Origin of the sequence: Synechocystis sp. FACHB-383, from assembly GCF_014698605.1 — a bacterium.
Lineage (GTDB): Bacteria > Cyanobacteriota > Cyanobacteriia > Cyanobacteriales > Microcystaceae > Synechocystis > Synechocystis salina.
This window is the reverse complement of the sequence record NZ_JACJTJ010000053.1, coordinates 1-57,671: the sequence shown is the minus strand read 5'-3', so window position 1 is coordinate 57,671 and position 57,671 is coordinate 1. Positions and strand designations below refer to the sequence as shown.

The 57,671-nt window shown below is 48.8% G+C and carries 50 protein-coding genes (1 of these 50 running past the window's edge); 21 read left to right on the top strand and 29 right to left on the bottom strand.

The features are described from left to right. On the top strand, window positions 1-500 hold the end of the coding sequence (locus H6G45_RS17005; protein WP_190599583.1) for a mechanosensitive ion channel family protein. Its footprint begins 1,420 nt before the window's first position; the window shows 500 of its 1,920 coding nt (coding positions 1,421-1,920); its start codon lies beyond the left edge, outside the window; it ends in the stop codon at window positions 498-500. A gap of 312 nt (window positions 501-812) precedes the next feature. Here H6G45_RS17005 and H6G45_RS19910 read toward each other — a convergent pair whose 3' ends face one another. The 21 genes from H6G45_RS19910 to H6G45_RS16905 all read right to left on the bottom strand — a co-directional run bounded on the left by H6G45_RS19910 (window position 813) and on the right by H6G45_RS16905 (window position 20,939). After that, window positions 813-935, bottom strand: a complete 123-nt coding sequence (locus H6G45_RS19910; RefSeq protein WP_277922734.1) for a hypothetical protein — start codon at window positions 933-935, stop codon at window positions 813-815. Between the two features lie 58 nt (window positions 936-993). After that, complete coding sequence (locus H6G45_RS17000) at window positions 994-1,668, bottom strand: potassium channel family protein (protein WP_190599582.1); 675 nt, start codon at window positions 1,666-1,668, stop codon at window positions 994-996. Between the two features lie 156 nt (window positions 1,669-1,824). Continuing rightward, a complete protein-coding gene (locus H6G45_RS16995) occupies window positions 1,825-2,244 on the bottom strand; it encodes a DUF202 domain-containing protein (RefSeq protein ID WP_190599581.1) in 420 nt (139 codons plus the stop codon). A 15-nt stretch (window positions 2,245-2,259) separates the two neighbouring features. Then, complete coding sequence (locus tag H6G45_RS16990; protein WP_190599580.1) at window positions 2,260-3,111, bottom strand: sodium dependent transporter; 852 nt, start codon at window positions 3,109-3,111, stop codon at window positions 2,260-2,262. Further along, window positions 3,108-4,163: an HAD family hydrolase gene (locus tag H6G45_RS16985; RefSeq protein ID WP_190599579.1), complete on the bottom strand. Its 1,056-nt coding sequence runs from the start codon at window positions 4,161-4,163 to the stop codon at window positions 3,108-3,110. The genes H6G45_RS16990 and H6G45_RS16985 overlap by 4 nt, the downstream gene beginning before the upstream one ends. Window positions 4,164-4,294: 131 nt before the next feature. Then, window positions 4,295-4,657, bottom strand: a complete 363-nt coding sequence (locus tag H6G45_RS16980) for a hypothetical protein (RefSeq protein WP_190599578.1) — start codon at window positions 4,655-4,657, stop codon at window positions 4,295-4,297. 360 nt (window positions 4,658-5,017) lie between these two features. Continuing rightward, entirely contained in the window at window positions 5,018-5,308 is a 291-nt protein-coding gene (locus H6G45_RS19990; RefSeq protein ID WP_347338290.1) for a PIN domain-containing protein, read from the bottom strand. A 117-nt stretch (window positions 5,309-5,425) separates the two neighbouring features. Continuing rightward, the gene (locus H6G45_RS16975) at window positions 5,426-5,653 is read right to left on the bottom strand and encodes a hypothetical protein (RefSeq protein WP_190599577.1); all 228 of its coding nucleotides are present in this window, start codon (window positions 5,651-5,653) and stop codon (window positions 5,426-5,428) included. A gap of 210 nt (window positions 5,654-5,863) precedes the next feature. Continuing rightward, entirely contained in the window at window positions 5,864-6,193 is a 330-nt protein-coding gene (locus H6G45_RS16970) for a DUF5615 family PIN-like protein (RefSeq protein WP_190599576.1), read from the bottom strand. Then, on the bottom strand, window positions 6,177-6,413 hold the full coding sequence (locus H6G45_RS16965) for a DUF433 domain-containing protein (protein WP_190599575.1): 237 nt from the start codon (window positions 6,411-6,413) through the stop codon (window positions 6,177-6,179). Before H6G45_RS16965 ends, H6G45_RS16970 begins: the two co-directional genes overlap by 17 nt. 93 nt (window positions 6,414-6,506) lie before the next feature. Next, window positions 6,507-9,065 carry an arylsulfatase gene (locus H6G45_RS16960; protein ID WP_190599574.1) on the bottom strand — a complete coding sequence of 853 codons (2,559 nt, stop codon included), beginning with the start codon at window positions 9,063-9,065 and terminating at the stop codon, window positions 6,507-6,509. Window positions 9,066-9,111: 46 nt separating this feature from the next. Next, window positions 9,112-9,315 carry a hypothetical protein gene (locus H6G45_RS19315; protein ID WP_199309831.1) on the bottom strand — a complete coding sequence of 68 codons (204 nt, stop codon included), beginning with the start codon at window positions 9,313-9,315 and terminating at the stop codon, window positions 9,112-9,114. Window positions 9,316-9,633: 318 nt separating this feature from the next. Further along, complete coding sequence (locus H6G45_RS16950; protein WP_190599573.1) at window positions 9,634-11,250, bottom strand: alpha/beta hydrolase; 1,617 nt, start codon at window positions 11,248-11,250, stop codon at window positions 9,634-9,636. Between the two features lie 73 nt (window positions 11,251-11,323). Further along, window positions 11,324-12,310 (bottom strand): formylglycine-generating enzyme family protein, encoded by a 987-nt coding sequence (locus tag H6G45_RS16945; protein ID WP_242018220.1) that lies wholly within the window; start codon window positions 12,308-12,310, stop codon window positions 11,324-11,326. 13 nt (window positions 12,311-12,323) lie between these two features. Next, entirely contained in the window at window positions 12,324-12,821 is a 498-nt protein-coding gene (locus H6G45_RS16940) for a hypothetical protein (protein WP_190599572.1), read from the bottom strand. A 5-nt stretch (window positions 12,822-12,826) separates the two neighbouring features. After that, window positions 12,827-13,321 (bottom strand): glycine zipper family protein, encoded by a 495-nt coding sequence (locus H6G45_RS16935; RefSeq protein ID WP_190599571.1) that lies wholly within the window; start codon window positions 13,319-13,321, stop codon window positions 12,827-12,829. Window positions 13,322-13,874: 553 nt separating this feature from the next. Beyond that, complete coding sequence (locus H6G45_RS16925) at window positions 13,875-14,723, bottom strand: nitrate ABC transporter ATP-binding protein (protein WP_190599569.1); 849 nt, start codon at window positions 14,721-14,723, stop codon at window positions 13,875-13,877. 54 nt (window positions 14,724-14,777) lie between these two features. Continuing rightward, entirely contained in the window at window positions 14,778-16,781 is a 2,004-nt protein-coding gene (locus H6G45_RS16920; protein WP_190599568.1) for a nitrate ABC transporter ATP-binding protein, read from the bottom strand. A gap of 51 nt (window positions 16,782-16,832) precedes the next feature. Next, complete coding sequence (locus H6G45_RS16915) at window positions 16,833-18,563, bottom strand: iron uptake porin (protein ID WP_190599567.1); 1,731 nt, start codon at window positions 18,561-18,563, stop codon at window positions 16,833-16,835. Window positions 18,564-18,675: 112 nt separating this feature from the next. Further along, a complete protein-coding gene (gene ntrB, locus H6G45_RS16910) occupies window positions 18,676-19,518 on the bottom strand; it encodes a nitrate ABC transporter permease (protein WP_190599566.1) in 843 nt (280 codons plus the stop codon). 62 nt (window positions 19,519-19,580) lie between these two features. Next, window positions 19,581-20,939 carry a CmpA/NrtA family ABC transporter substrate-binding protein gene (locus H6G45_RS16905; protein WP_190599565.1) on the bottom strand — a complete coding sequence of 453 codons (1,359 nt, stop codon included), beginning with the start codon at window positions 20,937-20,939 and terminating at the stop codon, window positions 19,581-19,583. Between the two features lie 252 nt (window positions 20,940-21,191). Between H6G45_RS16905 and cmpR the strand changes: the two genes are divergently transcribed. Then, window positions 21,192-22,118: an HTH-type transcriptional activator CmpR gene (gene cmpR / locus H6G45_RS16900; RefSeq protein WP_190599564.1), complete on the top strand. Its 927-nt coding sequence runs from the start codon at window positions 21,192-21,194 to the stop codon at window positions 22,116-22,118. A gap of 202 nt (window positions 22,119-22,320) precedes the next feature. On the opposite strand, the gene H6G45_RS16895 is transcribed toward cmpR, so the two are convergent. After that, entirely contained in the window at window positions 22,321-23,394 is a 1,074-nt protein-coding gene (locus tag H6G45_RS16895) for a phosphotransacetylase family protein (protein WP_190599563.1), read from the bottom strand. Window positions 23,395-23,577: 183 nt separating this feature from the next. Continuing rightward, the gene (gene ebsA / locus H6G45_RS16890) at window positions 23,578-23,976 is read right to left on the bottom strand and encodes a type IV pilus biogenesis protein EbsA (protein ID WP_190599562.1); all 399 of its coding nucleotides are present in this window, start codon (window positions 23,974-23,976) and stop codon (window positions 23,578-23,580) included. Between the two features lie 455 nt (window positions 23,977-24,431). On the opposite strand from ebsA, the gene H6G45_RS16885 reads away from it, so the two are divergent. From H6G45_RS16885 to H6G45_RS16875, 3 genes are all read left to right on the top strand, one after another. Beyond that, complete coding sequence (locus H6G45_RS16885) at window positions 24,432-25,592, top strand: LdpA C-terminal domain-containing domain (protein WP_347338289.1); 1,161 nt, start codon at window positions 24,432-24,434, stop codon at window positions 25,590-25,592. A 204-nt stretch (window positions 25,593-25,796) separates the two neighbouring features. Beyond that, window positions 25,797-27,302: a carotenoid isomerase gene (crtH, locus tag H6G45_RS16880; protein ID WP_190599561.1), complete on the top strand. Its 1,506-nt coding sequence runs from the start codon at window positions 25,797-25,799 to the stop codon at window positions 27,300-27,302. Window positions 27,303-27,396: 94 nt separating this feature from the next. Then, window positions 27,397-28,173 carry a M15 family metallopeptidase gene (locus H6G45_RS16875; protein WP_190599560.1) on the top strand — a complete coding sequence of 259 codons (777 nt, stop codon included), beginning with the start codon at window positions 27,397-27,399 and terminating at the stop codon, window positions 28,171-28,173. Window positions 28,174-28,252: 79 nt separating this feature from the next. Here the strand turns inward: H6G45_RS16875 and H6G45_RS16870 are convergent, their stop codons facing one another. Next, complete coding sequence (locus H6G45_RS16870; RefSeq protein WP_277922733.1) at window positions 28,253-29,416, bottom strand: pyridoxal phosphate-dependent aminotransferase; 1,164 nt, start codon at window positions 29,414-29,416, stop codon at window positions 28,253-28,255. A 71-nt stretch (window positions 29,417-29,487) separates the two neighbouring features. Between H6G45_RS16870 and mgsA the strand changes: the two genes are divergently transcribed. Beyond that, window positions 29,488-30,789 (top strand): methylglyoxal synthase, encoded by a 1,302-nt coding sequence (mgsA, locus tag H6G45_RS16865; protein WP_190599558.1) that lies wholly within the window; start codon window positions 29,488-29,490, stop codon window positions 30,787-30,789. Between the two features lie 233 nt (window positions 30,790-31,022). Next, the gene (locus tag H6G45_RS16860; protein WP_190599557.1) at window positions 31,023-32,045 is read left to right on the top strand and encodes a sirohydrochlorin chelatase; all 1,023 of its coding nucleotides are present in this window, start codon (window positions 31,023-31,025) and stop codon (window positions 32,043-32,045) included. 53 nt (window positions 32,046-32,098) lie between these two features. On the opposite strand, the gene gatC is transcribed toward H6G45_RS16860, so the two are convergent. The 3 genes from gatC to H6G45_RS16845 all read right to left on the bottom strand — a co-directional run bounded on the left by gatC (window position 32,099) and on the right by H6G45_RS16845 (window position 35,230). Next, a complete protein-coding gene (gene gatC / locus H6G45_RS16855; RefSeq protein WP_190599556.1) occupies window positions 32,099-32,413 on the bottom strand; it encodes an Asp-tRNA(Asn)/Glu-tRNA(Gln) amidotransferase subunit GatC in 315 nt (104 codons plus the stop codon). Between the two features lie 56 nt (window positions 32,414-32,469). Further along, window positions 32,470-33,387 carry a branched-chain amino acid transaminase gene (locus H6G45_RS16850; protein WP_190599555.1) on the bottom strand — a complete coding sequence of 306 codons (918 nt, stop codon included), beginning with the start codon at window positions 33,385-33,387 and terminating at the stop codon, window positions 32,470-32,472. Between the two features lie 88 nt (window positions 33,388-33,475). Then, entirely contained in the window at window positions 33,476-35,230 is a 1,755-nt protein-coding gene (locus H6G45_RS16845) for a M61 family metallopeptidase (protein WP_190599554.1), read from the bottom strand. 256 nt (window positions 35,231-35,486) lie between these two features. On the opposite strand from H6G45_RS16845, the gene H6G45_RS16840 reads away from it, so the two are divergent. From H6G45_RS16840 to H6G45_RS16810, 7 genes are all read left to right on the top strand, one after another. Next, window positions 35,487-36,695 (top strand): response regulator, encoded by a 1,209-nt coding sequence (locus H6G45_RS16840; protein ID WP_190599553.1) that lies wholly within the window; start codon window positions 35,487-35,489, stop codon window positions 36,693-36,695. Window positions 36,696-36,832: 137 nt separating this feature from the next. Further along, window positions 36,833-37,192, top strand: coding sequence for a response regulator (locus H6G45_RS16835; RefSeq protein ID WP_190599552.1), 360 nt, complete (start codon window positions 36,833-36,835; stop codon window positions 37,190-37,192). A 136-nt stretch (window positions 37,193-37,328) separates the two neighbouring features. Continuing rightward, entirely contained in the window at window positions 37,329-37,907 is a 579-nt protein-coding gene (locus H6G45_RS16830) for a chemotaxis protein CheW (protein ID WP_242018218.1), read from the top strand. Between the two features lie 264 nt (window positions 37,908-38,171). Beyond that, a complete protein-coding gene (locus H6G45_RS16825; RefSeq protein WP_190599551.1) occupies window positions 38,172-41,162 on the top strand; it encodes a methyl-accepting chemotaxis protein in 2,991 nt (996 codons plus the stop codon). A 48-nt stretch (window positions 41,163-41,210) separates the two neighbouring features. Continuing rightward, the gene (locus tag H6G45_RS16820) at window positions 41,211-41,711 is read left to right on the top strand and encodes a methyl-accepting chemotaxis protein (RefSeq protein ID WP_228017328.1); all 501 of its coding nucleotides are present in this window, start codon (window positions 41,211-41,213) and stop codon (window positions 41,709-41,711) included. Between the two features lie 16 nt (window positions 41,712-41,727). Next, the gene (locus tag H6G45_RS16815) at window positions 41,728-45,912 is read left to right on the top strand and encodes an Hpt domain-containing protein (RefSeq protein ID WP_190599550.1); all 4,185 of its coding nucleotides are present in this window, start codon (window positions 41,728-41,730) and stop codon (window positions 45,910-45,912) included. A 34-nt stretch (window positions 45,913-45,946) separates the two neighbouring features. Continuing rightward, window positions 45,947-46,441, top strand: a complete 495-nt coding sequence (locus H6G45_RS16810; protein WP_190599549.1) for a CheW domain-containing protein — start codon at window positions 45,947-45,949, stop codon at window positions 46,439-46,441. A 67-nt stretch (window positions 46,442-46,508) separates the two neighbouring features. On the opposite strand, the gene H6G45_RS16805 is transcribed toward H6G45_RS16810, so the two are convergent. Next, window positions 46,509-47,069 carry a hypothetical protein gene (locus H6G45_RS16805; protein WP_190599548.1) on the bottom strand — a complete coding sequence of 187 codons (561 nt, stop codon included), beginning with the start codon at window positions 47,067-47,069 and terminating at the stop codon, window positions 46,509-46,511. Between the two features lie 135 nt (window positions 47,070-47,204). On the opposite strand from H6G45_RS16805, the gene H6G45_RS16800 reads away from it, so the two are divergent. Beyond that, window positions 47,205-49,367, top strand: coding sequence for an HAD-IIB family hydrolase (locus H6G45_RS16800; protein WP_190599547.1), 2,163 nt, complete (start codon window positions 47,205-47,207; stop codon window positions 49,365-49,367). A gap of 6 nt (window positions 49,368-49,373) precedes the next feature. Here the strand turns inward: H6G45_RS16800 and H6G45_RS16795 are convergent, their stop codons facing one another. Beyond that, window positions 49,374-49,739, bottom strand: coding sequence for a YkgJ family cysteine cluster protein (locus H6G45_RS16795; RefSeq protein WP_190599546.1), 366 nt, complete (start codon window positions 49,737-49,739; stop codon window positions 49,374-49,376). Window positions 49,740-49,881: 142 nt separating this feature from the next. Here H6G45_RS16795 and H6G45_RS16790 point away from each other — a divergent pair, with 142 nt between their 5' ends. The 6 genes from H6G45_RS16790 to H6G45_RS16765 all read left to right on the top strand — a co-directional run bounded on the left by H6G45_RS16790 (window position 49,882) and on the right by H6G45_RS16765 (window position 57,570). Further along, window positions 49,882-50,001: a photosystem II reaction center protein Ycf12 gene (locus H6G45_RS16790; RefSeq protein ID WP_190599593.1), complete on the top strand. Its 120-nt coding sequence runs from the start codon at window positions 49,882-49,884 to the stop codon at window positions 49,999-50,001. Between the two features lie 148 nt (window positions 50,002-50,149). Then, a complete protein-coding gene (locus H6G45_RS16785) occupies window positions 50,150-51,082 on the top strand; it encodes a diguanylate cyclase (protein WP_190599545.1) in 933 nt (310 codons plus the stop codon). Window positions 51,083-51,422: 340 nt separating this feature from the next. Then, complete coding sequence (locus tag H6G45_RS16780) at window positions 51,423-54,008, top strand: O-antigen ligase family protein (RefSeq protein ID WP_190599544.1); 2,586 nt, start codon at window positions 51,423-51,425, stop codon at window positions 54,006-54,008. A gap of 94 nt (window positions 54,009-54,102) precedes the next feature. Beyond that, window positions 54,103-54,924 (top strand): molybdate ABC transporter substrate-binding protein, encoded by an 822-nt coding sequence (gene modA / locus H6G45_RS16775; RefSeq protein WP_190599543.1) that lies wholly within the window; start codon window positions 54,103-54,105, stop codon window positions 54,922-54,924. A 38-nt stretch (window positions 54,925-54,962) separates the two neighbouring features. After that, complete coding sequence (gene modB / locus H6G45_RS16770) at window positions 54,963-56,840, top strand: molybdate ABC transporter permease subunit (RefSeq protein ID WP_190599542.1); 1,878 nt, start codon at window positions 54,963-54,965, stop codon at window positions 56,838-56,840. Window positions 56,841-56,985: 145 nt separating this feature from the next. Beyond that, the gene (locus tag H6G45_RS16765; protein WP_347338288.1) at window positions 56,986-57,570 is read left to right on the top strand and encodes a Uma2 family endonuclease; all 585 of its coding nucleotides are present in this window, start codon (window positions 56,986-56,988) and stop codon (window positions 57,568-57,570) included. The last annotated feature ends 101 nt before the right edge of the window (window positions 57,571-57,671 follow it).

The window sequence follows — 57,671 nt, the reverse complement described above, 5'->3', positions numbered from 1 at the left end:
GCACGGTGGAACGAATTTCTCTCCGTAATAGCCAACTTCGCACTGTTTGCGGTGATTTGTTTATTGTTTCCCATAGTAGCTTTGACAAAATAACCAATTTTACCCATGGTCAATCGGGGATTAAAGTTTTGATTGATGTTGCTTACAGCACAGATTTAGATCTGGCCATTACGGTGATCAATCAAGTTGTGGAAGACATGCAACAAGATGAGGTTTGGAGTAAGTATGAAATTCAGTCAGACATGAAAGGGGTAGACAATTTTGGCGATAATAGTATTACGATCTTTTTGGTTTTAAAAACGAAACTGAGTGAGCAATGGACAGTGGTACGAGAATACCGTCGGCGTTTGAAGTTAGCGTTTGATCAACAGGGAATTTCTATTCCTTTTCCCCAACGATCTATTTGGTTTGAAAATAAGTTGACAATGGTTGACTCTTTGATGAAAAATAGTCAAAATAATGATCAGGCCTTGATCCGTGAAAGTGGACAAGAAAGTTAAATAAATTGGTCGCTTAACTATAGATTGCTGAAGCTATTTCTGGACAAAGATTTAGAATGTCAAATTGCTGATTCATCTAAATTCTATGTTTGATAAGCGTTTCATAAAATCATCCTTTTTTAAGACCAGTACCCAATAAATCTATCTACAATGTGAATAAATTGATCGCCTATTTTAAAATAAAGGTGTTGTTTTCAGGAAAAAGTAAGGTTTGAGTAAATCCACTTTTTTCACTAAACTTGTTTGGGTTAAAGGAGATGGCCGGATAAATCTTACCAGTACGATAGGTGATTCCTTGAAACTGCTTGGTGGTCAGTTTAAGACTTCTTGATCCGTTGCACTGGGCATCAGAGTGATGGTTTGGTGGGGAATGCCAACCCGAATTTCAGCTTTATCAAAGGCCTGTTTCACCCGCTGCCGGAATTCCAGCCCCACATTCCACTGTTCACAGGGCTAGGTTTTGATTATTTGTGAATTTACATTGTCATAAAGATTAGTTGTCGAGGTTACCATATAGAGAAACTAAGCGAGCAATAATTACAGTTAGAAAAATTGCCCCAGCCATTGCTTCAAAATTTGCGAGAAGCATCACCCACCTTCCTGTGGGAATAATACCGCCATAGCCAACAGTGGTTAAAGTAATTAAACTAAAATACATTGCCAAATTCCAAGGCTGTAATTGATATTCCCTGACGTCATTAATTTTGAAAGAATGGGGATCTATTTGCCAAATCATAAAATAAATAAAGGACCAGATAATTCCGATAAAAAGATAGGCAATAATCGCCAAGATGATAATGTTACTGGTTACTTTTTGTCTATGGGCTAATGCTTGAACAGTGGCGAACCATTCGTATCCAAAAACTGAAATTTTAATGACAGTAGCAGTGGCCAAGAAAAAAGCACTAAAACTAGGAATCCACTGAAAGTGGAATATCGAATCAAATAAAAAAGAAATTGAAATTAGGACAAATATAATTTTTGCTCTTTTTTTAGAATAGACACGATCATGACGATCAAAATCTCTAAGCGAAATTAAGAATATGGTAGCTAAAAAAGTTATATTAACAAAGAACAACTCAAACGTATTTTTGCCAACAATCGCAATCGCAATACCAATTACGGTAATAATTAAGATAATGTAAGGGTTTGTCAATGGTTTGAGCATATTCTTTTTATTATTCGACAAATTCCAGAAGCGTTCTTAAGATTCGGAGGAGCCGAAACAATGGCTTTGGCAATTGCCTTAGTCTCTTCGAGATTGAACATTTTGATATTCTCCCTTGTGCCAGTAAAAATTGAGTCATAATTCCTCACATTTTGCTTAAAAATTCATAGATTTAACTATCACTCCAATAAAACTAATTAATCCAATTACCAACAGTGCTACTCCAACAATTTCCGCACTGTAGGATGTTTCATAGATATAGCTATTACTTTCAATTTGCTTGAGTAACTTACGGTGTTGTTTTAACCCTACAAACATCCCAAACATTCCTGTACCAATAAAGGATAATCCTACAATAACTGAAAATCTTACTGGATTAAGATGATGTTCAATGTGGATATTTTCAATTGATCTCACGATGGTAGGGATTCCAAAACCAAAACTAATTAATGATAGAGATGTGCGAATCCAAGCCATTAAGGTGCGATCGGCGGCGGCTCGACTACGATATTTAGCTAGTTCAGTACGATCTGCAGCTAAATCATTGGTAGAAGACTGCTTGGGAGTTTGACTCATAATTGATCAGTTTTTTTAGGGTAATTTGGCTAATTTGCGCTTATGGTAAATTGAGTAAAGAACACCAAAAACAGCTCCCACCATTAAATAAGCCACTATTGTTGGTATTACTTGTTTTTCCAGACCATTTAAAATAGTGATAAATAAAGCTAAACCAATATTACGAGCAATACAGGAAATTGCTAGGATATACCTATGATCTTCATCGGGGCCTCCTAAAACGTGTCCAATACCCATAGAGACAATCACCATAATAGTGATCGCAACTAATGGTAATCCCCAAAGTTTAAACAACAAAGGAAATCCAATAATACAGGCTAAGATAACTAGTACAAAAAAAAGAAAATTAGCGATAAATGTTAAAGATTTTTCAACTTTTACTGCATAATTAGCCCCAAATTTTTGCAGTAAAAGACCTAGACTAACGGGTAAAAGTTGCACTATAGTCACTTGTTTAGCGACATCTAACATAGTTGGTTTTTCGGGAATACTTTGAAATAGGACAGTAAAAATAGCTAAAGTCAGAGGGGTAATAATAACCGCAAGTAAAGCCAGAGTTAGCTGAAGACTAGCAGACTGACTAGATTTAGCTCCCGCCATTTTGGTTCTTTTTGTGGTCAGAGGCGCACCGGGAGAGGCTGCTAAAAAGACTAATCCCATCGCTACTCCCAAAGGTAAGTTAAATAGTTTCAGAAGTGCCACTACCACTAGGGGAACCAGCACAACAACTGCTAATAGCGCACGAAATAGTAAAGCAGGTTTGCGCCAAAAAGAAAACATTGTCTCCAAAGAAAACTTGATTCCCATGGCTAACATTAGGGAAAAAATTGTAACTTTGACGATTATGAGCAAAAAAGGATGGTTCATGACTTAAATGCGAAGATTTGTCGCCAATCATTTTTCATGCTGATTACGAACCAACCTTCTTTCTTGGCTTCATCGTACAGTGCCTGAGGGAAGGTTCCGACCCTGGTGTCGGGCAGTCCTTGGGCTGGACCGTAGGCGTACTCCCGTTTTGCGTCGTCGTGCAGCACAAGCATTGATAACCTTGCCCCATCCCCTGCCTTGGTGTATTCCAGCATCTGGCGATCGCCAGTCGAGTTACCAAAGGCGGCGTAAGGTCGGCGTCCGATCATCAGGTGGATGCCTTCGGGTTTACCGGCATTGTTGTCGTTAAGGAGCAGTTTCGGTTCTTTAGTGAGCATTGGCTGACCGTTTTCGTCATAGCCATACTTGGTGCTACCCGCAGTGCCGACTACCTGCTCAGGGGGAATACCGTAGGTCTGCTCTGAGTAAACCCTTACGAAGTCTTGTCCCCCCCCCGTAACGATATAAGTCTTGTAATCGTTAGCACGCAGGTATTTCAGCAACTCCTGCATGGGCAGATAGGTGAGTTCAGTGTAAGGTCGATTCCATCGAGGATTTTTAGCCGTTTCTAGCCATTTTTTAGCTTCAGTTTTGAACTCATCCACTGTCATGCCTGTAAGGGTGGCGGCCAGAATCTTTTCAAGATCCGGCAGGGAGAGCTTGGCGATCGCCTCTTTGTTGCCCGAAAGCACGGTTTTAAAGGGCTCAACATCGGCAAGCTTTGGTTTGTCCTTAACCACCACCGGAACACGATCAAAGACATAGTCTACCTGGGTATACATAGGATATTCGACCCATAAAGTTCCGTCTTGATCAAACGTCGCAATCCGCTCTGGTAAGGGGACGAAATTCGGGTTCGATGGGTCGGTTGTTGTTTGCACAAACTCAATAATTGCGCTTTTTGTTGCTCCCTTATTCCAAGAGGGCAAAGGATCGGTGGATTGGGCAAATACCTTACCGAAGTTGGCAAGGTTCCCCATCCATGTCACTACTAGAACGCCCAATAGGGCAATCAGTAAGGTCTTGAGCGAGAATTTTTTCATCTTTTTCATCCTGCGTTTTTGGCTCAGTATTGTGGAACTAAGAAGAAAAAATTTCTATCCTTGGCGAACAGTTCCTTTTTTTTCTTCTCTCTAGAACGGTTGGCTACTTTGCAGTTTCTCTAATACTTGGTCAATGGTGTTTATTGATTTTCTTGAATTAATATCTGAACCTGCATTGCAAGATCGTCAGCATAATTGGGATCGCTGGCAACGCCATATTTATCACTGAGCAAACAGCTGCTAATCGCTGCTTTGACAATTTGTTGAGCCGTGACCTTACCAAATGAATATTGTTCTCCAAGCACCTGATAGCCCGGAATACCCTCTTTTTCAAGGTATCCGCGATAAGCCATCATCGCTAAATTGGCAGGGGCAATATAGGGAAACACTTCTCCGACACATTGAGAAGAAGGACTGTTAGAAGTGGGTTGAGCTTGGGCTGTCAGGGATATCGAGTTAGCGGCGATTAAGCCAAGTAAGATTAGAGGTAATGGTGTTTTCATGGAAATTAAAAGATACTTAATAATTTTCTTGAGCAATAATCTCTATCGGGATAAGTAATCTATAAATAATACAGAAACTATATCATCGCTGAAAGCTTTGTTTGAAAATGGTTACAGATGCTTAAACTGCTTAACCTTTAATTAGTCCCATCTACTTAGGGGTTCCTGATAAAGGTTCCATTACCCGAGCGAGGGAGCAATGGCTAAAAGCCCTGGGGTCATTTTTCCACTACCTGTCGGTTCAGGCTATACAAAAATGGCAAACTTTTGGTCAGTCACCTTTAGGCGATCGCCCCTTGAGGTTTAATCAATTCAATGATGGAGATCGCACTTCCCAAGAGCTACTAACTTCTTAACGTCCTAATTGTTGCAATATCCCTGTATTGATAGCACAGGCATAGAAGAACCCAAAAAACCTTGGGCGTCGCGTGTGAGAATAGCGTCCAATCCCTGCTCGACAGCACAAAAAATTTGAACAGCGTCTTCAAAATCGGCCAAACCAGACCTGAATGCTGCTTCTAAAACGGCTCGGTTGGCAGGACAAATAACCATAACAGTAGGCATTTCTGAGATTGCTTGTCGTGATTGCTCGATACTGCGAGTATGCTTGCGAGCAATATAGAAAATATCCGTAAGCGTTGTTGCTGTCACATGGCCAACAACTTGACCAGTATCAATAACTTGAAATAATTAAGTCTGCGTCTTGAAAAAACGGCTCTCGTTGCAACAAAAAATCTAGGACAATATTGGTATCAACTAAAACTCTCACTACAAATACTTATCCACTCGCCGCTCTTCTAACATTGCAGCCACCTGCTCGTCATTTGGGGCAGGTTGATCTGTTTTTAATAAGCCCCGCATCCGTCGGATCGCACTGGCCTGATCAGCGCCGATAATAGGCTCACTTTGTAATGACTCAATTATGGCACTTACTAATGCAAGGCGATCACTAGATGGCAGCTTGAAGGCTTGCTCCTTTAGTTCTTGCAGTAACATAGCTAACTCCTATGCTTAGAGATCCATAATATATTATGAATGATCGCACTTTCAAAAGCCAAAATGATCGTACTTTTAAAGTTTATTCAGCAACAGGACGGCGATCGCCCCTTACCCGATGAGAAAAAGATCGCCGATTAAGGAAAACTTCTTAACTTATACAAGCAATCGCCCCTTACCAATTCGATAAAAAGCGATCGCTGAAAAGTATCAAGCAAGGATTAATATTGAGTTAGAATTATTGGAAAAACTCTCAATCTGTTCTTTATGTTTTGTGATTAATTGCAAAAGAATTTCACGATTACAATTCCCAATCCGAAGCCAAATTAATTTGGGGGGATGACCGTAAAGTAAAGCCCGCTGATAAAAATCCGAATCTTTAGAAATCACAGTAAAATTATTGTTTCTGGCATATTCCCAAATTATTTCATCAGCAAATCCTTTCATCCCAACATCCCTAACGTGAAGACTATTAGGAAATTCAATGGTAAGTAAACGCGGTAATTTGGGTGATAAATTTTCATCAAACAGTAATTTCATCGGGAATAATCATTAAATGGCGATCTCGATCAGCAGCAAAAGCGAAACAAGCTTGTATATCTTCTAAAGTTAGATCGGGAAAATCATCTAAAACTTCCTCAATGGTCATCCCTCCCCCCAAATAGTCTAAAACATCATTAACGGTTATCCGAGTATTAAAAATACAGGGCTTTCCGCTACGAATGGAGGGATTAATTATAATTCTTTGACGATAATTCATCGTTTTTTCCCAGTAAATGGACATACGAAAATAATTTATGATCGCCCTATAAAATTATTTTCATAAAAGGCGATCGTATTACTTTAATTAAAACTACTCAGAAACTCGGTTATTTCGTTGAGCAGTCTCAAGTTTTTTGATGTCTTCGGGAGACAGTTGAGGACGGTTAATCGTCAAAGTTAATTTGTCGAGTTTGCCGTTAAATTGAAATGGAATTTGATAATCTTGGTCATCGACAGGGGTTCCTGTGTCCGCACCGACATCAAAATTTTCATCCCACTGCAAAATAAGGGGAATTGAGCGTTCCATCGTCTGAGTGGCGACGGTTTGACCATCCACTTTAAGGAGTCCTGTGCCACTTCGACCAATTCCACTCATGCTATTAAAAGCGAGTGTTCCTGCCCCCAGTCCATCATACTTAAAATCAAACTCAAGGGTATGTTTACCGGGAGAGATAGCTTCTTTTCCTTCCCAGCGAGGTCTTTCTAAATCCACCAAATTCCAGAGAAAAACAGGCTTTCCTTTGAGTAAGTAGAACCCATAACCGCCAAAGCGACCGCCTTGGGTGACAATCATGCCATCGCCGCCGCCCGCCGGAACATCGACCTCTGCTTTAAAGTTGTAGGAAGCATTAAGAATGGAAGGGGCATCTCCATTGGGTGTCCCCGTAATTTCTCCCGAATAGGTAAAGACATTACGACCAGCACTGAGGCTAGGCCGTGGGGCAACGAGACGGGTGGCAACTGTATTATCTAAGGGAAGAACTTGATATTTTTCGGCCTCTTTCCAGAACATCGCCTGCAATTCCTTCAGTTTTTCAGGATTTTTGGCGGCGACATCCTCAAATTGTGTCCAGTCGTTCGTCAAATCATAGAGTTCCCAAGGATAATCAGAGGTTTGTTGATCGACTATCTTCACAATTTCCCAAGGTGGACGCATGACTTTGGTACTCGCAATCCAGCCTTCATGGTAGAGGGCATGGTCTCCCATCATCTCGAAATATTGTGTTTTATGGGGTGAAGGTGCATTGGCATTTTTAGGATCAAAAGTATAGGCCAAACTGACCCCTTCAATGGGTTTTTGAGGAATACCATCGACGATTTCTGGCGCAGAAATCCCCGTTACGTCAAGAATTGTCGGCACGATGTCAATAACATGGTGGAACTGATTGCGAATGCCACCTTTATCTTTGATCATCTCTGGCCAAGAAATGGCCATGCCCTGCCGCACTCCGCCGAAATGGGAAGCCACCTGTTTTGTCCAAGAGAAGGGGGTATCAAACGCCCAAGACCAATCAACGGACATGTGGGGATAGGTTTGATCTGACCCCCAAACATCGTAAAAGTTCTTGAGTTGGTCTTCAACAGGCACATTGACACCGTTAAAGGACGCTACTTCATTGGGTGTTCCAATTAGGGTTCCTTCGGCACTCGTTCCATTATCTCCGTTGATGTAGACGATGAGGGTATTATCCAACTTACCCATATCTTCAACGGACTGAATTACCCGTCCGATTTCGTGGTCGGTATAAGCGACATAGGCGGCGAAAACTTCCGCTTGATGGATAAACATTTTCTTATCGTCTGCGGATAAGGTATCCCATTGTTTGAGCAGATCATCTGGCCAAGGGGTTAACTTAGCATTTTGGGGAATGACACCGAGTTTTTTCTGATTTTCAAAGATAGTTTGCCGTAATTCATTCCATCCTTCGTCAAACAGGTGCATATTGTGGATTTTCTCAATCCATTCGGGGGTCGGATGATGGGGCGCATGGGTACCACCGGGGACGTAATAGACAAAGAAAGGTTGATCGGGGGCGACGGCGTTAACCCGATTCATGTATTGAATGGCATCATCGGCCTGGGCCGTCGTCAGATTCCAATTTGATTTGCCAAGATAGGGATAAATCGGGGTGGTATTGCGAAAGAGATTCGGTTGCCATTGGCTCGTATCCCCCCCAACAAAGCCATAAAAGTAATCAAATCCCATGCCCGTTGGCCACTGCTCGAAGGGGCCAGCTTGACTGGCTTGAAAGGCTGGGGTGTTGTGATCTTTGCCAAACCAAGAAGTGGAGTAACCGTTATCTTTAAGAATTTTGCCAATGGTGGCCTTTTCCCGGGGAATAATCGAGTTATACCCAGGATAGCCCGTTGATTGTTCAGAAATTACGCCAAATCCGACAGAGTGATGGTTTCGTCCTGTAATCAGTGCCGCCCGTGTTGGGGAACAGAGAGCCGTTGAATTAAAGTTGGTGTAACGCAGACCATTGTTAGCGACGCGATCAAGAGCAGGGGTGGGAATGACCCCCCCAAAGGTACTGGGAACGCCAAACCCCGAATCATCGGTCATAATCAGCAAGACATTGGGGGCGCCTTTGGGTGGAACAACACGGGGCGGCCAGAAAGGTTTGGAGTCTTGAACACCGCGGTTGATCACGCCGCCAAATTTAGTTGAGGGCGGGGGCAATTGTTCCCCGCTGACGGTTATGGTTGAGCTAGGGGAACCGGGTACACCGTTGATTTTTTGGGCTAATACGGGAAACCACCAAAAGCCAGAGGTGACGACCATCACTAGGGACAAAATTGCCGCGATTATCGGCCGGAAACGGTCTGGCAGCAGGCGATTTATCGAAGAGAAAAATTTATGCGTCATTGGGAATTAATGAAAAAACGTAAGGGATGAATAAAAACTAAGGTAATTAAGGAGCAGGAATCACCCGATAATAAACCCCATTCGCACCATAGGCAGGACTAAACCAAACCCCGTTGTAGAGATAATAAGTTGCATTCCCAATTGTCCGAATTGCAGCCCTTGGGGGTAAGGTCGGACAAATTGCGCCCATTACATAGGCTGTACTTTCGGCTCCGGCGGCATAACCTTCTGCATAGGTGGCATTATTCACATTAGCGGTGGCCCCTGCGACATACTAACCCCCACAAGTCGTACAACCCGCTGCGTAAGTGTTGACAACCGTTGGCGAATGATAACCCCCGTAATAGTTTCCGCCGTAACAGTGGTCATAACTTCCCGATGCCGTGCCGCCACGATAACCTGTCCCATGCCAAGAGCCGCGCCCTCCGTGGAAATAGGCTTGGGCCAGGCTAATAGTTAAGGTGCTGAGTAAGCTGCTAATTAAGGCGATCGCCACTAAATCTTCCGTAGAACGGGTTGGGCGATCGCCCCGCAGAAAAGTCCGACAATGATTAAGCGAGAGTAGCGCTTAATTAGTGGGTTGAATTGCTTCATTAAGTTGCTCCTGAGTTAAGGATTTAATTAAATGCAAGGGAAGAGGTTCTTTCCCCATTTTTTGTACTGCCGTATCCGTCAAATAAGGCTTAAATTCCTGCTGTTGATTTAGATACAAATTAAAGAAAGCTAAACTAATACTTTTGAGATAATCATAGGCTAACTCTTGTCCTGGTCCTACAATAAAACCAGGTAACTGATCGGTTCCTTGATCGAATGATAAATGAGTCGAATTTTTCACTAAAAGTAAATATTTATCCTGTTTATTCAGAGCCGCAAAAGGCACAATTTGTTGAGATAAAGGAGGGGCAAAAATATCGGAACTTCCCGCAATAAACATCATTGGTACAGACAGTTGATTAACTCCCTCATTGCCAAAGGCGGGATTAGTCACGGGATTAATGGCAATCACAGCCTTGATTCTGGGATCTTGAAGGTTTTCTACAGGAGGCGCACCTTCGATTCCTTTACATTGCCAGAGTAAGGAAGGATTTAAATTGATTTGATTAGGATCATCCAAAGTGGCACATTTTTTTAAAACATCTGGCCATTGAACCCTCGCTCCACCGATCGCCGTTGCCGTATATCCCCCCAAGGAGTGACCCAAAATCCCCACATTTTTGACGTCTAATTTGCCCTGCCAATTGGGATCAGATTGCATTTTTTGCTCCAACGTATCTAAAACTAAACTCACATCTTTAGGCTGATTCATCCAAGCATTGGGATTGGGAAAAGTATCCAAACCTTTTAAGGCATCAAGCATTCTTTCGTTATCGCTCTCAGGAAAATCAATACCAACGGTGGCAAAGCCATGGGAGGCTAAATGTTTGGCCACATAACTTAAGGCTTGAAAATCAGAATTTAAACCAGGGGCAATAACGATAACAGGAGCAGGTTGGGCTAACCCCTGGGGTAGATAAACAAAGGCAGTTAAAGGATCTTGATTAGGTTTAGGAATCGTTAAGGTTTCCGATGTCCAAGTCGTTTTTCCTGGCTGGGATAAGTCAGATAAATCAATGGAACTATTTGGGGATGTTTCAGCCAAAGCTTGACGGTCTAACCATGCAAACAATCGATCTGCTGTCTGATATAAATAATCGGCTTCATTGATCGTGTTGCGAACTGTTTTTAAATCTAGGTAGAGAGTTGGACTGTCATAATTTTTAAGAACATCAATAATTTTAAAGCCATTGGGATTGACAGCGGCGGAAATTATTGCCCCTTTTAAAAAAGGTTGACTTTGATCGGGGGGACTATTAATCGCTAAGCTTAATTGTCTAACAATTTCTTTACCAAAGCTTGTATTGAAAAATTCAAAAGCCTCTATGGAACTTAAGGGAAAAGATTTGTTGAGTAATGCACGAAATTTTGTTAATTCTTCAGGGGTAAGATGCTTAGCATAAAAATTAAATTCAGGGGTGATTTTACCATCCTGGGCAAAAGTTTCTAAGCTATCGACGGAAATATTAAAATCCCCGAATGGCGCAATGGAAAATTTAATTTCTTCTGCGGCGGAGATAGGGGAAATGGGGAAAAGAGAAAGTAGCCCGAATCCTAACGTTAGCAATGATTTTTGGCTTAAATTGATCATAATTAGTGATAATGGTTTTTTTGATATGGTTAAGCAAACATTTACTTTTGCTTAATTAGGAAAACGGCGGAGTCTATACCTTCTGGTTGCTCCTATAAACTAAACGAAAACCAATGTGGGAAGTTCCTGTATCGGGGGATTGGGCTTCCCTAGCAGAAGGACGATAGCGACTGCAATAATTAAGAGCACATAAAAAGGAACCTCCTTTAATAACGTGCTTGGCAATGCCTGGATCACGGGGATCAAAACTCTCCTGTTCCTTATTTGCAATGGGATCGGATTGATTTGCTTGGTGATCATGGCCCCATTGATACCAGTCCTCTGTCCATTCCCAAACATTGCCCGTCATATCGTATAAACCATAGCCATTGGGAGGAAAAGAGCCGACGGGAGCCGTTCCCAAATAACCATCTTCTTTGCTATTTTTAATCGGAAATTTCCCCTGCCAAGTGTTGGCTTTTTTAGGGTTATAGGTGTTACCCCAGGCAAAAATTTTGTCCTTTAAGCCCCCCCGTGCCGCAAATTCCCACTGTGCCTCCGTTGGTAATGCTTTTCCTGCCCAGTTTGCATAGGCTTGGGCATCTTCAAAGGCAATATGAACAACGGGATGATTATCTTTACCTTTAATCGTACTATTGGGCCCTTCCGGATGCCGCCAATTCGCCCCTGGTTGCCAATGCCACCAACTTAATTCTGTGATCGATTGCCCTGGGGATAAGGCTTGAAAGACAACGGAACCCGGCGATCGCCCTTCATCGGTTAGTTCAGGAAATTGTTCTTTCGACAAAGGCCGTTCAGCCACAGTCAGATAACCTGTCTCTTGTACAAACTCGGCAAATTGGCCATTGGTTATTTCATGGGTATCCAGACAAAAATGGCTAACTGTGACGGTGGCGGCAGATCGTTCCTCTGGCCATTGATTATCGTCGGCTCCCATACGAAAGGTTCCCCCTGGAATTTCCACCATCCCATCCGGACAGGCCCAAGCCACTGACCCCAGGAGCATCCACGCGGCGATCGCCCAACCAATGAGCCAGAATGGTTTAGGAAATATAGCCATAAAGTCTATTTACTTATTCGATTGATTTCGGTAGTTTAAAGAAAAATTTACTGAGATTACCTTTACCCAAATATTGGTCAAGTTCTTGGAAAATATTATGGATTAAAAATACTGTTGAAACACAGAGAAGAATGCCTAAAAATTGATAAAAATTGCGTGTCTCCAAGAATAGCTTCAGGGCAGGCATTAAGGCTTTGGTTTCGTGGTAAGCATGAAAGAGATTTTCAATCACACTCAACACAAAAACAGCTAGGGTATAAACCGAAGTTCTGTAAAGAACTTGAAGATAACGGGGAGATTTAGCAAAACGATTCATCCAAGGCGTCATATCCATAATGGCAACGGATTTAGCGGAAACTAAGGCATAAACCACCACCTTGGCAAACACACTAATATCAACCGCAAACTCCTTCAAAAAAAGCTGCATGATGACAACGATATACCCATAGCCAATAAAGAAAAAAAGGCTGAGGGAGCCAACTTTTTTAAGTTCCTGTTTTATCGCTTTCATAGAAATTAATTGACGCTGTAACCGCGGCCCTCCATACAAGCCGTCCAGGCCCGGTAGTAGGTTTGCAGTTGTTGTTGTTCAGCCTCATTGGTCTGGGTTTGGACTTGAGCCTGTTCATGTTTTTCTTCCCGTCGCCGAAACAATCCTGCTAAAGCCCCTAGTCCGGCACCGATCTCTGCTCCTTCTCCCACATCTCCACTGATCGCCCCACCCACGACACCAAGCAGGGAGCCTTTAGCCGCTCCTCTTACCACTTGACCCTGTTGGGAAGATTGAGCTGTAGTAGTCGGGGATAATTGGGAAGGATCAACCCCCGTTTGTTCTTTTGCCCAGCTATAGCAAGCAAAATGATCCTGTTGTTGTTGTTCTTGGGTTTGTCCTTTGGTCGGGTAGGCAAAAGGTTCTGGGGATTGGGCTTGAGCTTGGGCTAAAACTAAATTCGCAGGTAATAAAAAAGAACTTAAAATTCCCAAGCTAATTCTTTGGATTTTAGGGGTCATGAATACTAGGCAGGTGAAATAGTTGACAAGCTACTAGGGAATTTCTACAAAAACGCAGAAGCGTGCCTGATCTTATAACTTCTACGGCATTGTGTGAATTTTGTTGACCGTCTTGTGCCAAAACCCCAAAATGGCTAGAAGAAGGAACAACCTATTCCCGTTTGATCGAACAGATTCGTTTTGAGCAAACCATTCGCTGGTTGCAAGATCCGGCGGTCAAACTAGGGGATATTGCCAGCCAATTAGGATATAAAAACTCGACCCACTTTGCCCGTGCCTTCAAGCGGTGGACTGGTCTAAACCCCAGGCAATATCGCTTATCGCGGTCAATGGGAACGGGAAGATAAGTCAAAACTATTTAATATCACCGTCTTTGGGCCTAGACTTCTGTGATGACCCCTTTTAAGTCTTTAGTTAACTCTAAAGTACTTTGGCTTGGTGCGCTGGAACCAAAAAACAACTGAGGTGGCCCGACTTTTGGGGTCCACCTCACTCCCAAAAAGCAGGGGAACTGGCCTGCGAAATTTGGGAGTAGTGCCTTGCCTATAACTTTCTAAGCCACGTCGTCGTGGGCAAAGCGATTATAGAGAAAGTCGAGGGCGTAGTTACGCAACTGGTAATAGGTGGGGTCTTCCATAATCCGGTCTCGATCCCTGGGCCGGGCAAAGGGAATGGTCATAATCTCACCAATGTTGGCGTGGGGCCCATTGGTCATCATCACCAGGCGATCGGCGAGGAAAAGGGCTTCGTCAATGTCGTGGGTGATCATCAAAACAGTGCAACGGTGATCGTTCCAGATTTGTAGTAATTCTTCCTGCAATTCCTCCTTGGTAATGGCATCTAACGCCCCAAAGGGTTCATCCAAAATCAACACCTCCGGGCGGATAGCCAGGGCCCGGGCAATGGAAACCCTTTGCTTCATGCCGCCGGAAATTTGCCCCGGTTTTTTATCCATGGCATCAGTTAACCCCACCATGGCCAGATGATCCTTGGCGATCGCCCTTTTTTCTGCTTCTGTTTTTTTGGGGTGGACAGCATCCACCGCAATGTAGACATTTTCTAATGTAGTTAACCAAGGTAGCAGGGCATAGTTTTGGAAGACCACCATACGGTCAGGGCCGGGTTCACTAATAGTTTTTCCCCCTACCTGCACAGAGCCCTCTGTGGGGTTGGCAAAACCGGACACCATATTGAGCAGGGTCGATTTACCGCAACCGGAGTGGCCAATAACGCAAATAAATTCCCCTTCATCAACGGTGAGGTTGACATTTTCTAACACCGTATAGGGGCCTTTGGCGGTGGGGTACACCTTAGAAACGTTTTCAATGGTCAAAAATGGGGCGGTGGGACCATCCAATGGGGTAGAAGTGGACATGGGTCGGTTGGGATTTAAGGTTTTCATAGTTAGCTGTCGAGGAATAATCAGGGGTCATGGGCGTGGATCTGGGGACAGAACCTAGGCAAAAACCGGCGTTGGGGTGGGGTTATTGAGGTGCACTTCGGCAATGGTGAAGTTGCGATGAATGATGGTTTGATTCAGGTAGGCAATGGGGTCATCGGCGTTAAACACTTCTCCGTCAAATAAGGCGATGGGTTGCCGTTGATAGTTGACGTCGTAACCTAATTCCCGGGCGGCGGTGCTAAATACTCCCACTCGACAAACCCGCTCTAAAATCTCCACCCAGTTTCGGGGGAAGGGAATTTCTCCCCAGCGGGCCATTTGGGTCATCATCCAGAGATGTTCGGTGCGAATAGGACGATTGACCTGATCGCCAAAGAAAAGATGGTGGGAGTACTCCACAGGGTTGCCCAGGCTACAGGTGCGACCGTCAGGATCACCGAGGTGGATATAATCAATATTGGTGCTGAGGTATTGACGGGTGGCCAAAAGTTCCCGAATTTCCATTTCATGGTTGGGGTCAGCGCAGTAGGCACAGGCTTCCAACAGGGCTTTCACCAGGGCCACATGGGTATTAGGGTGGGCGATCGCCCAATCTTCCCGCACTCCCAAAACTTTACCGGGGTGATTTTGCCAAATTTCCAAATCGGTGGCGATGCTAAACCCAGCTCCTTCCATGGAGGCCCGCAAATTCCAGGGTTCACTGACACAATAGCCATCAATGGTGCCTGCTTTTAGATCCGCTACCATCTGGGCTGGGGGAATAGTTTTGAGATGTACATCCCGGTCAGGGTTGATATTGTGGGCCGCCAGCCAATAACGCAACAACAAGTTGTGCATGGAGGAAGGATGGACCATGCCCAGGGTGTGGGGATCGCCGTCGGAGGCCAATAGGAGTTGACGAAAATCCTCAGCGGTATAAATGCCTTGGTCGTACAGTTTTTTACTGAGGGTGATGGCGTTGCCGTTGCGGGTCATGGTCAAAGCGCTGACCACGGGAATGGACTGTTCCCGATAACCCCCCGCTGTCAGCCAGGTGGGCATACCTGCTGGCATTTGGGCCCCATCTAAGTAGCCCCCGGCGATACCGTCCACAATGCCCCGCCAACTGGTTTCCCGCACTAAGCTAACTTCATCTAAGCCATGCTTGGTAAAAAAGCCCTTTTCCTGGGCCACCACCAAGGGCGCAGAGGCCACTAGGGGCACATAGCCCAATTCCAAATTGACTTTCTCCAGCCCATGCCTGGCGATCGCCGTGGTTTTTTTGGCCCGTAATTTTTTAATGCGTTTTTGCTGATTAAGAAAATAAATAATCTCACTGCGGAGGCTGTAATAACTGGGATGTTCCACCACTTCCATGCGTTTGCGGGGGCGGGGAATATCCACCTCTAGAATGCCGCCAATGTTAGACCCAGGGCCATTAGTTAACATCACAATCCGATCCGACAACAACACCGCTTCATCCACATCATGGGTAACCATGACCGAGGTGACTTGATATCGTTCACAAATGCGCATTAATTGTTCTTGCAAATTGCCCCTGGTCAACGCATCCAACGCCCCAAAGGGTTCATCCAATAGCAATAATTTCGGCCGAATGGCCAAGGCCCTGGCGATCGCCACCCGTTGTTTCATGCCCCCGGACAATTCACTGGGTCGTTTATCCACCGCCTGGCCTAGGCCCACCAAATTGATGTGTTCCTCAATAATGGCTTTACGTTCCGCCGCCGGTGCCCCCTTCATGACCTCATCCACAGCGAGGGCAATATTTTGCTTCACCGTCAACCAAGGCAGTAAAGAATAGTTTTGGAAAATCACCATCTTGTCCGGCCCTGGCTGATTGATCCGCTTACCTTCCAGGGTGACAATGCCTTCACTGGGCAGGTCCAACCCGGCAATCATATTGAGCAGAGTTGATTTGCCACAGCCGGAGTGACCAATCAGGGAGACAAATTCCCCCTTTTTAATTTCCAAATTAATTCCCTTGAGGGCAACGTACTGCCCCCCATCTGTGAGGGAAAAAACCTTATCGATATTGTCAACAGCAACAAAAAGGCTCATAGCGACTCAAACGATTGATTAATAGGGACAAAATAATTGGGGCGATAGCGATTAAAACGTAAACGTCGTTCGTAGGGCAAAGACACCGGTTGTACTATTACTGGAATCGCCTTCGGGATTGAAAATGACAAACGCACCGGGGGTAATGCTGAGATTGTTGTTGATCTTGTAGTTATAGAAGGCTTCAATTTGGTAGGGAATCGCCCGGTTGCTGATATTGTCAGGTGTTAACGTTGCTCCATTACCGGCCCCAACCCTGGTGAGGGGTTGACCAAACATCAAACCCGCCGTGTTGCCCTCCGCAAAGGCATCGGGGAAATAAAGCCCAGCCATCCAACTAGCAAGATTGGTAAAGGCAGAACCGCTGTTAGCTTGATCCACCATAAAGTAAGCACCATAGGTGGTGAAGTAAATGCTGGGGTTAATGCGCCAAGTTAGGGTCGCACCTACGGAATTAACGTTAACTGGGGTTGTCAACGGTAAACCCCCGAGAGTTCCTGCCGCCGCCCCTGTCAGTCCCGTACCTAAAATATTGATCTGGTGGTAGCTGTAGGCATAGTTCAAACCAAGATCCAGATTTTCGGTGGGATAAAGGGTTAATTGCGTTGCCGCCACAAAACTGCCGTTGAATAGACCCGCACCGAGGGGCGTACCGGGAAAACCTTCATTTTGGGGAATAGCAGCGTTGACAGAGCCATAAAGTGCCCGCCAATCTACCACATCATTGGGTTTGTAGATGAAGCCAGCGGCCGAAGCTAAGCCCGTTTCTGTGGTTCCCCCTGAGACCCGTAGTACGGGGTTGATGGCGAAAGCCCGGGAAAGAGTGCCCTGTCCTTCACTGGCAAAGGGGACAATGGTGGGAAATGCATCGGTGACTTCCGCTTTGGGCCCAACGAAGACGGTGAAATTATCTGCTACCGGGGTGATGTAGAGCAATTTGTACAGACAGACACTGTTGTTGCCACAGCTGGGTTGGAGATTTTGGGGGTTAAAACCAGCAAACTGAGGTTCATAGTTGAAACTGGTCATGCCTTCACCCAAGATGGAGGCATCATTGGGAAAGAGGGTTTCCGCCACACTCCCTGTCCCGGTAATAGGATTGCCAGCGGTAAAGTTGTAGGCCTGTAGCCCCGTAATCAGGGCATCTTTGCCGGTAAAGCTGGTGGTTAGGTTTAGGCGCACCCGATCGTTAAAAACTATCTGGGCAGAGTCGGCGTCCGGTTCTCCTCCGGTGGCACCACTGATGGAGAAAATCACTTCCCCATTCAGTTTAGTGGTGGTGGAAAATTGATGGTCTTCCAGGTAGGCTGTGCGGGTTTCCAAGTTATCCACCCTGGCCCCCAAAGCACTAAGTTCCGTCTGAAACTCTTGGGCTAACCGTTGGAGCTTCTCAATGTCCGCCTTGATCACAGCTACATTTTCTTGCAGTAACCGCTCCATGGTATTCATACAGGCATTGAGCCCAGCAGCAAATTCCCAACGACTTAGGGCTCGATCGCCGCGGAAAGTGCGATCGGGGTAACCCACAATGCAACCGTAACGCTCCACTAAACTCTTTAAGGCTTCATAGGCCCAATCCGTTGGTTGAACATCCCGCAACTCCGAAACCGATGTCACTTGGCCCATGGGCTGGTCCAGCAAAGTAGTCAGTTCCTGCACTGGAGTAATTGCCATGGGATCGACATCCTCGTACAGCATCTGAGCCCCAGCGGAACCAGGGAATGTGGTTAGGCTAGTAACGGTGGCAAATCCTGCGAGCCAAGTGAATCGATGTTGTTTCATTGCGATGAATTCCTCTAATTTTGATCGTGTATAGTTAGCGGTGAATAAAAAAGCTCATGGTCTCTTTTTTTCTCCAAGGCAAATTGTTAACCTCCTGGGGTCAGCGAGTTTGTTACTGTCCTGGGGCAATTAACTTTTGGAGATAGGCAATGCCCCGGTCTAGGAGTAAACCCACCGCACCGATATAAAACACTGCCAAGATGATTTCGCTGATGTAGTTCTGTTGATAGGCATCCCAGATAAAAAAGCCGATACCGACAATGCCCGACATCACAATTTCCGCTGCAATAATTGCCAACCAAGCTAAGCCAATGGCAATACGTAAGCCGGTAAAAATATAAGGTAGTGCTGAGGGAATAAGAATTTTAAAGAAAAACTTTTGGGGAGACAAACGCAATACTTTGCGCACATTAATATAATCCTGCGGAATCTGTTTTACCCCTTCCGTCGTATTAATTAAAATCGGCCACACTGAAGTGATAAAAATAACAAAAATTGCCGCCGGTTGATTCTGCTGCAGAGCTACCAAGGCAATGGGAACCCAAGCCAACGGAGCGACCATGCGCAGAAATTGAAAAATCGGATCAAGGGCCTTATCTACCAAGGGTTGAGTCCCCACCAAAATTCCCATGCTGATGCCGACAATGGCTGCTAGGGAATAGCCCTGGGCTACCCGCCCCAAACTTGCTAGGGTTTGCCAAAACAACCCCTTATCCAACCCCCCTCGGTCGTAAAAGGGATACATCAACAGGGTACGGGTACGGGGATCTGTCCACAAACTACTAGGGGGAGGAAGTTTAATTAGACCCGCCGTGGAAATTAATTGCCACAACAACAAAAAGCCTAAAATTCCGACTATGGGGGGCAAAATATCGCCTCGACGCTTGCGCCAAAACTTTTGTAAGGGATTGGTCCCCGTAGCCCGATTTTTCCTTTGGGGAATGGTAGTGGTCATTATTGTCTCCTTGATAGTAATGGATTAATCATCAACAGTGAAATGGCTTAATTGATAGCTAGTTAGACTTTTTTGATTGTCAAACTTTGCAGATAAGCCGATGGATTAGCCGGGTCAAAGGTAATGCCATCAAAGAAGGTTTCTACGCCTCGGGAAGTACTGCTAGGAATGTCGGCTGTAAACCCTGCTTCCGTTGCCGCTTCTCGCCATATATCTTCCCGGTTGACCTTGTCAATAATCTTTTGAGCTGTATCGAAATCAGGAATGGCATCTTTGTGGAAACCCCAGCGCATACTCTCCGTTAGGAACCATAAATCATGGCTCTTATAGGGATAAGAAACATTGCCAATGCCGTCCTTCCAGTAGAGGGGACCTTTTTGGAAATCATCAATGGCCGGCTGACCATCTCCCATGGTGTATTGACCTTTGAAGGGAGACTCTAAAATGGTGGGGGGAACATTGAAATAGTTTCTGCCGGATACAATCTGGACAACTTCAGGACGATTTTGGGGATCATCAATCCACTGTTGGGCTTCCATAATTCCTTTCAGCAATGCTTTGGTTGCCTTGGGATTTTTATCTACCCAATCCGCTCGAATGGCGAGGTACTCTTCTGGGTGATAGGGCCAAATTTGGGCAGTTAAAGCCGCCATGTAGCCAATATTTTCTGTCACAATGCGATAGGGCCAGGGATCTCCAGTACTAAAAGCGTCCATGGTGCCGTTGCGCATACCCTGAACTGTTTCCGCGGGAGGCACAGCCAGAAGGTCAATGTCAGTGTCGGGATCAACACCCCCGGCTGCAAACCAGTAACGAATCCAAAAATCTTGGTTAACGTTGGGGAAGGTGTGGGCGGCCTTAAATTTGCGGCCATTGGTTTTGTTGAAACCTTTGATATAGTCTGCCGCTTTGGAGATATCAAGGTTTACTCCTTTGCCCTCATGCATTGGTGCCACGGCAATACCATTTCCCTGGGTAATCAATTGCGCCAGGACATACATGGGCACCTTGTTGCCGTTGGTGATGATCCCTTCCGTAATCAGGTGAGGCATGGGCATTTGCCATTGGCCGCCATCAATACCGCCCCCCTGGGAACCAATGGTGACGTTGTCCCTAGCGGAGGCCCAGTTGGCTTGTTTAGAAACTTCCACCCCGGTCATGCCATATTTGGCAAAGAAACCCTTTTCCTGGGCAATGATCAACGGAGCGGATTCCACAATGGGAATGTAGCCCAGTTTAATATTGGGGGTTTCGGGCATCATTTCTGGGCTGATATCCCCGGCCGCTTGGGGGGAAGGGCTAGTGCCAGTGCCGGCGGCGTTGGGATCGGGGGGATTGCCCGTGCAACCCTTCAGAAATAAAGCCCCTGTGGCGGTGGCTGCGGAGGTGAGCAAGAATTTACGTCGATTGAATGATCCCATAACTTTGATTGATATTTTCTATGAAAAAAGGCAGACAGAAAAATGGAATAAGCGCCATGGATATCCCTGGTTTACGGAAGAGCACTGGGGCTCCTAGGCTAGGTAAACCAAGGGACGCTTTAGACTGCCTGCCCGAGGACAATGACTAATCCAAGGGGACTTGAATGTTCTGATTATTAAGGAATCCTAAAAATAGATAAATACCCAATTTTTTATGTAATCTATAGAAGTAGTCTATAAATGTGAGCCACTATGAAAAATGCCACCCTCCACCAATTTGAGGTTTTTGCGGCGATCGCCAGAACGGGGAGTTTCACCAAAGCGGCGGAGGAGTTATTCCTGACCCAGCCCACCGTTTCCCAGCAGATGAAGCAACTCACCAAGGCGATCGGGGTACCGCTGTATGAACAAATTGGCCGAAAAATTTATTTGACCGAAGCGGGGCAGGCGGTTTTACAAGCCAGTGAAAACATTGGCCTTTGTCTTGATCAGTTGCAGGAAGTGATTGCCGATCTCCAGGGATTAAAAAAAGGTAACCTGCGCCTAGCCACCATTACCACTGGTAAATATTTTGTCCCACGACTTTTAGGAGAATTCCGTCAACAATATCCCGGTATTTCCATTTCTCTACAAATTGGCAATCGTCAGCAAATTTTAGAGCGTTTGGCGAATAATTTAGACGACTTATACTTTTTGGGAAAACCGCCTTCTAGTCTTGATATTAATATCCGTCACTTTTTAGAAAATCCCCTGGTGGTCATTGCCTCCCGTCAGCATCCTTTAGTCGATGAAAAGAGAATTTCTTTGGAAAGAATAATCCAGGAACCTCTGATCATGAGGGAGTCCGGTTCAGGAACTAGGATGGCAGTGGAGGAATTTTTCAATGAAAATCGCCTACAGATGAATGTAGAGATGGAAATTAGTAGCAATGAAGCCATAAAGCAAGCGGTTTATGGGGGCCTGGGAATCTCCATTTTATCGTTGTATTCCCTGGCATTGGAGGGAGTTCATGGTCCCCTAGCAGTGCTAGACGTGGAAGGATTTCCCCTACAAAAGCATTGGTATATTGTTTATCAAAAATCGAAGCAATTATCCATTGTTGCTCAGGCTTTTTTGGATTATTTATTTACCCATGATGAAGCAGTTTCGATTGCACAAATTTTCCGAAAACCACTGTAGCCTGAGGCTCAGATTGGCAGAAATAAACACGGCCTACAATTAATCAGAAAACTTTCCCAAACACCGCTCCCAAAAGATTGTTTTAACAGCCCCTCAGTGCTCCGAAGCTTGGGGGGAGACTAGAGAAAAGTTCCTTAGTATGGAGGGATTTAGGGGCAAACTAGGATTTTTTCGACAGACTTCAAATAAAAAATAGACCAGACTAATCTTTGGCCATGATTTCTTGGAAGGCTTGGAGATCAAAATGGGTGGCCATCAATTGTTGGATACATTGCACCTTAACCGGTTCTTGGAGGCGCACATTGCCAAAGGCTTGATCCACAATTTCCACGGTGGTCAGGGTGTCTTGGTCCACAGAGAGAATGGGAATTTCTAAATCCTGGGCCCGGCTGATAATCAGGGGTTGGGGCCCGGCGTGGCCAGTCAAAATTAGGCAACTGGTGGAGGTTTCCAGGGCGGCCAATTGTAAATCGGTACGATCGCCACCGGTGACCACAGCTTTATTTTCCCCTTGACGGAAATATTCCAGGGCGGAGTTGACGTTCATCGCTCCAATGGTGAGGCTCTCCACCATCAAATCCAGATGCTCTTCACTACAGAGAACTTTGGCATTCAGTTGATGGGCCAGTTCCCGCACACTGACGCTTCTGAGTAAACGGTCTTCCGCCAATAGGCCGAGCACAGCAATGCCATGACTTTCCAGAAAAGGCTTGACCAAGTCCTTCGTCTCCGGCAGGGCTTCTAGGGGAATATCATTTATTACCACCCCCTTGAGGCTATCTCCCAAGGTCTGTCGAGCTTTGAGCAGCCCATCCACCACCAAAGGAGAGTGGTAGCGACCCACCAACAGCACCGCTGCGTTAATCTTGGCTGCTAATTCGGAAAAGGAAAGCCCGAACAAACTACCTTCCCAGAGATTGCCTGGGCCTTCCAACAAAACCAAATCCGCTGTTAGATCCTGAATAGAGGCTTGCAGAGCTTCAGCATAGTTAGTTTGGTCTTGCCCTTGGAGGCGTCGGGTAATGGTCTCTTCGTCCAAAAATACCAGGGGTTTACGCACTTGGGCTGGTGCCAACTCCAAACTCTGGCTAATAAATTCAATGTCCGCTTCCTCTAGGGCCACCGCTGCCTTCGTCATGGCCGTGCCAATGGGTTTGCCGTAGGCGATCGCCATACCCTGTTGTTGCAAAAGTCGAGCCAAACCGAGAATAATCCCCGACTTGCCGCTGTAGGGCTCCAAAGACCCGACTAATAAACATTGGGGTGAATTGACCACGGGAACGCTCCTGACTAGATGGACTAGGTGAAAAAATTTGACTGCTGGGCTATTTCGATTAATTTAGCGACGGCATTGTTAAAAAACTGGCTTGATCGATACCCAATGGCCATGGTCACAGTATGCTCCCGCATAACTTAAGCCCCATTGCCCAGGACTAGTGGCACGCACTACTATGACTGACTAAACGGCCGAGGCATCATCCAGCCGTAAAAGCTTACGGTAGAAATTTTGCGGAAAGTCAATATTTTTACTCTCCTCGTATCCCGCAATTAGGTCGATCAGATAATCCATAAACTCAGAATTGAGCACAGTCATTTCATAACTCAAATCTGCCTGGCCATCGAATTGCATACGACACCGAGTCAATTCCGACGGGAGGCGGGACACAAACCAAGTGGCCACAAAGGAAAGATTTTCTCCCCCCTCAATGCGCCGGGCCCCTTCTACTTGGCCCAATTGATAAAGACCAAGGGCCAAGGGCAATAACTTCTGTTTGTTTTTGTCCGGGTAATAGGGTTGGTAAACAATTACGTCCCTTTTATCGGCGGGTTGGAGCTGACTAATGTCGGTGCTAGACATGGGCAAAATGGCAAAACAAGGATAGGTGGACTTCTCTGCGCCCCCATGGGAAAACCGCGGCATAACCCAGTTTCCCCAGGCGGTTCCGGCTGTTACAGCAATGGCCAAATCAAATTAAACTTACTCAAATTTGAGGCGTGGAAAAGATTTCCCGCGAGCAATTTTACCCAATGTCGGAACAAGAAAACTATCTGTACCGCCCCTGGGACTGTGGACGTTCTCCCTCCAAACCCATCGGCAGGAACGGAGATTCCTGTTTCTACTCCTCTTAACCGGGTTTAGACTTTTGACAGGCTAAACCTAGTCAGACCGAATCCACAGGCATTTTACTTTTGCTTCCACTATCCGCCCGACAGCAGAAGGTTCTCGAACTCAGTTGTAGGATATAGTTTACCCTAAACGTTTCCGTGAATTGCTCTAGGCATGGTTGACGTGCCAGGGAGTGCTTTGGTTCTGTGACAAGTAGCAAAATTTCAATTATCCCTGGGAAAATACACAATTCCCCGGCCCAGCAATACCCAGGCCCTAGGCAATCCCTGGAGCAAGGACGCTGGGTAAAATTGATTTGTGGGGCTAGTTATCAGGATTTAACTGCTATTCGGAATTTAGCCCTGGTCTACACATTGGCGGGGGTGGACTGCATTGACTTAGCGGCGGATCCGGCGGTGGTGCGGGTAGCCCAGGAAGGCATTGGAGTGGCTTTGTCATTAGCCCATTCCCCCGCTCATCAACTTGAGCGGTTTGAACGCCTATCCGAGCCCCCTTGGTTAATGGTCAGCCTAAATGATGGAGAAGACCCCCATTTCCGCAAAGCCCAGTTTGACCCCCAAAAATGCCCTCCGGATTGTCCCCGGCCCTGTGCTCTAGTTTGTCCTGCCTGGGCGATCGCCAATAGTAGTGATGACGTTGCCTCCACAGGGGTGTGGGCGGAAAAGTGTTACGGTTGCGGCCGCTGTTTACCCATCTGTCCCCAGGGAATTATTACCACATATTCTCATCAAGCAACGGTGACTAGCCTGCTCCCTTGGTTGGAATCGGGACAAATCGCTGCCTTGGAAATCCATACCCAGGTGGGCCATGGCGAGCAATTTCAACAGCTTTGGCAGAATTTGCAACCGGTTTTGCCCCAACTCCAGGCGATCGCCATTAGTTGTCCGTACCATGGCCAGGCGGTGCAGTATTTGCAGAGTATTGCAAATTGGCTGGGGCAATTAACGATCCCCTTGATTTGGCAAACCGATGGACGCCCCATGAGCGGGGACATTGGCCGGGGCACTACCCATCTGTGCCTTCAGTATGCTGATCAGGTTTTAAAATCTGATTTGCCGGGGTTTGTGCAGTTGGCCGGTGGCACCAATGGCCACACCATCACCAAGCTCAGGGGCAAAAATTCCCCTCAGGCCCAGGGTAGGGAAAAAAGACTCATTAACGGTGTTGCCTTTGGCGGTGGGGCCCGTGTCCTCATTGCCCCGGTATTACAGGAGGCGGAGGCTAGGCAACAGGATCTCCTTGCCCCCATTCACTTGGAAGATTATCCTGATTTACTCCAGCGGGCGATCGCCTTGGCCCAGTCTTTGGTGCAACCCTGGAAAACAAGGCCAACCATGGTGGACTAAAAATTTTCTTAACAGTATTGACAATTATTTTCATTAATCTGTATAGTGATTTCACAGTGTTCTCTTCTCAAGGATTCAGTAGGGGGTGGCTCGGCGATCGGGTGCTCCCTGTTTTTTTGGCGGCAAAACCTTAAACTGATTAGTTGGATTGCTCCGTTGTTGCATCCTCAACCGTTTGCCCTAACCTAACTCGACCAAGAAACTATGACTGTTTCCCCTTCCTACGACGCAATAGTAATTGGCTCTGGCATTGGGGGATTGGTCACCGCCACCCAGTTGGCCTCCAAGGGTTTACAGGTGTTGGTGTTGGAACGTTACCTCATCCCTGGTGGCAGTGCGGGCTACTTTGAGCGAGAAGGTTACCGCTTCGATGTGGGGGCCTCGATGATTTTTGGCTTTGGCGATCGGGGCACCACCAATTTGCTCACTAGGGCTTTAGCTGCCGTTGGGCAATCCCTGGAAACTCTCCCCGACCCAGTGCAAATCCATTACCATCTGCCGGGGGGACTAGACCTCAAAGTTCATCGGGAGTACGAAGCTTTTTTACAGGAGTTAATTGCCAAATTTCCCCAGGAAGCCCAGGGTATCCGCAATTTCTATGATGAATGTTGGCAAGTATTTAACTGCCTCAACGCCATGGAATTACTTTCCCTGGAGGAACCCCGTTACCTGATGCGGGTATTTTTTCAGCATCCAGGGGCCTGCTTGGGTCTAGTGAAATATTTACCCAAAAATGTGGGAGACATTGCCCGCCGCCACATCCAAGACCCAGATTTGCTGAAATTTATTGATATGGAATGTTACTGCTGGTCGGTGGTACCGGCGGATTTAACCCCCATGATCAATGCTGGCATGGTCTTTTCCGATCGCCATTATGGAGGCATTAACTATCCCAAGGGAGGCGTGGGAAAAATTGCTGAAAGTTTAGTGACCGGACTGGAAAAATTCGGTGGCAAAATTCGCTACGGCGCTAGGGTAACCAAAATCATCCAAGAAAATAACCAGGCGATCGGGGTGGAACTGGCCAACGGCGAAAAAATTTATGGCCGCCGCATTGTCTCCAATGCTACCCGCTGGGACACGTTCGGGTCATTGATGGCAGAGCAGCCCCTACCTGGGAAAGAAAAAAGGTGGCGCAAAAATTACCAACAGTCTCCTAGTTTCCTGAGTTTACATCTGGGAGTCTCAGCGGATTTATTACCCACCGGCACAGAATGCCACCACATTTTGTTGGAGAATTGGGACGATTTGGAAAAGGAACAAGGCACCATTTTTGTCTCCATTCCCACGCTCCTGGACCCCAGCTTAGCTCCGGACGGTTACCACATCATCCACACTTTCACCCCCAGTTGGCTCGAACCCTGGCAAAATCTTTCCCCGCAGGAATATGAAGCAAAAAAAGAAGCTGATGCTGGCAAATTAATTGACCGCCTGGAAGCCATTTTTCCCGGCCTGGACCGAGCGCTAGATTATATGGAAATCGGCACTCCCCGCAGTCACCGTCGCTTTCTAGGCCGACAAAATGGCACCTACGGCCCCATTCCCCGCCGTCGCTTACCGGGTTTACTGCCCATGCCCTTTAACCGCACCGCCATACCGGGATTATATTGCGTCGGAGACAGCACCTTTCCGGGGCAAGGTTTAAACGCCGTTGCCTTTTCCGGTTTTGCCTGTGCCCATCGCCTAGCGGTGGATCTAGGAGCAAAGTGATGAAGCAGAAAAACTGATGACGGGGCTATGGAAGAACCCAGACATTGTCTGGCACAATGGGGCCAAGCATTGAGCCGCAACGATCGCCAACTGCATGGGTAACAAACCAAAATCTTCCTTTAACGTCAACCAGGATGACATCCCGGAAGTAATTCGGGACAGTCCGGCGGAGTCGCCCCAGTCCCAAGTCCTGTCCCCCCCACCGCTGAAATTAATTGCGGCCGGTTTGGGGATCATCATTCTGGCTTTACTAACGTTGTTGGCCCTGTGGCCCAGGCCCCAGCCCACACCGGAAGTGGTGACGGAACCGAGCCCTACCCCCACTGCAACCCCCATTGATAATCTATTGGGGCACCTGCCCTATGAAGAAGCCCCCCTGGGAGACCTGAAAAATATCACCCCCGACGGTCGCTTAAAGTTACGCCAGGCTGCCGCTGATCAATTTTTGCGTATGCAGCGGGACGCGAAGGCCCAAGGCATTTCCCTAGTGCCCATTTCCGCCTTTCGCACTGTGACTGAGCAGGAACAACTTTTTTTTGCTATCAAACAACAGCGCAATCAGGAAGCCCGTCAGCGGGCCGAAGTCAGTGCGCCCCCCGGTTATAGCGAACATCACACTGGCTATGCGGTGGATATCGGTGATGGTAGTGCCCAAGCGACCCATTTAAGCGAAACCTTTGCCCAAACCAAAGCTTTTGATTGGTTAGAAAATAATGCAGCCAAATACAGCTTTGAACTATCTTTCCCCCCGGATAATCCCCAGGGCATTGCCTACGAACCTTGGCATTGGCGTTACGTCGGCGATCGCCAAAGTTTAGAATTGTTCTACAAAGCGAGAAATTTGCCGCAAAAAACCCAGAACAATCCTTAAGCCCGGACAAAATCAAACATTCGTAGGCAGATGGGTAAATGCCTGGTTCTAGGCCGCCCTACCGTGGGGATGGCATCGTTCAACCGATATGTTTTAACCCCTGCTCCAATCTGGCCATGGCAGTGCTGGCCGTGTCCCGCCGCAGAGCACCATAAGCAATGCGAAGATAGCAACCAGTTTCTATGCCAAAGGTAGAGCCAGGTAGCACCGCCACCTTAAACTCATCAATTAACCTTTTCACTAGCTCTAAATCCGCCAAGGGGCTATCAACCTCCAGCAAACAGTAAAAAGCTCCCTGGGGCACCACTAAACGACAGCGGTCAGACAATTGACCTAATACTGCCAGTAATTGTTGGCGGCAGGCGGCCATCTCCGGTAAAAATTGTGCTGAATAAGCCTTGCCCACCTGTAAACAAGCAAGGGCCGCATATTGGGAAACCACCACCGGGCAGATCAGATTGGTGTCCTGAATTTTTTTGACCGCTAGCAATAGCTCCTGGGGAATGACCATATAACCAACTCGCCAACCAGCCATGCCGTAGGCTTTGGAAAAGCTATAGAGGGAAATGGTATGGCTGCCACTACCCAGCATGGCCCCAGGGGAAAAAATCGGGGTTTGGTCGTAGGCAAAATAATCGTAGGCTTCGTCATGGATATGGTAAATGCCCCGCTCCCGGCAAAGTTGGTTCACCGCCCGCAAATCCGCCTCTGGATAAATAGCTCCGGTGGGATTATTGGGGGAAATGGTCACCACCGCCCTCGTCCGGGGGGCGATCGCCTGGGCAATGAGATCCGGTTGGAGTTGATACTGATCATTGGTGGGCACCAACACTGGCCGACATCCCGCAATTCTGACGGCCATTTCATGGTTGAAGTAGTACGGAGTATTGAGAATAATTTCATCTCCCACCTCCGTAATAGCCAGCACTGCATTTAAAAAGCCCATATTGGCCCCGGCCGTCACCACCACAGCTTGGTCAGAAGATACATTGACGCCGTTATCCCGTTGTAACTTTTCCGTCAAAGCAGAAATTAAGCTTGGTATGCCCGCCACTGGCTGATACTGGTGCAAAGGAGCCTGTCCCAGACTTTCCCTTACTGCCACGGCCACCTCTTCCGGGGGAGGGTAAAAAGCCACCCCTTGGCCGAGGGAAATTGTGCCTGGGGAATCGGCAATCCACTGTCCCACCACCGGAATAACCGGCGACTGAACCGAATCCATACGGCTAAAGGCTGTTTCCATTACCATTGTGAATCTGAACCCATGAATTTAAAGTAACTCTCCAACTCTCCATTCCACCATCGGGAAACACCATGGCCGCCCAGATAGCCCTCATTGCCCACGACAACAAAAAAGACGCTCTGGTTAATTTTGTCCAACAACACAAATCCCTTTTCTCTCGCTATGACCTCATCGCCACTGGCCAAACGGGGGAGTTGGTAAGCAACAAAACCGGCTTAGCCGTGGAAACCGTTTCCCATGGGGCCCTGGGGGGGGACACCCAAATTGCTACCAAAATTATCGATGGGACCATTGCTGCTGTCATTTTCCTCATTGATCCCCTCTATGCCCAACCCCACGAGCCAGATATCCGGCCCCTATTGCGACTTTGTGAAGTGTACAACGTTCCCCTGGCCATTAATTTAGCCACCGCCAAAGCAGTAATTAAACTATTGGGTAAAACTAAAACTGGCCATCTAATTTTTAATCCCGTGGCAGGGCAGGGCAATGTGGAACGGGAACTAGATTTAATTAAAGAGCATTTACAGTCGGAAATTAATCTCAAAATTATTTTTACTAGTGCCGATGTTAACGTTACCGACCAGGCCAGGGAAATTGTTAAAACAATCAAATCTGCCAATGAGCACTCCAATGGAGAAGGGGACAGCTTTATCATTGCCTCCGGTGGTGATGGCACCGTATCCGGCGTAGCGGCCGCCCTGATCGACACCGGCATTCCTCTGGGGATTATTCCCCGGGGTACCGCCAACGCTTTTTCCGTGGCCTTGGGCATTCCTACCCAAATTGTCGGGGCCTGTGAAACCATCAACCGGGGCATTACCAAGGTCGTAGATACAGCACTGTGCAATGACATTCCCATGCTCTTGTTGGCGGGGGTCGGCTTTGAAGCGGAAATGGTGGAGAAAGCAGACCGGGAACTAAAAAATAATTTGGGGGTAATGGCCTACATTTTTGCGGGTATTCAACAGGCTAGGGAACAGGAATTGTTTGAAGCCCAGATCGAAATTGATTCGGAAACCACCACCATGGAAGCCAGCGCCATTACGATCGCCAATGCGGCCCCTCCCACTTCCGTCTTTGCCCAAGGAGCAGGGCAGGTATCTTTCACCGATGGATTGCTCGATATCACCGTGGCCAGTAGCCAAACAGCATTGCAGGGTCTGCGGGTGGTAACCAACCTCTTCACCTCCGCCCTGTCAAAAAATCCCACCGACAATGAAAACGTGGTGCACCTCTATGGAGAAAGGATTAAAGTTACAACCAACCCCCCGCAAAAAATTGTCGTTGATGGTGAAATCATTGGTACTACTCCAGTGGAAGTTAAATGTCTGCCCAAAAGCTTAAACATCTTCGCTCCAGTGGAAAACAGTTGAGGTTGGTGGCGCTGATGCTCTCCCTGGGCATAGTCCAGTACCAAGTAACCCTGGCATAATGAGCCATGGCTGGGGTCAAATCCGCCCAATCAACTTACCGCAATTGCTCTGCCGGTTGTCCCGTCTAGGCCTGGATGCTGTCCGTTGTGATGCTTCTTCAGCGATCCCCTGAACTTCCCTGGATGCGGTGGGCCTAGCTCGACTTTTTTGTTATTTATCAGTCAATCATTCTAATGACCTTAACCAGTGTGCCCGCCTCTGTTTCCCTTTTTCCTGAGCTTGAGCTTCCCCCCCTGCCTTACCAAAGACCCCTACTGATGATTGGCCACGGTACGAGGGACGAAGACGGTCGCCAAACGTTTTTAGATTTCGTCGCCCAGTACCAAGCATTGGACCATTCCCGACCGGTGATTCCCTGTTTTTTGGAGTTGACGGAGCCCAATATTCAGGCTGGAGTACAGCAATGTGTGGACCAGGGCTTTAGGGAAATTTCTGCCCTACCCATTTTGCTATTTGCGGCCCGCCATAACAAATTCGATGTGACCAATGAGCTAGACCGCAGTCGTGAAGCCCATCCCCAGATTAGTTTTTCCTACGGTCGTCATTTTGGCATTACCCCAGCCATTCTTGATTTGTGGAAGGCCAGGTTAAGTCAGTTAGATAGTCCCGAGGCCAACCCCAGGGGTATTGACCGCCAAGATACGGTGCTGTTGTTTGTGGGTCGGGGTTCCAGCGATCCCGATGCCAATGGTGATGTGTATAAAATGGCCCGCATGCTCTGGGAAGGCAGTGGTTACCAAACCGTGGAAACCTGTTTCATTGGCATTAGTCATCCCCGCTTGGAAGAGGGGTTCCGTCGAGCTAGGTTATATCAGCCCAAGCGCATTATTGTTTTGCCCTACTTTTTGTTCATGGGGGCTTTGGTGAAGAAAATTTTCACCATCACGGAGGAGCAACGGGCCGCTTTCCCGGAGATTGAAGTTCAGTCCCTGGCGGAAATGGGCATTCAACCGGAGTTATTGGCGTTGGTGCGGGAACGGGAAATTGAAACCCAATTAGGGCAGGTGGCCATGAATTGTGAGGCCTGTAAGTTTCGCCTTGCTTTTAAAAGCCAAGGCCATGGCCATAGTCATGATCACAGCCATGGTCACGGACATCACCACCATGGTCACGACCACGGCCACAGCCATGGGGAATGGATCGATACTTACATTGAACCCACGGCTTACCACAAAAAAATTTGGCAGGCTCCCTAGGCAAGTCGGTCAAGGGGGAAGAACCTTAATCCCTACTCAGTAATCAGACTCAATTAGGCGTCGTCACCGCCCATAATACGGGGGACTCGAAAAAAGTCTCCCTCCGGTTCTGGTGCGTTGTCCAGCAGGGCTTGTCGGGTGGTGGCCGCATTGTCTCCGTCCCAACTAATCTGGCGATCGCCCCGGACAATGTTGCTCAACTCGATGGCCCTGGTGGTGGGTTCCACTCCTTCGGTGGGCAGTTCACTCAATTGGTCAAAGTAGTCCAAAATACTGCTGAGCTGGGAAGCAAATTGGCTTTCTTCCTCTGGGGTAATATCCAAACGGGCCAGGTGGGCAATTTTTTGAACTTGGCTTTGATCCAACATGGGTTAACTCTAATTCTTTAAGTTCGGTCTAAATGCGCTAATCTTGCCGGGAAAAACTAGCCATTCAAAGGAATTTTAAACACCCAATCTTGATATTTGGGTTCCCGATTTTCCGTCACCGCTGTCAATACAGAGCGTAACTTTTCCGTAATCGGGCGATCGCCACCGAGGGTGAAGTTTTCAATCCGTTTAACCGGGGTGATTTTTGCCGCAGTACCGCTCAAAAAGACTTCGTCGGCAATCATCAACTCCGATTTATCAATGGGCCGCTGGCAGGTGGGGATACCCAAATCCGCCGCAATGGTGAGAATGCTGTCCCTGGTAATTCCTTCAAGGATGTCCTGCTCATTACCGGGGGTAATAATTTGCCCCTGGCGCACCATGAAAATATTCATGCCGGTGGCTTCACAGACCTTACCCTGGGAATTCATCAAAATGGCTTCATCAAAGCCCGATTCCACCGCTTCCGTTTTGGCCAAAGCAGAGGTAATGTAGGCAGCACTAATTTTGCCCCGCAACGGAAAACTACGGTCCTCCTGGCGGTACCAGGAACTGATGCGGCAATTAACCCCATCGGCGGCCAGGTAATCCCCCATTTCCAAGCCATAAACGAGGAAATCTTTCTCCAGATTGTGCAGGCGGGGGGCAATGCCCAGACCGGAACTGTACACCAACGGGCGGATGTAAAAGGATTTATCGGGCTGATTTTTCTTGACGAAATCAACAATAACTTCCTTGATTTTTTCCGCACTGATGTCGTAGTGCAAAAACTTGGCACTCTTACTCAGGCGATCGCCGTGGCGGTCCAGGCGAAATAGTAGAATGGTGCCCGGATCTTCAGGGTCGGGAATGCCCCGTAAACCCCCAAAGGCCGCCGTCCCATAGTGGAGGGCATGGGTAGCAACGGATATTTTGGCATCCTCAAACGGGACAAACTTATCTTCAAAGTAGGCGATCGGCAAAAACTTGTGCATCAGAAAATCAAAAAAAAGACTTGTACTCCCTGGACTTAACCCCAGTCATCCAAAGGGGAATAATGTGCTACCCGTGTTTTCCAGGGCATTAGGATTCACCCAGCCAGCCCGCCAGATTTTGAAGTTGGCTGTCCGAGGGGTCGGCCATGGGCACCACTTCATAACGGTTTGCTTGGGGAGATGCCAGCACCACATCCACCGTCCGCAAAAGATCCTGATGAAACACCGTTAACTGAATCATATCATTGGCTTGGTAGTCTTTCAGCCGTAGGGAAAGCTGTTCGGCCCCAACCCGTACACCATCGATCGCCAGCAACAAATCCTGGGGGCTAATGCCAGCCATGGCGGCGGGAGAATGGGCAGCCACAAAGGTGATTTTTTCCTGGCCAGCCTCCGATTTCACCTTAATGCCCAAATAGGGGGGTAAATCTTCCTGCACCGGTTTAATACACAGACCAAAGGGTTGCAGGTAATCGTTGAGGGGAAGTTCCGCCGTGGTGTGGAGATAGGTGTGGAAAAATTCGGTTAAGTCCGTGTCCGCTACTTTAGTAATCACTGCTTGCAATTGTGCTGGGGTAAAACCAATTTCTTCCCGGCCAAACACATACCACATGGTCTGTAAAACGTCATCAAAGGAACGTTGATTTTGGTGTCGTTCCCGAATGAGCAAATCCAGCATCAAAGTCACCAATTCCCCCTTCAAGTAATAGGACATCTGGCTGTTATCGCCATTGGCATCCCGACGATAGAGTTTGATCCAGGCGTCAAAACTAGATTCGGCTAGGGGTTGCACCAAACGCCCTGGGGTAGTCAGGTAGCGGGTGATTTCTTTGCCCAAATTTTTTAAATAGGTCTGGCGATCGTACAGTCCGGCCCGGAGGGGAATGAGCAGGTCGTAGTAACTGGTGGTGCCTTCGGAAAACCAGAGGGAAGGCGTGTAATTTTCCTGGTCGTAATCAAATTGCTCCAGGGCCTGGGGACGAATGCGCTTGATGTTCCAAAGATGAAAAAATTCGTGGGCCACCAGTTGCAAAAACCGTTGATATTTTTCCGGATCCCGAAAACCAAAGCGGTCATAGTTCAACACACAGGAATCTTTATGCTCTAAACCGCCATAGCCCTGGTTGGATGTGTGGAGCAAAAACCAATAATGGTCGTAGGGCAATGTCCCAAACAGGTCCACTTCCGCGGCAATAATTTTCTGGGTATCTTTGACCAACTGCTCCCCATCTAAGTTGCTTTCGCCCCAGACTACAAAATGGTGCTCCTTCCCCTGGACTTCAAAGGCATAATCCTGATGGATACCCACTTCCACCGGGCTATCCACCAACGTGTCAAAATTCTGGGCATGGAAGGTTTTTGCCCCCGTAGCCAAATCCGTTGCCTTACAGGGCAGGGCCGTGGCGATCGCCCAAGTCGGTTCGGGGGGAACAACGATTAAGGTTAGGGGGACATCGGTGTGTCCTGGCAGGTAGAAAAACAATGCCGCCCCGGTGAAGAAACCATGACTATAGTCCAAATGATTGGTTCTGACGGTTAATTCATCGGCATAAATGCGATAGGAAATGGCAATATTTTCTTCCTCTCCACAGGCAATGGCCCAATGGGCCTTACCCAATTTTTGGTGTTCCAAGTATTCACCACCGGTTAGACTCCGGGCTTGGAAGTCCTGCAAATGGCGCTCATATTCCCTTACCAGATAGGACCCCGGTGTCCAGACGGGAAATTTCAGTTCTAGTACAGAAGCAGTGAAACCTTGAATGTGGAAATCCACGGAAAAGTAGTGGGTCTGGGGAGTTGGCATCGCCACTTGGTAGTGCAGACGAAGGGAAGCTGGGATCATGGTGTCTGGGGAAGTTTGCCTTAGCAATTGTCTCTTTTTTGTACCGCATTTATGCCGTTGATGGCAGGGATCAATTCTGGTAATCCCATTTAAGATTGTGCGATAATGGCTAATACAAAAGCTTTTGCCAAAGTCGGCCCGGTAAGGTCGATGAAGTTTTCTTGCGTACTTTGGCGATCCACACCCCTTTCAGGGCAAGCTATAAGTATGCCCCCCCCCTCCATCCTGCTGTTGACCTGCCTCCCCCTTTGATTAAATGACAGCTCCCACTCCCTCCTCCCACTCAGTTCCAATTCAAGAATTCACCGCCTCCCGACAGGCCAGTTTCTTCGATGGGCTGAAGCAACCCCGTTTTAGCGGGCAACTAATCCTTTCCACTGCAACGGGGGAACAGTGGTCGTTCTATCTTTATCTAGGCCGCATTATGTATGCCACCGGAGGGCGTCATGCTGTCCGGCGTTGGCGTCGGCAAATTGCTTCTTACCTGCCTCAAATTGCTGCTAACTTAGCCTCTGTGCAAACAGATTTAGCTAGCATTGATCCCCAGGATTTACAAATTTGCTGGGAGTACCAACTGCTCTGCCACTGGGTAGCCCAACAGAAGGTCACGAGGGAACAGGCCGCCCGACTCATTCGGGCCACGGTGGTAGAAGTATTGTTCGACATTACCCAATCCATGGAGGTGGCCTGTGATCTGCGCCAGGATAATTTGCTTTCCACAAGGTTGGTGTTGATTGACGCAGACCAGATGATTGCCGAGTCCCAACAGTTATGGAGCAAATGGCAGGGGGCCAAGATTGCGGACCGCTCCCCCAATGCCGCCCCCATCATTCGCCAGGCGGAACAGTTGCAACAACGCACCACTCCCCAGGTGTACCAAACCCTCAAGCAATTGCTGGACGGGAATCAGTCCCTACGGGATTTGTCGGTGCGTATGAAGCGGGATGTGCTGAGTGTAACCACTTCCCTATTACCCTATCTGCAGTTGGGATTGGTGGAGTTAATTAAAATTCCCGATTTGCCGCCGCCCATTGCTCCGCCAGTGCGGGGAGTGGTGGCCCAGCCCGATGGGCCCAGTGGCCCCCTGATCGCCTGTGTGGATGACAGTCCCCTGATTTGTCAGACCATGGAAAAAATCCTCACCACAGCCGGTTATCGGTTTGTGGGAGTTAATGATCCGCTGCGGGCGATCGCCATTCTTTTAGCCCGTAAACCGGATTTAATTTTCCTCGATTTGGTGATGCCCAATGCTAACGGCTACGAAATTTGTGGACAGTTGCGTAAATTATCCATTTTCAAAAGTACTCCCATTGTCATCCTTACCGGCAATGACGGCATTGTTGATCGGGTGCGGGCCAAAATGGTCGGCTCCACCGATTTTTTGAGTAAGCCCGTCAACCCCGACATGGTTCTGCAAACTATCAAAAAACACCTTCAAGAGCAGGCATCGGTGCCAGCGGAATAACTTGACCAGAGGCAGCTCTGAAAAATTGCGGAGTCTGTCTTAATTCTGAGCCAATACTTTTGCGGTTTGGTTTAGGATTTATAACTGTTTACTATTTATTGTTCACTTTTCGATTAATCAAGCACCGAGGCAACATTATGGGCAGCGCACTTATTATTGACGATTCCTCCACAGAACGTTCAATTATCAGTGATTTTTGTCAGAAGTTAGGCATTAACGTCACCACCGCCATCAGTGGCGAAGAAGCCTTGGAAAAATTGTCCCAGGCAGTGCCCGACGTCATTATTTTGGATATTGTGCTGCCGGGGCGCAGTGGTTTTGAAATTTGTCGAGAATTGAAAGACAAAGACCAAACTAAAAGTATTCCAGTCATCCTCTGTTCCACTAAGGCCACGGATATGGATAAATTTTGGGGCAAACGCCAAGGGGCGGATGCCTATATTACTAAACCCATTGATCAGGAGGAGTTCAACACAGTAATCAAACAATTTATTTAAACTTTCCCACGCGATGCTTTCCCGTTAATTTTCTCCGGCTAACCAATTAATTCCCTCAGCCGATGGGCAAATTATCTATTACTAAAGCCTGTTGATTTTTCCGGTCCCCCTGGGGCAATTTCTAGGAGCAACTGTTTTGCCAGCCAACACCTTTTCCTCCAATGCCATGCTGGGTGACATCCAAGTCCCCCGCCAGCAGTTTTTACAATTTGTACTTGAACCAGACACCAACTTGATTTTGCCTCTGTTCCAGTTAACGGAGATTCTGACGGTGCCCCTGGGGCAGATTACCCCCATCCCCCACATGCCTCCTTGGACTATGGGGGTCCATAATTGGCGGGGAGAAGTGCTCTGGGTGATTGATTTTGGCGCCTTTTTGGGGCTAACTCCTTGGCATCTCCAATCCGGTTCCCGTACCAACTATCGGGTTATTATTTTAAATGGAGGTGTACCCTTCGACCTTGATCCCAGCGGAGGCAGGCGATCGCCAGGTCAACGCAGTCAGATGTTGGGACTGGTGGTCACAGAGGTGAAGGACATTACCTGGTGTGAAACGGATCAAATCCAATCTCCCCCCGCCGCCAGCATTAGTTCTGACCTTGCACCCTATGTGCGGGGATTTTGGGTCAGCTCCCCAGGGGCGATGTATGTGGTATTGGATGCCCAGGCCATAGTGGGCCGCCTCATGGCCACCACCCAGGTTACGCCCAATTAACTTTTATTGATTTTTATTGAATTTGTTAAACGAATCAATCGATCAATTTGCTAACTATTGGCTAAATTTTCTACACTTTTGACTGGAATTTTAGCTCAATCAGCAAGCTAACTAGGAATGAAACAATTACGGTTTTGTTTTTAGTGCTTGTATCTCTCTTCTTAGACTTTAAGGTGGCTCCTTCAGCCCAAGCTTAATTGCTTTGCTGGAGGTACTGATGTCGCCCCTTTTCCGCCCATTTTACCTAACTGGTAAATTCTAACCATGACCCAAACTCCTTCCTCCGATCGCCGCCCTGATGCTGTCCAACCCTTAGGCAGTGGTGAGCCCCTTGATGATGTCCTCTTTGCTGAGTTGACGGAAACCTCCGAAGCCCAGGATGAATTGCCAGGAAATAGCGGTGCTTTTACCGCCGTCGATGGTGAGGACGAAAAGGAGGCGGCGGATGCCCTGGATTGGTTCGTGGATGGGAAGGAAAATGGCATTAATGGTGACGATGCAGACCGTGGAACTGAGGCAGAGACGTTGGTTTCCCTAGAAAAGTTAGCTGAGGAACCGGGGGTAGATGGGGCCCAGTTCATGGCCCAGGCCTTGGTGGAAGAAAGCGCCGCTCTAGAAGGTGTTGCCACTAGCTCCAACCCAGTCATTGACACCGACGCCCTGGCGGCCCTGACCCAATCGGCAGCGGAGTTGACCCCACCGTCCCCGATCAATTTGCCCAAAGTGGAGTTACCCCCCATGCAACCCCTGGCTCCCCTCATGGCGATCGCCGACCCAGATAGTTTGAGCCCGACGTCTACTCCAACCCAGCCATCTGCCCAAGGTGGGGGACTTTCCCTCCGCAATAAGGCGGTGTTGATAGCTCTGTTAATTGGCCTGGTCCCTGCCGGGGTGATTGGGGGGCTAAATCTCAGCAGCGTGGACCGGCTCCAGGTTCCTCCCATGGAAGAACAGGTGAAGGAATCCACTACTAAACAAATCCGCGACCAGATTTTGATCGGGCTACTGGTGACTGCTGTGGGGGCAGCCTTCGTGGCCTATTGGATGGTGGGGGAAAATACCAAAGCCCAAACTGCCCTGGCATCGAAAGCAAAGTATTCCCACCGGAATCTAGACCAACCCCCGGCCATGGCCGGTGATGAATTGGCGATCGCCGACCAAACCATTGATGCCCTCAGTGCCCAGGTTCAAAAATTGCGCCACCAGCAGGATTTATCCCTCAAACAATCAGAACTATTGACTGAACTTTCCCGGGCCAATCTTTCCGACATTGACGAAATCCAAGGCGTAATTCAGAAAAATCTCGACCAAGCCAGGGCCCTGTTTGGTTGTGAGCGGTTAGTGTTTTACTACCATCCCCGCTATCAGTCGGAAGCCATGGTAGTACAGGCTTTGGACTTGGCCACCCAAGGTTTAATTGACAACAAAGACCCCCATCCCTGGGCCCAGGAAGATATTCCTTCCCAGATCGTCGCCATCAACGACACTGACAGCGCCAGTATCAGTAGCAGCCACCGCCAATGGTTAGAGCAACACCAAGTCAAAGCGAGCTTGACAGTGCCCCTCTACCGGGATAACTACCCCCTCGGACTGCTCATGGCTCACCATTGCCAACGTCCCCACCAGTGGGAAATGAGGGAAAGACAATTTCTCCAACAGTTAACCGAAGAACTACAGACCACTTTGGACCGGGCCAACCTGATCCAGGAACGTAACGAGAGCGCCCAACAAGCCCAAATCCTCAAAGAATTGACCCTAAAAATTTCCGCCGCCATCAACAGCGAGCAGGTTTTTGACATCGCCGCCCAAGCAATCCGCCTCGCGCTCAAAGCGGATCGGGTGATTGTCTATCGATTCGATGCCACCTGGGCCGGCACAGTAATTGTGGAATCCGTGGCAGAAGGATATCCCAAAGCCCTAGGAGCCACCATTGCCGACCCCTGCTTTGCTGATAGTTATGTGGAAAAATACCGTTCGGGACGCATCCAGGCCACCAGGGATATTTACAACGCTGGCTTAACTCCTTGCCACATTGGCCAACTCAAACCCTTTGAAGTCAAAGCTAACTTAGTCGCTCCCATCAATTACAAAGGCAACCTGCTCGGACTACTCATTGCCCACCAATGCTCCGGGCCCAGGGACTGGCACCAAAATGAAATCGATTTATTTGGCCAATTGACCGTGCAGGTGGGGTTAGCCCTAGAACGCTCCGACCTACTAGCCCAACAAAAAATAGCCGAAGTAGAACAACGGCAAATGCGCGAAAAAATGCAAAAGCGGGCCTTGGAATTGCTAATGGAAGTGGACCCCGTCAGCCGGGGCGACTTAACCATCCGGGCCCACGTCACCGAGGACGAAATTGGCACGATCGCCGATTCCTACAATGCAACCATTGAAAGCCTGCGGCGCATTGTGACCCAAGTTCAAACCGCCGCCAGTCAATTTACCGAGACTACTGACACTAACGAAGTGGCAGTGCGGCAACTAGCCCAGCAAGCCAACCGACAGGCCTCAGATGTGGCGGAAGCCCTGGAACGACTGCAGGCCATGAATAAATCCATCCAAGCAGTGGCAGAAAATGCTGCCCAAGCAGAATCGGCGGTACAACGGGCGACCCAAACCGTAGACCAAGGGGAAGATGCCATGAACCGCACTGTGGATGGGATTATGGCAATTCGGGAGACAGTGGCCGCCACCGCCAAGCAGGTGAAACGGTTGGGGGAATCATCCCAAAAAATTTCCAAAGTGGTGAACCTAATCGGTAGCTTTGCCGACCAAACCAACCTCCTAGCCCTCAATGCCGCCATCGAAGCAGCCCATGCCGGTGAAGAGGGGCGGGGGTTTGCTGTGGTAGCCGATGAAGTGCGTTCCCTGGCAAGGCAATCAGCAGAAGCAACGGCGGAAATTTCCCAACTGGTGGCTACAATTCAGGCGGAAACGAATGAAGTGGTGAATGCCATGGAAGCGGGCACCGAACAGGTAGTGGCAGGTACCAAACTGGTGGAAGAAACAAGGCGGAGCTTGAACCAAATCACGGCGGTGAGTGCCCAGATTAGTGGCTTGGTGGAAGCTATCACCTCAGCGGCCATTGAACAGTCCCAAACCAGTGAATCGGTGACTCAAACCATGGCCCTGGTGGCCCAGATTGCGGACAAAAACTCCAGCGAAGCCAGTGGCGTATCTGCCACTTTTAAAGAGCTGTTGGCGGTGGCCCAGTCATTGCAAGAGGCGGTCAAACAATTCAAAGTGCAATGATTTGACCGACGGATAACGAACCCATAAAACCCATACCTGACAATTGCTATGCCTGATATGCCCACCATTGCGAGCGAGAACCAACCATCAAAGGACCAGCGGGCTGTGCTGTCCGGGCAGATTAGCCAGGGGCAAGCGGAGAGCCTGCAGACCATGCGTAGTGTGCGGTCAACCATGGCCACCACGGGGGAACAACTGGAAAATCTGGATAGTTCCACCCAGGAAATTGCCAATGCGATTAACTTGATTCGACAATTTGCGGCCCAGACCCATCTGTTGGCGCTGAAAGCATCTATTGAAGCGGCCCGGGCCGGGGAAGAAGGTAGGGGCTTTTCGGTCATTGCGGACGAAGTGCGGAGCTTGGCGGCCCAATCGGCGGAGGCAACGGCGGCCATGGAAGCCTTAATTGTGACCATCCAGTCCCAGGCGAGGGAATTGACCAGCAGCATCAAGGCCAGCAACCAGCAACTGAATAGCCATAACCAGCAACTGGAAACCAATCAGCAGTATTGGCAACAGCTAGCTGCCACCCTTTTGCCCCACTCCTAACACCCCCATTGCCTCCATGCTCAACTCCGATATCCGTGACCACGCCTACCAGTTTTTCATTGAAGAAGCACCGGAATTGCTCAGTGTGATTGAAATGAGCTTGCTGGAGTTGAGGGGGGAGAGAACACCAGCCCAGATCCATGGCATTATGCGGGCAGCCCATTCCATTAAGGGGGGAGCGGCCAGTGTGCAACTGCCGGCCATTGAGGAGTTAGCCCACCGACTGGAGGATATTTTCAAGGCGTTGTATAACGATGCGGTGGTGGTGGATGAAACCATGGAGGGACTGCTATTGGCAGGGTTTGACCACCTGAAACAAGCCCTCACCACCCAGATTGAAACGGGGCAGTTGGACCATAGTGAGGTTTTGGAGCAAGGGTTGCCGGTGATTGCGGCCATTGAGGAACAGTTGGGGGAGCATCTGGCGGCGGGGGAACAGTTTTTGCCCAGCTCGGCGGATTTGGGGGTGGACATTGTGGCGTCGTTGTTTGAGGTGGATGTTGCCCAGGGATTGACGGAGATTAGCACTGCGTTAGCGGGGAGAGACCAGGAAACATTGCGGGCAACGTTGGGGACGCAAACAGAAATTTTTGCTGGGCTGGCGGAAATTTTAAATTTGCCTGGGTTTAGGGAAATTACCGACCTGGTGGCCCAGGGTTTGGGGAATCCTGGGGTGCCCATGGGGGAATTGGCGCGGGTAGCGCTGGAGAATTGGCAGCATAGCTGTGGACAAGTGTTGGAAAAGGGCGATCGCCAACGGGGGGGAGAACCCAGTGAAGCCTTGGTGGCGTTGGTGCGGGGGCCGGGGGAAGGGGACCAGGAGGCCATGGCGGGGTTGGAAGACGTGTTTGGGGGTTTCAAGGCCGGGGAAGAATTTTTGGGCATGGACTTTCCAGAGCTGGGGGAAATCCCCACCGCTATCAGCACAGCGGAGGAAAATGTGTTTGCGGAATGGGAGGAAGAGCCGACGGCAATGCTGGTCCAGTCCGGAGAAGGGGCAATTCCCGCCAGCGATCGCCAACCCAACTTGGGGCCAGAAAGGGTGAACCTGGAGGAACCGGCCTACCGATTTTTCATTGAGGAAGCGCCCACCCTGTTGCAGGAAATAGAAACGGGGCTATTGACCATTGGGCAAGACCGGTCAGCGGCGGTGGTCCATGGCATTATGCGGGCGGCCCATTCCCTCAAGGGGGGAGCGGCCAGTGTAGGGCTGGAAACCATCAAACAGATCGCCCATCGGCTGGAGGATATTTTTAAGGCGCTTTATAACGAAGAGGTGGCCATAGACCAAACCATGGAAACCCTCTTATTGCAAGGATTTGACTGCCTGCGGAACCCGTTGGAGCAACAGATTGACCAGGGGTACTACGACCCAGAAACGGCTTGGCAGAGTGCTCAGGGGCCCATTATTAACCTAGAGCAACGGCTGGGTCCCCATTTGGCCGCAGGGGAACAGTTTTTGCCCAGCTCCGCTGACCTAGGGGTGGATGTGGTGGCGTCGGTATTTGAAGTGGACATTGCCGAGGGCATGGCAGCGGTGGCGGCGGCCCAACAGCAGGGGACGGAATCGTTGCGGGAGGCCTTGACTAGCCAAACGGAAATTTTCCTGGGACTGGCGGAAATTCTTAATTTATCGGGGTTCCAAGATATTTGTGTAGCGGTGCAGCAGGCCCTGACGGCCAACCCGGAGCAATTGTCTACCATTGCCACCCAAGCTTTGACTGATTGGCAGGCCGGTGCTCAGCAAGTGCTGGAAAACGGCGATCGCCAACGGGGAGGAGAAGCAAGTGCCGAACTTTTAGCTCTGGGGCAAAGGCTTGTTCCTCCGGTAGAACCCCGGCCCCAACTGACTTCGGCTCCGGCTCCGGTATTGGGGGATCTATTTTTTGGCGATGATGAGGACGAGGTAGAGGAAGAACCATCTCCCCCCACTACGCCCATGACTGGGCCATGGCAACCCCAGCCTGAGCCAGAGGCTTTCCCTACCCTGGAGCAAACTCCCATGGAGCCTGAAACAGTGGAGCCCCCCCCTTCCCTGGAGGAAGTTTTTGGCGGGTTGACTGCTGATGTAGTGGTGGAGAACCCAGTCCCTGCCGTGGAGGAAGTGGACCCTTCTGGGGAAACTTTATCTTTAGTGCAGGCGGTGGAAGAGGTTTTTGATTCTTTCCCTCCCCTGGCTCCGGCTCCAGTGCCAACTCCTAAGGCAGAAATCCCAACTCCTCCGGTGGAACATACCCCCGAACGGCGGACGGTACCGAGGGAGCAAAATCCGGCTAATCTTTCCATCCGGGTGGATTTTCAGCGGTTGGAGCGCATGAATAATTGGGTGGGGGAATTGGCCATTAATCGCAATAGCCTCTCTTTGCAAAATCAGCAATTGCAAACGGCGGTGGGGGCCCTGGGGCAACGTTTCGGCACCTTCCAAACCATGGCTTTGAAGTTGAGGCAGTTGGCGGACCAGTTGGCCATCCGGCCGGAAAGGGAGACTATGCTACGGGCCCAGCCGCGACCCCAGGGGTGGCTAGACCACACCTTTGATGCGTTGGAGATGGATTCCTATGGTACCCTCTCGGCCCAGTTGCAGGAAATTTTGGAAGAAATGATGCAGTTAGAAGAGGCGGTGGATGATGTGGTGCTATTTTCCAGGGCGGCCAATCAGACAGTGGATGCCCAAAAGCAGATGCTATTTTCCCTGCGGGACGAGCTGATGTGGGCCCGGATGCTACCCCTGGGAGAAATTCTACAGCGTTTTCCCCGTTTGCTCAGGGATATGGCCAGTAAGTTTAATAAGCCGGTGCAGATCAAACTCCATGGCACGGGGGTGTTGGTTGATCGTTTGGCCCTGGAGAAGCTCTATGATCCCCTGCTCCATTTACTCCGTAATGCTTTTGACCATGGCATTGAGGATACTGATACCCGTTTGGCGGCGGGGAAACCGGCCACGGGCACCATTGAGATCCATGCCTATCACCAGGGTAATCAGACCATTATTGAAATGCGGGATGATGGGGGTGGACTCAACCGAGATAAGATTCTCCGGCGGGCTGTGGAACGGGGCTTGATTAGCGAAGAACAGGGGCAACGGTTGGGGACAGAGCAGATTAATAATTTAATTTTTGAGCCAAACTTTTCCACGGCAGACCAGGTGAGCGAGCTTTCGGGCCGGGGGGTGGGGCTGGATGTAGTGCGGCAACAGTTGCAGGCTCTGAAGGGAACTATTGTGGTATCTTCTCGCCCCGGCCGGGGAACAGTGTTTTCCTTGCGTTTACCCTTGACCCTCACCATTGCTAAGTTGTTGGTGTGTTTGGTGGGGCAGGACCAGGGAGCCCTCACGGCGATCGCCATTCCTTCTGATAGTGTGGCGGAATTGATGGTGCCGACGGCGGAACAACTCAAAACTAGTGGGGGGCAACGTTTTCTCCATTGGCAACAATTGACTATCCCGATTTATTCCTTGGCCCAATTACTGCCCTATCAGTGTCCTTTATCGGAGCGACAAACCAGCAAGCTATTAACCACGGTGCCCCAACCGGACAATTGGCACTTGCCCCTGGTGTTACTCCGGCTCGGTCAGCAATATTACGCCCTAGAGGTGAACCGCTTGGTGACGGAACAGGAATTGGTGATCAAACCCTTTGCGTCCCTGTTGCCTGCCCCTTCTTACCTTTATGGAGCCACTATTTTGGCCGATGGCACCTTAATTCCGGTGGTGAATGGAGCGCTGCTGTTGGAATGGCATTGGCAAAAGGGCACAGATAATTTGGCCATGGCGGAGGCAGGAGGAGAATCGCTCCCCACCCCAGGGCGGAGGGCCAAAACGATTTTGGTGGTGGATGATTCGGCGGCGCTGAGGCGGACTCTGGCTTTCACCCTAGAACGGTCTGGTTATCGGGTGATGCAGGCTAAGGATGGCCAGGAAGCCCTGAAGACCCTAGCCCAAACGGGGGAAGTGGATTTGATTATTTGTGATGTGGAAATGCCCAACCTCAATGGCTTTGAGTTTCTTGGGCAACGACGTCGCAATGCTGAACTGCTCAAAATTCCAGTGGCCATGCTCACTTCCCGCGGCAGCGATAAACACAGACAGTTGGCCAAGACCCTGGGGGCCAATGCCTACTTCACCAAGCCCTACATTGAGCAACAGTTCCTTGGGGCGGTGGAGGAACTCCTGGCCGCTGGTCAGGTATCGGTTAGCAGTTAGTAGTTAAAAATTATCATTTTCCCGCTTGCAAAATATGGCGCCCTATTCATCTTCCGTTGATGCCCCTGTTCATGTTGGTCAGCCCTCTGCCCCCTCTGCTCGACCGGAAAAGTTTCTCCTTTTTGCTGTGGGAAAACTTAACCTGGCCCTACCCATTGCCCTGGTGGTAAAAATTTTGCCCCATGGCCCCAGCCATGGCACTGGCCTGTCGGCCACAGGATTGGTTAACCTAGAAAACCGTTCTGTCACCATGGTGGACCTATATCGTCGCTTTTTTGGGGTGCCCCAGCCCCCGACGGCCCAAACAAAACAGTATTTTATCTTGACTAAAAATCGGAGTGGGGAAGAATTTTGTCTCTTGGTTAATAAAGCTCCCACGTTGCTGGATGTGTTGCCCCAACAAATTCGTCAATTGCCCGATTCCTATCGCCAAAATGACACGCTCCAATCTGCTAGCCATGTAATGTTGGTGGAAGAAAAGTCGGAAAAACTGACTGTCTTTTTGCTCGACCCCGACCTCCTACTTTGAATTGGAAAGTGGATTGGCAAAGAAACTAAATGATGCCCCTAGTCTGATTATTTAATCGGAGTACAGCCTAGGGCGTAATGGCCTGTAGATAAGGAGCAATGTACCTTTTCCCCCGCAGGATAAAATGGGGAGTGAACAGAGAGCTAAATTCCTTTTCCACTAGGTCTTGGGCCCAGCCGAGGCGATCGCCACCATAGGCAATGAATTGGGCTGTGGAATAAGCGTAGTATTCCTGTTTAGCGGTTTGATTATTTTGTTTGAAAGCCTGACGATAAAGCTGGGTTGTCTCCTCCATTAATTGCTCGATCGCCGGCGTAAAAGTAATGATTTTGCCACTGGGACAGATAATTTTTTTAACCTTAATAAAACCAATTACCGTTTGCATACATTCCCGAGTTTGCTCCACCGATAAACAATCTTCGTCCTGGCGACGGAAAGCCCACTGCAAACAACCATTACAGACTTCCAGTACCCGCAAAACCGCTAAATTGTCTAATTCTGCCTCGGCGATCGCCATCAATCCAGGCAAATGTTGTTCAATTTGTTGCTGAAAGCCAGAAAAATCTTCAGCAAAATAGGGTTCCAACTCAGAAATTTCGGCCAGGGCCGACCAGTTAACATAGGTCATCGGCAAATTTAGACAGAGATTGGGAGCATTCTAACAAGGGCAAACCGAAAAAGTTAATTAGTTTCAGCCGTTAAAATCATCACCATGGTAACCTGTGGCATCGCTGGTGATCGATTATAGTAACTTGTAAGACTTATGAGCTATTCATCAAAATACATTTTACTAATTAGCATTCATGGATTGATTCGGGGAGGGGATCTGGAACTGGGCAGAGACGCGGATACCGGTGGGCAAACTAAATATGTGCTGGAACTGGCCCGGGCCTTAGTTAAAAATCCCCAGGTAGCTAGGGTGGATTTAATGACCCGTTTGGTAAAAGACCCCAGGGTAGATGAAGACTACGCCCAACCTCGGGAAAAGATCGGCGATCGGGCCCAGATTGTCCGGATTGAATGCGGTCCGGAGGAATATATTGCCAAGGAAATGCTCTGGGATTATTTGGATAATTTTGCTGACCACGCCCTAGGCTATCTGAAAGAACAGCCCGAATTACCCGATGTCATCCATAGTCACTATGCCGATGCCGGTTATGTGGGCACCAGACTTTCCCACCAATTGGGCATTCCTTTGGTACACACAGGCCACTCCCTGGGGCGTAGTAAGCGCACCCGTCTCCTGCTCAGCGGCATCAAAGCGGACGAAATTGAAAGTCGTTACAACATGGCCCGACGGATTAACGCTGAGGAAGAAACCCTAGGGTCAGCGGCAAGGGTGATTACCAGTACCCATCAAGAAATTGCGGAACAGTATGCCCAGTATGACTATTACCAACCAGACCAGATGTTGGTCATTCCCCCCGGCACCGATCTGGAAAAGTTTTATCCCCCCAAGGGAGACGAGTGGGAAAGCCCCATTGTGACCGAGCTATGTCGATTTTTGCGCGAACCCCGTCAGCCCATCATTCTGGCCCTGTCCCGACCGGATCCCCGCAAGAATATCCACACGTTGATCGAGGCCTATGGCCAGTCACCGGAGTTGCAAGCCCGGGCTAATTTGGTCATTGTGGCGGGCAATCGGGATGATATTACGGATTTGGATATGGGGCCCCGGGAAGTGTTGACGGACTTACTGTTGACCATTGACCGCTACGACCTCTATGGCAAAGTGGCTTACCCCAAGCACAATCACCCGGAAGATGTGTACGATCTGTTTCGCCTCACCGCTTTGTCCCAGGGGGTATTTATCAACCCGGCGTTGACAGAACCCTTTGGTTTAACTCTGATTGAGGCAGCGGCCAGTGGGGTGCCCATTCTGGCCACGGAGGATGGTGGCCCGGTGGATATCATCAAAAACTGTCGGAACGGTTATCTGATCAATCCTCTGGATGAGACGGATATTGTCAATAAATTATTGAGCGTATTAAACGAAAGCGAACAATGGCGAATTTTATCCACTAGGGGTCTAGAGGGGGTTAAGCGCCACTATTCCTGGCACTCCCACGTTGACAGTTACTTGGATGCCCTTAATGCTCTAATGCAACAGACTTCCGTCCTGAAACGGAGTGATCTAAAACGGCGGCGGACTTTGTACTATAACGGTGCCTTGGTCACCAGTTTGGACCAAAATCTACTGGGGGCATTAGAGGGGGGACTACCAGGCGATCGCCAAACTTTGGACGAATTGCTGGAGGTGCTTTATCAACATCGTAAAAATGTCGGATTTTGCATTGCCACTGGGAGAAGATTGGATTCCGTGTTGAAAATTTTGCGGGAGTATCGCATTCCCCAACCGGATATGTTGATCACCAGCATGGGGACGGAAATTTATTCTTCCCCGGATTTGATCCCCGACCAGAGTTGGCGTCATCACATTGATTATTTGTGGAACCGTAACGCCATTATGCGCCTTTTGGGGGAATTGCCTGGTTTGGCGCTCCAACCTAAAGAAGAACTGAGTGCCTATAAAATTAGCTATTTCTACGACGGGGCGATCGCCCCCAGTTTGGAAGAAATCCGGCAACTGTTGCATAAAGGGGAACAGACCGTTAACACAATTATTTCCTTTGGCCAATTTCTGGATATTTTGCCCATCCGCGCTTCCAAAGGCTACGCAGTGCGCTGGTTAAGTCAACAGTGGAACATTTCCCTGGAGCACGTTTTCACCGCCGGGGGGTCGGGGGCTGATGAGGACATGATGCGGGGCAATACCCTTTCCGTCGTTGTCGCCAACCGTCACCACGAGGAACTCTCTAACCTAGGAGAAATTGAGCCAATTTATTTTTCTGAAAAACGTTACGCTGCGGGCATTCTAGACGGTCTCGCCCATTACCGCTTCTTTGAATTATTAGACCCCGTTTGACCAGATTCAGATTGATTCTGCCACGGCGGGCAATGCCTGTTGATAGCTTTTTAACTCCCCACTCCGGGGGCCATAAACCCCTTCAATCTGTTCTTCACAGCAATGGCTGGCAAACTCGTCGAACTCCGCCGGGGCAATGGCAAACATCCGGGCAAAATTATCCGGCTTCACCCGGCAAAAACTAGGCCGGTCTGGATAAATTTCGCAGAGGCGATCGCCGTGGTTGTAATTAATGCACCAACCATCCTCCCCCACTAGGCTGAGGTAAAGGGTTAACTCCTCCGGGGTAAGATACTCAGCCAACTCCGGCCGGTCCTCTGGGGTGAGATTACAACAAGCGCCACACCCCTGCATGCAATACCAAGTTGCCATGGCCAGTCTCCTTCTTCACATAACTTTATGTATTTTTATGACGGCAAGTCCAGGGGACGAAACCAACCCAGCTATTATAGACATTGGTTTTATTATCCTTGCTTACGTTGAGTCTAGCCAGCAGTTTTTAACAGGAGAAATTATGGAATTATTTGCCGCACTCAATTTAGAACCTATTTTTCAGTTGACTTTTCTGGGGCTGATTGTCATTGCTGGGCCCGCCGTGGTTTTTGTGCTCGCTTTCCGGGGCGGTGACCTGTAGGCTTAGCCAAACCCAGTTCGGTCAAGGTGGTGCTAAACCTTCCTTCGGGGAGGTTTTGTGACCTAAGCCCCCGTTGGTAGCAAGATTGACATCCAGAGCCAAAGAAAGATAGATCATATCTACGGCACTCTACAGCACACTTCAACCCATGTTTACCACCCACTCTTTTTCCGACTTCGATAGTGCGGCCCAGGCGGCGTTGACCTATTTGCACCAGCGCATGGGTCTTTCCCTGTGGATGATTACCCGCACTGAGTTGGACGATTGGATTGTGCTCCAGGCAGAGGACCATGGCTATGGGGTCCAAAAGGGGGATGTTTTCCATTGGCCTGATTCCTTTTGTTCCCGTATGGTGAGGGGAGAAGGACCCCATATCGCTCCCCAATCTGATTTGGTGGAGGTTTATCGCAACGCCCCTATCGCCCAACAGGTCCCCATTGGAGCCTATGTGGGGGTGCCCATCACCTACGGCAACGGTGCTCTGTTTGGCACCCTTTGTGCCATTGATCCCCAACCCCAACCGGATAACTTGGCCGATGAATTGCCCCTAGTGGAATTGATTGCCAAATTACTCAGCACTATTCTGGACTTTTTCCTGAAGGCAGAGATGGCTTCCCGACGGGAGGAACAACAGCAATTTTTAACAGAGCGGGATGAAGTTACTGGATTTTACAGCCACTTAGGTTGGGAAAAGTTATTGGCCAGCGAGGAAGCCCGTTGCCAAAAATTTGGCTTTCCCGTCAGTGTGATTATTGTTGATCTAGAAGAAGGACAAAGACCCCCCGCAGAGGTTGATCGCCTGATGGGCCAGGCCGCCAAAATTATTCGTACCATTTGCCGTCAAGAGGATTTATGTGCCCGCATTGGCGCCAGGCAATTTGCCATCCTTTGCATTGAGTGCCACATCAGCCAAGCGGATTTTATTCGAGAAAGACTAGCCCTCGGTTTCCAGCAGGGAAATATCACTGTGGACCTGGGCATTGCAGAGCGTTCCCCCCAACAAGGGCTCCATGCCGCAGTGGATATGGCGAAGTCGGCCGCCCACGAACAGGGACGGTTCCGCACAAAAGTCAAAGTTTAAGTGCTCAAAACCGTTTTTCTTGTCATACCGCCCATCCATCGGCAAGTGGTTCCCCTATCGCCAACAAATTTTTGACAATGGCACGGATATTGGCGGAGCTGTAATCGTTAGGCCGGGCTTGATCATACCGCCATGGCGATCGCCAGCGATTCACTCAATCGGGTGAGTGGAGGGCCCTAAATTTTAGTTTAGAATCGTAAATACAGTGAGGTTAAGAAATAAGCAGAACTCGACGCGATTTCCTCCTCACACACGAAAATCTGATTACCGTCCTCCGGGGCGGTTTTTTTCTGAGAAGAGGGCAAAATGGGAAAGTGTTTTCCTGTGAGTATTGCCCAGCATGGCCGCCGATTCTCCTTCCCCTCCTGTTAGTCTCCCTTCATCCACTCCCCCTTCTAGTAACCCAGGACGATTGTTGGGGCTATTGACGGCATTACTTTATGGCTTATTTACCCTGTTGCCCAATAGCAATAGTTTGTTGGTGAGTTGGCCCTGGGTCTTTGTTTGGCAAACTTGGCTTTGGTTGACTGTGCTGTGGTGTCTGTGGCAAATCGGGCAAAATAAACGCTTAATTTCCCTCGGACTGGGGTTCGACTGGTTGCTGTTGGCATTGGCGATCGCCGTAGCGGTGGGGAACATGACAGCCCAATTTCCTGCCCAGGCCCATTGGCATAGCTGGACGTTACTAGCTTTTCTAGCCGGTTTATATGGATTACGAGGTTGGCTAAAAATTCAACCCCAACCCCTGGTAACTATCAATAAACTATTAACTTGGCAGGGCTATGTCGGCTTTGCTTTTATTGTCATTAGCCTATTGCTTTGGTTTACTCAAACCCTAATTCCGTTCTGGCAATCGGCGGCGATCGCCAAGGAAATGGGCCTCACTAAAACCTTTAGCTTTGGGGTATTGGAATTACAAAATTGGGCCCCCATTGGTCACCAAAATTACGTGGCGGGTTACTTGGTATTAATTTTGCCCCTGCTAAGTGTTTTAATTTGGCTCAATCAAGGCAAAAAACGCTGGTTTTGGGCCATGGCTTTAGCACTGGGTTTAATCGATTTTTACACCACTAGCTCCCGGGGCGGCCTGTTAGGTTTGGCGACCTTATTACTACTAGCTATTATTGGCGTTGGTTTACTGCGTAGGTTGCCTTGGCTTTGGTGGTTGGGTCTAAGCAGTATGGCGATCGCCGTGGTGGGAATTTTTATCGGCACCAATGACCGTTTACTAACTAGTTTCACCGGCATAATGGGAGGGCAAGGGGCGGGACAGTTCGCCTATCGTTTAATTAATTTTGAAATTGGTTGGCGCATGGGTTCAGCCCATCCTTGGACTGGCATTGGCCTGGGCAATGTACCCCTGCAATATCAACTTTATCGACCGGTGTGGGCCGGGCGGGAATCGGAATTTATTTACCAGCTCCACTCCACCCCAGCCCAATTATTGGCGGAATTAGGAATTTGGGGCGTATTAATTCCTTCACTGTTAACCGTTGGTTTAATTTGGCAGTTAATTCGCAGTTTAATGAATAGGAATTTAGTTACCGCTAAGGACAATAGCGTTGATTTAAACACAGTAAAAATTCTAATTTGGACCCTCACTAGTGCCCTGGTAGCCTACGGGGTGACTAGTTGGACAGACTATCAATTAGACAATGTTTGCATTAGCGGCATTATTATTATTTATTTTGCCTGTTTACTACAGCTTTGCTCTCCCGATCCAGTAATACCAGAACCTAGCCGTTTTGCCCGCCCCGTTTTTTTAGCTGGCCTTGCTTTCCTCTTGGCGATCGCCGTGTGGTTATTTCCCATTTTGCGGGCTTGGCAACTATCAGAAGTGGCTTTCCGGGCTTTGGCGGCGGAAAAGGTGCCGGCCTTCACCCAATACCTCACCCAAGCGGAAAATCTTGCCCCCTGGGAAGCCTATTACCCCACTCAGTTGGGTTGGAATTTGGGCAACATTGCTTTAAACACTGCCGATCCCGGGGAACGGGAGGAATTGATCAATAGGGCGATCGCCGCCTTGGAGCGGAGTATTGAAGCTTCTCCCCACCAGGAATTTACCCATAACAATTTGGGCTGGTTAGCCCTGGGCCAAGCCCCCCCCCAAGCTAGTCAATCCTTTGCCACCGCCAGCCAGTTAGTGCCGGCCAAGCGGGGGGTTTTCTACGGTCTAGGACTAAGCCTGTTGGTGCAACAAAAGTTAGACTTGGCGATCGAAGCTTTTAGTTTGGAATGTCTGCGGGATCCTCTGTTTATCACCAATCCCCTCTGGCGCAATCCCAATTTTGCCCCGCTTTACCCACCCTTGATGGCAAAAATCCAGTCTACCCTCAGTCAACTGCGGCAAGAACATGGCGATGATGGGGATTACCAAAAACTGTTGGGGCAAATCCAGGGGGGAATCCATTGGTGGTTGGGACAATTTTCCCAGGCAGAGGCAGAGTTGAATCAATTTGGCGATCGCCAGGCCCAGGCCGTGGTGGGATTAAGCAAAAATCCGACCCAACTAGAGGAATATCTCCCCGCCTTAGGTAACGTCGCCATCCAAGTGGTGCAAGCTTGGCAAAACCCCGCCCAGGCTAGGGAATTAATCAATCAAGCTTGGTTACAGGTTAATGGAACCCCCATGCCAGAACCCTTGTTACAACAAACCCTCGGTTCCCTGCAACAGGCCCCCGACTTCTACACTTGGTTGACGGATTACGCTCCCATACTCCAGTACCGTCGTCAGAGATTAGGTTTTGGGGTCAACTCAAGGCACATTGACGGCCCCAACCCCAGCGATTTCTATCAAGTAACGGAAAATCTTCCCCTGGTAACTTGGTTTCCCTTTATGTTACCTTCCCCCATCCTGGCCCCGGCCTTAGACAATGCCCTCCAGCCTTTGCGGTTAGAACTCTGGCAGGCGATCGCCAAGGATTAGCAGAGATAGGTTTGAGATGCAAAATTTACTGAGCGTAATTTTATGTGGCTAACCCAGGGATTGGCCAGTCCGAAAAATATCAGGTGGGAAAATAATGAAACAAAATAAACTGGCTTGGTTTTGGCTCCTTGCTTTGGTAGGTTTATTGACGGTGGGGGTAATGGGCAAAGTGAATCAGTCATCCCCCAGTCCAGAAAGTTTTATCCCATCAACCAAGGAACCCATTATCCTAACTGTGGCGGCGGCGGCCAGTTTGCAGGATGCCATCGCAGCATTGGATCCCGTCTTTGAATCGACCCATCCAAACATTGGGGTGAACTATAATTTTGCTGCTTCCGGCACATTGCAACAGCAAATTGAACAGGGGGCCAAGGTTGATCTATTTATCTCCGCCGCCGCCAAACAAATGGATAGGTTGGAAGCCAAGAATTTAATTGACAAAGATAGCCGTCGCAATTTGCTCAGCAATCGTTTGGCTTTGATTGTTCCCCAGAATTCCACCCTGAATATTAAGACGTTTGATCAACTGGCCGATGCCCCAGTTAAGCGTATTGCCATGGGGGAGCCCCGCAGTGTGCCGGCCGGACAATACGCGGAAGAAGTGTTCCTCAACCTCGGCATATTGCCGCAGTTACAGCCTAAATTTGTCTATGGCAACTCTGTGCGGAGTGTGCTCAGTGCCGTTGAGAGTGGCAATGCCGATGCCGGGATTGTCTATGCCACCGATGCCCAAATTTCAAAACGGGTGAAGACGGTAACCATGGCCCCCCCAAATTCACACGCTCCTATTGTTTATCCGATCGCCGTGATTAAGGCTAGTGACCACCCAGACGCGGCCCATACCTATGCGGCATTTCTGGCCAGTCCAGCGGCACAGAATGCTTTTAGTCAATATGGTTTTGGCCCCGGTCAATAATTTGCCTGCCCCTCCAACCTGTCCCCCATATCCCCTTGATGGTCACCGAACTGACTCCCCTCTGGATTTCCCTTAAAACCGCAGGCTTGGCAACGATCGCCACATTTATCCTTGGTATTACGGCGGCCTATTGGATGCTGGGCACCCAGAGTCCTTGGAAATCAGTGATAGAGAGCATTTTCATCGCCCCTTTAATCCTGCCCCCCACGGTCGTCGGCTTTTTATTGTTGTTATTGTTTGGGAAAAATGGCCCAGTGGGAAAACTAACTGCCGAGTTGGGTTTCACCATTGTATTCACCTGGTATGCCGCAGTGGTAACGGCAACGGTTGTCTCTTTTCCCCTCATGTACAAAACCGCCCTGGGAGCATTTGAGCAAGTCGATCGCCATCTCTTGCAAGTTGCCCAAACCCTGGGGGCTTCGAAAAGATATATTTTTTGGCGGGTTTTACTGCCCCTTTCCATCCCCGGCATTGTAGCTGGTACGACCCTCGCCTTTGCCCGTTCCCTAGGGGAATTTGGGGCCACCCTGATGCTGGCGGGGAATATTCCTGGTCAAACCCAAACCATCCCAATGGCGATTTACTTTGCCACGGAAGCGGGGGCCATGCAGGAGGCCTGGCTATGGGTCAGCATCATTCTGTCCCTTTCCCTGTCCGGTATTGTGGCCGCCAATATGTGGCAAAACCACTATGAAACTAGGGTTCAGGGCCGACATTCCCCGGCGATCGCCTCTTCTCCGTCGGCACATCCATCCATCGAGGCGGTGACTGTTTCACAACAAGAACCAGGGCTAAGCCTTCCCTTTTCTTATCCAGTGCAACGAAAAAATGCCCCAGGGATTGAGGTCAAACTACAAAAACAATTAGCCCAATTTACCCTAGACGTGGCCTTTACCGCCCAGGGGGAAACGGTGGGATTGTTGGGGGCATCGGGCTCCGGGAAAAGCATGACACTGCGTTGCCTTGCGGGGGTAGAAACGCCGACCCAAGGAAGGATTATCCTGAATGGTCGCACCCTGTTTGATTCACAACGGAATATCAATGTGCCCAGCCATGAACGGAGAGTTGGTTTAGTGTTGCAAAACTACGCCCTGTTTCCCCATCTGACAGTGGCCGAGAATATTGCGTTTGGGTTACGGCACCTCCCCGCCCACCGGCGATCGCTCCGGGTCAGGCAGCAATTACTTTTAGTAAATTTAGAAAAAATGGGCGATCGTTATCCCCATCAGCTATCCGGCGGCCAGCAACAGCGAGTGGCCCTGGCCAGGGCCTTAGCTCCCGAGCCAGACGTACTGTTATTAGATGAGCCTTTTTCTGCCCTAGATACCCATTTGCGCCATGAAATGGAAAAGCAACTACTGAAAACCCTTGCCAGCTACCAAGGATTTACCCTATTTGTCAGCCATAACCTGGAAGAAGCCTATCGGCTTTGTCAGAAATTACTTGTACTCAATCAAGGCAAACTGGTGGCAACGGGGGATAAGCAGGCCGTCTTTGACCACCCCAATACCCTCACCATTGCCCAACTGACTGGCTGTAAAAACTATTCCCCCATTCAGCCCATTGACCGCCACACTGTCTGGGCCTTGGATTGGCAATGCACACTGCAAACCATGGCACCGGTTTCTTCTTCCCAAACCCACATCGGCGTCCGGGCCCATCAAATTAGATTTTTGGATAGTTTTGATCAAGAGCATTCCCCCATCAATACTTTTCCTGGTTGGGTGGTGTGGACCAGTGAAACCCCCCATCGCATGACTGTCTATCTCAAGTTGGGCAAGCCGCCCCTCAATGGCGATGATTACCATCTACAGGCAGAAGTATTCAAAGAAAAATGGGAAATATTGCGTCAGCGTCCCCAGCCCTGGCCTGTGTGCCTGGAGCCCCGCCGACTGATGTTGTTGCATCCCGGTTGAGCAAAAATGGTTTGATGGGAATTTTTAGATATTTTTGTGTTGCAATGTAAAAGTTTGATGTTGCGTTGAAATTATCAAATCTTAAGAGGACACAACATCCCTAAAATTCCAATGTTAAACTAGAAACCAATGCCTGCCCCCCCCGATGATTGGGAGAACAATTATGAATCCGCTCAAGATTAAAATGGATTCTTTGAAATTATCCGACGAGCAGTTTTATAAACTTTGTCAAAGTAACAATGATTTACGATTTGAGAGAACTTATCAGGGAGATTTAATCATTATGTCCCCTACGGGTGGAGAAACTGGGAATCGTAATCTTGAAATTGCTTATCAGCTTCAGGGTTGGAGTCGCAGTAACAGATTAGGCATTGCATTTGATTCTTCCACGGGCTTTAAACTCTCCAATGGTGCGGATCGATCCCCCGATGCGGCCTGGATTTCCCTAGAAAAATGGACAGCATTAACGCCAGAGGAAAAACAAGGGTTTGTGCCCCTTTGTCCTGATTTCGTGATTGAGTTGCGATCGCCGAGTGACAGTTTAAAGCCCCTACAGGAAAAAATGGCAGAATATTTGGAAAATGGCACGCGTTTGGGTTGGCTGATTAATCGACAAAGTAAAGAAGTGGAAATTTATCGTCAGGGTCAAGGGGTTGAAGTAGTCGATAATCCCAGTAGTTTATCAGGGGAAAATGTTTTACCAATGTTTATCTTGGACCTGATTGACTGACAAAAGTTTAAGAGGACTCGTAGGAGTAGACCTGGAGAGTAAACTCAAGGGCATAAAGGCGGCGGTGGTGCTGACGACGGGAAGCCATAGCCGGTTGAGGG

Excerpts from the sequence above, each read along its gene's own strand:
- H6G45_RS17000 (WP_190599582.1), bottom strand. The coding sequence starts at position 1,668 with ATGCTCAAACCATTGACAAACCCTTACATTATCTTAATTATTACCGTA.
- H6G45_RS16995 (WP_190599581.1), bottom strand. The coding sequence starts at position 2,244 with ATGAGTCAAACTCCCAAGCAGTCTTCTACCAATGATTTAGCTGCAGAT.
- H6G45_RS16990 (WP_190599580.1), bottom strand. The coding sequence starts at position 3,111 with ATGAACCATCCTTTTTTGCTCATAATCGTCAAAGTTACAATTTTTTCC.
- H6G45_RS16985 (WP_190599579.1), bottom strand. The coding sequence starts at position 4,163 with ATGAAAAAGATGAAAAAATTCTCGCTCAAGACCTTACTGATTGCCCTA.
- H6G45_RS16980 (WP_190599578.1), bottom strand. The coding sequence starts at position 4,657 with ATGAAAACACCATTACCTCTAATCTTACTTGGCTTAATCGCCGCTAAC.
- H6G45_RS16975 (WP_190599577.1), bottom strand. The coding sequence starts at position 5,653 with ATGTTACTGCAAGAACTAAAGGAGCAAGCCTTCAAGCTGCCATCTAGT.
- H6G45_RS16970 (WP_190599576.1), bottom strand. The coding sequence starts at position 6,193 with ATGAAATTACTGTTTGATGAAAATTTATCACCCAAATTACCGCGTTTA.
- H6G45_RS16965 (WP_190599575.1), bottom strand. The coding sequence starts at position 6,413 with ATGAATTATCGTCAAAGAATTATAATTAATCCCTCCATTCGTAGCGGA.
- H6G45_RS16960 (WP_190599574.1), bottom strand. The coding sequence starts at position 9,065 with ATGACGCATAAATTTTTCTCTTCGATAAATCGCCTGCTGCCAGACCGT.
- H6G45_RS16950 (WP_190599573.1), bottom strand. The coding sequence starts at position 11,250 with ATGATCAATTTAAGCCAAAAATCATTGCTAACGTTAGGATTCGGGCTA.
- H6G45_RS16945 (WP_242018220.1), bottom strand. The coding sequence starts at position 12,310 with ATGGCTATATTTCCTAAACCATTCTGGCTCATTGGTTGGGCGATCGCC.
- H6G45_RS16940 (WP_190599572.1), bottom strand. The coding sequence starts at position 12,821 with ATGAAAGCGATAAAACAGGAACTTAAAAAAGTTGGCTCCCTCAGCCTT.
- H6G45_RS16935 (WP_190599571.1), bottom strand. The coding sequence starts at position 13,321 with ATGACCCCTAAAATCCAAAGAATTAGCTTGGGAATTTTAAGTTCTTTT.
- H6G45_RS16925 (WP_190599569.1), bottom strand. The coding sequence starts at position 14,723 with ATGAAAACCTTAAATCCCAACCGACCCATGTCCACTTCTACCCCATTG.
- H6G45_RS16920 (WP_190599568.1), bottom strand. The coding sequence starts at position 16,781 with ATGAGCCTTTTTGTTGCTGTTGACAATATCGATAAGGTTTTTTCCCTC.
- H6G45_RS16915 (WP_190599567.1), bottom strand. The coding sequence starts at position 18,563 with ATGAAACAACATCGATTCACTTGGCTCGCAGGATTTGCCACCGTTACT.
- ntrB (WP_190599566.1), bottom strand. The coding sequence starts at position 19,518 with ATGACCACTACCATTCCCCAAAGGAAAAATCGGGCTACGGGGACCAAT.
- H6G45_RS16905 (WP_190599565.1), bottom strand. The coding sequence starts at position 20,939 with ATGGGATCATTCAATCGACGTAAATTCTTGCTCACCTCCGCAGCCACC.
- cmpR (WP_190599564.1), top strand. The coding sequence starts at position 21,192 with ATGAAAAATGCCACCCTCCACCAATTTGAGGTTTTTGCGGCGATCGCC.
- ebsA (WP_190599562.1), bottom strand. The coding sequence starts at position 23,976 with ATGTCTAGCACCGACATTAGTCAGCTCCAACCCGCCGATAAAAGGGAC.
- crtH (WP_190599561.1), top strand. The coding sequence starts at position 25,797 with ATGACTGTTTCCCCTTCCTACGACGCAATAGTAATTGGCTCTGGCATT.
- H6G45_RS16875 (WP_190599560.1), top strand. The coding sequence starts at position 27,397 with ATGGGTAACAAACCAAAATCTTCCTTTAACGTCAACCAGGATGACATC.
- H6G45_RS16870 (WP_277922733.1), bottom strand. The coding sequence starts at position 29,416 with ATGGAAACAGCCTTTAGCCGTATGGATTCGGTTCAGTCGCCGGTTATT.
- mgsA (WP_190599558.1), top strand. The coding sequence starts at position 29,488 with ATGGCCGCCCAGATAGCCCTCATTGCCCACGACAACAAAAAAGACGCT.
- H6G45_RS16860 (WP_190599557.1), top strand. The coding sequence starts at position 31,023 with ATGACCTTAACCAGTGTGCCCGCCTCTGTTTCCCTTTTTCCTGAGCTT.
- gatC (WP_190599556.1), bottom strand. The coding sequence starts at position 32,413 with ATGTTGGATCAAAGCCAAGTTCAAAAAATTGCCCACCTGGCCCGTTTG.
- H6G45_RS16850 (WP_190599555.1), bottom strand. The coding sequence starts at position 33,387 with ATGCACAAGTTTTTGCCGATCGCCTACTTTGAAGATAAGTTTGTCCCG.
- H6G45_RS16845 (WP_190599554.1), bottom strand. The coding sequence starts at position 35,230 with ATGATCCCAGCTTCCCTTCGTCTGCACTACCAAGTGGCGATGCCAACT.
- H6G45_RS16840 (WP_190599553.1), top strand. The coding sequence starts at position 35,487 with ATGACAGCTCCCACTCCCTCCTCCCACTCAGTTCCAATTCAAGAATTC.
- H6G45_RS16835 (WP_190599552.1), top strand. The coding sequence starts at position 36,833 with ATGGGCAGCGCACTTATTATTGACGATTCCTCCACAGAACGTTCAATT.
- H6G45_RS16825 (WP_190599551.1), top strand. The coding sequence starts at position 38,172 with ATGACCCAAACTCCTTCCTCCGATCGCCGCCCTGATGCTGTCCAACCC.
- H6G45_RS16820 (WP_228017328.1), top strand. The coding sequence starts at position 41,211 with ATGCCTGATATGCCCACCATTGCGAGCGAGAACCAACCATCAAAGGAC.
- H6G45_RS16815 (WP_190599550.1), top strand. The coding sequence starts at position 41,728 with ATGCTCAACTCCGATATCCGTGACCACGCCTACCAGTTTTTCATTGAA.
- H6G45_RS16810 (WP_190599549.1), top strand. The coding sequence starts at position 45,947 with ATGGCGCCCTATTCATCTTCCGTTGATGCCCCTGTTCATGTTGGTCAG.
- H6G45_RS16805 (WP_190599548.1), bottom strand. The coding sequence starts at position 47,069 with ATGACCTATGTTAACTGGTCGGCCCTGGCCGAAATTTCTGAGTTGGAA.
- H6G45_RS16800 (WP_190599547.1), top strand. The coding sequence starts at position 47,205 with ATGAGCTATTCATCAAAATACATTTTACTAATTAGCATTCATGGATTG.
- H6G45_RS16795 (WP_190599546.1), bottom strand. The coding sequence starts at position 49,739 with ATGGCAACTTGGTATTGCATGCAGGGGTGTGGCGCTTGTTGTAATCTC.
- H6G45_RS16790 (WP_190599593.1), top strand. The coding sequence starts at position 49,882 with ATGGAATTATTTGCCGCACTCAATTTAGAACCTATTTTTCAGTTGACT.
- H6G45_RS16785 (WP_190599545.1), top strand. The coding sequence starts at position 50,150 with ATGTTTACCACCCACTCTTTTTCCGACTTCGATAGTGCGGCCCAGGCG.
- H6G45_RS16780 (WP_190599544.1), top strand. The coding sequence starts at position 51,423 with ATGGCCGCCGATTCTCCTTCCCCTCCTGTTAGTCTCCCTTCATCCACT.
- modA (WP_190599543.1), top strand. The coding sequence starts at position 54,103 with ATGAAACAAAATAAACTGGCTTGGTTTTGGCTCCTTGCTTTGGTAGGT.
- modB (WP_190599542.1), top strand. The coding sequence starts at position 54,963 with ATGGTCACCGAACTGACTCCCCTCTGGATTTCCCTTAAAACCGCAGGC.
- H6G45_RS16765 (WP_347338288.1), top strand. The coding sequence starts at position 56,986 with ATGATTGGGAGAACAATTATGAATCCGCTCAAGATTAAAATGGATTCT.